We start from the raw sequence: 56,933 nt of genomic DNA on the forward strand, positions 1-56,933 counted from the left end.
GTGAACATGATCATTTGACTCGCGGGGGCGGGGAGTCCACAGGCGAATTGGGCGGGGTGGGTTGTCCACAATTGCGCTCGGCGGGGTGGAGGGGAGCAGCCGCGGCTGCCTAGCGTCACGGACATGCGCCCGAACCGCTCCCGCCATGCCACGATCGACGACGACGCGACGGCCATGGTGCGGGCGCGAATCCGCAGGGTCACCGGAACGTCGGCTACCGGCTCCGGGGCGGACGACGACCACTCCGGACCGCGCACCGAGCCTGCTACACCAGCGGCAGCGGAGCCGCGATCCGAACCTAACGGCTGGCTTCCACCGACCCTGCGTACGGCTCGCGGCGGACTGGATCGCGCTCACGTAGCCGTCGTGGTGCTGGTCGTACTACTCGGTGTCGCCGGGGCGGTGATCCTGTTCGGGCTCGGCCGGCCGACCATCGAACCGATCGCGGCCACGGTCGAGTCGAGCGGAACACCCATCGAGCCATCGGCTCAGCCCACCGGTGAGCCGCCGGCCACGGCTGCAGCTGTCGACCCGGCCCCGGCGACGTCACCCACCGCGGCTGAGCCGATGATCGTCCACGTCGCCGGACTGGTCGCGAAGCCGGGGGTCGTCGAGTTACCCGCGGGCTCACGGGTCATCGACGCTGTCCGTGCCGCAGGTGGTGCCACCGACGAAGCCGATCTCACGCCGATCAATCTCGCCAGGGTGCTCACCGACGGTGAGCAGGTCGTGGTCACGGGTGAACCGCCGCCCGGGCAGCCACCGGCGCCACCACCGGAGCCACCGACGAACGACGGCGGCGATCCGGCCGCCGGAAACGCAGCCGGCGTCCCGGTGAATCTCAACACCGCCACGAGTGAGCAACTCCAGTCGCTGCCGGGCATCGGGCCGGCGCTGGCCCAGCGCATCCTCGACTGGCGAGACGAGAACGGGCGCTTCACCGTCATCGACGAACTGCTCGAGGTGTCCGGCATCGGCGAGCAGCGTCTCGCTGACCTTGACGGGCTCGTGACCGTGTGAGCTCCACTGTGGCGAGCGCGCCGCGCACGGAACCGCCTCGCGACCGCCTCGACCTGCGGCTCGTGCCCGTGGCGCTGGCGCTGTGGGCTGGAACCTTCACCGGGCTCGCGTGTACGTGGGGTGCCGCAGCAGCCGTGGGCGTGTTCGTCACCGTCACGACCGTGGCGGCGGTGGCCTGGATGCGGCCGTCCGGACGACGCCGCGCGGTCGCGGTAGCGGGGTTGTGCCTGGTGGCCGGCCTGGCCGTCGGTGCTTCGCGGGCGGCCCCGATGCACGGCGGGCCGGTCACGGACCTGGCCGAGGCCGGCGCGTACGTCGAGATCGAGGGTGTCCTGACAGGGGACCCGGTCGAGCGCCACCGGGTTGCGGCGAAACCCGCCGCTGAGGCCATGGAAGCCGGCGACGAGCAGACCTACGTCGTCGGCCGCATCCGGGTCGAACGGATCTCCGGCAGATCACTCTCCTACGAGCTTCGCTCGCCGGTACTGTTCGTCACCGGTGAGACGAGTTGGGCGGCGTTGCTGCCGGGACAGCGCATCCGGACCGGTGGCATCGTGGAGCCCAGCCGTGGTCGTGCCCCCGACGTCGCCGCGGTCCTGCGGCCTCGAGCAGGTCCTGAACTCATCGGCGCGCCGAGCACCGCGTCGCGCCTGACCGAACCGTTGCGGGCGGGCCTGCGAGCCAGCGTCTCCGGCCTGGGCCCAGATGCCAGAGGCTTGATCCCGGGACTCGTCGTCGGCGACGAGTCGTTGATGACCGATCACCTACGGCAGGACATGAAGGCCGCGGGTCTCACCCACCTCACGGCGGTCTCGGGCACCAACATCACGATCGTCTTGGTCGTGGTGCTCGCCGTGGCGCGTTGGTCGGGGCTGCGCAGTTACGCCCTGCCGGTCGTCGGCCTGCTCGCCGTGGTCGGCTTCGTGCTTCTGGCGCGTCCTGACCCGAGCGTGCTTCGAGCTGCCGCGATGGGAGTCGTCGCGGTGGTCGGGTTGGCCGTGGCCGGGCGCCGCCGTGGCCTACCCGCGCTCGCGGCGGCGGCGACGCTTCTGCTCCTGATCGATCCGTGGCTGGCACGCAGCGTCGGGTTCGCATTGTCCGTGCTGGCGACAGCGGGCATTCTCGCCCTGGTGCCGCATTGGCAACGCGCGATGTGGTGGTTGCCCCGGCCGCTGGCGGTGGCCATCGTCGTCCCGTTGGCCGCGCAAGTGGCCTGCACACCCATGCTTCTCGCGGTGTCCGGCGAACTGAGCCTGGCCTCGTTGCCGGCCAACGTGCTCGCCGCGCCGGCTGTGGCGCCGGCGACGATCTTCGGCGTCGTCGCAGCCGCGATCAGTCCGCTCGCGCCTACGGTGGCGGCGTGGTCGGCCTGGGTCGCCGGCATCCCGGCCTGGTGGATCGCCACGCTCGCGCACTGGTTCGCCGAGCGGCCCGGCGCCACGATGCCCTGGGTACCCGGCGCCGCCGGCGTCGTGACGTCGGTGACACTGGCCCTGGTCGCGGTCGCGGCGATGCCGCTGGTGCTCCGCCGGCCCGTCGTGTCGCTGGCGGCCGGTGCGGCCCTGACCGTCGGTCTGCTGCGTGCCCTACCGTCGCCGGGCTGGCCACCGCCGGAGTGGCTGGTGGTGGCCTGCGACGTCGGGCAAGGCGATGCCGTGGTCTTGCGGGCAGGCGAGCACACCGCCGTGGTCGTCGACGCCGGCCGCGAACCGGCGCCGGTGCGGCGCTGTCTCGACGAGCTGGACGTACACACCGTTCCGCTGCTGGTCCTCAGCCATTTCGACCTCGATCATGTCGGCGGCGTACGCGGCGTGCTGGACGGCCGCCACGTCGGCCGGGCGCTCGTCTCGCCGCTGCGCGAGCCAGCGGACAACGCCGCTGACGTGACGCGCCGCCTCGACGAAGCTGGCGTGCCGATGTCAGCGGCTGAGCCGGGCCAGCGGATCGCGGTGGGTGATCAGCTCACGTTGGAAGTGCTGTGGCCGCGCCGGCTCATCTCCGCGCCGGAGTCGGTGTCGAACAACGCCAGCGTCGTGCTCGACGCCGAGGTCGACGGCGTCGACGTTCTGCTGACCGGCGACCTCGAACCTGCGGCGCAGCGTGCCCTGATGCGTTCGGAGCCGAGGCTGAGCACGGACGTGCTGAAGGTCGCGCACCATGGCTCGCCGAACCAGCACCACGGGCTGCTCACCGGGCTCGATGCGCGAATCGCGCTGATCAGCGTCGGCGACGACAACGCCTACGGCCATCCGGCGCCGTCCGTGCTCGATACGCTCCGGGCCGGGGGCGTGCGCACCTTCCGCACCGATCACGACGGTGCGGTGGCCGTCGTTCGCGGACCGGCCGGGCTCGGCGTGGTGACCCGGGACGCGGCGCTCGCACCGTGAGCGGCGTGTCGGCACATCCACGTACGTCGTTGTCGGAGCCGCATGCCATGCTGTGCTTCGTTATGGCTGCGCTGTCCGCTGACCCCCTGGTCCCTGTCACGCTCGTCGCCGGGCCCGAAACGCTGCTCGCCGAACGAGCCGTCGGTGCCGTGGTCAAGGCCGCACGAGCGGCCGATGCCGACGCCGACGTCTCCGTCACCGCCGGAAGCGAACTGACCCCCGGCGGTCTGGCCGAGCATCTGAGTCCGTCGCTGTTCGCCACTAGCCGTGTTCTGGTGGTCCAGGACGTCCAAGACGTGTCCGACGCCGTCGGCGAGCTCCTGGTGGCCCAGGTCAAAGCTCCGGCCGACGGCATTCATGTCGTTCTCGTCCACCCGGGTGGGGTCAAGGGGAAGAAACTGCTCACGGCCCTGCGCAAAGCGGGGGTGCACGAGGTCGCGGCTGATCGCATCACTCGGCCTGACGACCAGGTCGCCTTCGTCCGGGCCGAAGTCCGCCGCGCCGGCGGGCGAATCGACGAGCAAGCCGCACGCCAACTGGTCGACGCCGTCGGCGGCGAGCTGCGGGGGCTGGCGTCGGCCGCGGCCCAGTTGGCCTCCGACGCCCCCGACGGCGTCGTCTCCAGCTCAGTCATCGCGATGTACTTCGAGGGGCGTGCGGAGGTGAAGGGCTGGGTGGTGGCCGACCGCGCTGTGGAGGGCAAGACCGGCGAAGCCGTCGAACAGCTTCGTTGGGCGCTCGAGACTGGTACCGACCCGGTCCTGATCACCGGGGCGCTGGCCACGGCGCTGCGTTCACTGGCCCGGCTTGCCGGTGCACCGCGAGGGTTGCGCGACGCCGATGTCGCCCGCGATCTCGGCGTTCCGCCCTGGAAGGTGCGGATCCTGCGCGGACAATTGCGCGGCTGGACCCCGGCCGGGCTGGCTCACGCCATCCGTGCCGTGGCTGAGGCCGATCTCGCTGTCAAGGGCGGTGGCAACGACCCGACGCTGGCGTTGACCACGGCGCTGGTGCACATCGGCTCGGCCCGCGCGGAACAGGGCGCGGCAGCCAGAGCATGACGAACGGCGCCGCGTCCACCCTGGACACGGCGCCGACAGACGATTCAGCTCAGAGCGAGGCGGCGCGCTTCGTGACGGCCGACTTACGGTTGGCCGCCTGGTTCTTGTGAATGACGCCCTTGGACGACGCCTTGTCGAGCTTGCGAGCCGCGTTGCGAGCCAAGGCCTGCGCCTGGTCGACGTCACCGGCGTCGGCTGCTTCATGGAACCGCCGGATGGCGGTCTTCACCTCGGACTTGACCGCCTTGTTGCGCAGGCGGGCCTTCTCGTTGGTGAGAATGCGCTTTTTCTGGGACTTGATGTTCGCCACGAACGTGTGCCTTCGGTTTGGTTGGACAGGTCAAGAGGGCGGGTGAACACGCGACCGCCAAGACTACCAGTGCTACGGTTCACCAGCCAATTCGGCGGTCAGGTCGACCACGTCGCGCACCTGCCGTCGCCGCCGCTTGTCGACCGCCGACCACGAGGTCACCATGACCCGTCGCCGCCATCGGGCAGCGGGACGTCGTACGGGTGGATGATGTAGGCGATGCCGCCGGATCCGCCGGCCACGGAGCCGTCGGCGAGATGCCGCTTGGTGCGCAGCCAGACCTGCTCGAACTGCTCGCGCGGATACACCCGGCGTACCGCTTCGTTCGAGCTCGACGCGGGGTCGTTGACCACGACGTCGCCGTCCTCGGTGAACCCGACGACGACGAACAGGTGCCCCGCGGTTCCGTAACCGGCGCCGTCCAACTCGCTCGGCTGGAACGACTGTGAGGTCACCACGGGGATCCCCGCGGCGATGAGCCGCTCGAGGTCGTCGAGGGAGTGCAGCCGCGTGACGAAGGCTTCCAGCCCGGTGAACGACGCCGCGTACGCGGTGTTGAACGGCCAGTTGCCGGCACCCTGGTAGGCGTAGTCCCAGGTCATCCGAGCCGCATGCGCGACCTGCGGGTCGGTGTAGCCGGGCTCGATCCAGTCCATGTCGTCGCGGGAAGGCCCGATGCCGAAGTACTCCATGACCATCGTCGTGGAAGTGGGGCTGCACCACACCTCACCGCCGCCGCCGTACTCCGGATAGTTGCCGCTGTGGATGTTCTGCGAACGGCGTGGGACGTCGAGCTCGGTGCCCCAGGCGATTCCGCCGGCGCTGGGTTCGACGTCGAATCGCTCGGGAACGTGCGAGGCCATCGCACCGATCGACCAGGCCCGCGGTGTGGACAGCGACCCTGGTGCGCGGCGCAACGTCAGGCGCAGCTCGTAGCCGCGGATGAGGATGCCGGCGCCGGGATCGTCGACGGCGAGCGTATCGGTCAGCACGCTGGACGTTCCGTCGGATTGGTCTTCGACGGTGGTGCGGTCGATGGTGGTGTCGCCGGCGGCCCAGTGGCCCATCGCGAACCACGGTGACTGGTCGCCGTTGGTGTAGGTGGCGCGAAGCTCGACCGAGATCCAGGTGCCGTGCGGTGTGGAGGCGTTCCACGAGGGCACGATCTCGGTCGCGGCGAAGTCGAGTTCGGTGTATGGCGAGGTCCACGTGGAGTACTCCCACGTGGTGGTCTGCCCGGTGTTCGGATCGGTGAAGTCGGCGGTGCCGGCCGGGCTGCTGATCATCACACCGGCGGGCTGTCCGGGCAGGGGCCACAAGCCGTCGGAGGTGCCGGCGGCCCAGTCGGCGGCGTCGGTCCAGTGCCGCACAGCGATGTGCTCCTCGCCCGCTCGTTGAGCCGCGTCACTGGCCGCCGCCGGGATCGACCACGCGAGCACGGACAAGACGCACGCGGCGCCGAGGGCGACGACGGACGGGCGGGGCATCAGTACTCCTGGGACACTGGCCATGGCGCGAACGATTCAGCGCGTCACACTATGGCCGTTTCGATGCGCAGACGCCAGCCCCGATGTCATGACGCGGCGCCGCAACTGTGAGCATGACCGCCGGGCATGGGATGATGGATCCCACTGGGCGAGTCGCTGTCGCCGCCCACCGATGACCCGCCGACCAGGAAGCCTCGAGGACGCTGCGTGCCAGTCAGTGTGAACGCACCCCCTCCATCGGCCACGCCGCCGGAGTTGCTGCGCAATTTCTGCATCATCGCCCACATCGATCATGGCAAGTCGACGCTGGCCGACCGGATGCTGCAGCTGACCGGCGTGGTGGACGACCGCACCATGCGGGCGCAGTTCTTGGACCGCATGGACATCGAGCGCGAGCGCGGCATCACCATCAAGAGCCAGGCGGTCCGGCTGCCGTTCACGTCGCAGGCCGGCGACCGCGCGGGCACCACGTACGTGCTCAACCTCATCGACACCCCCGGGCACGTCGACTTCTCGTATGAGGTCAGCCGCAGTCTGGCCGCCTGCGAGGGCGCGGTCTTGCTGGTCGACGCCGCTCAGGGCATCGAGGCGCAGACGCTGGCCAATCTGTACCTGGCGCTCGAGCACGACCTGCACATCATCCCGGTCCTGAACAAGATCGACCTGCCGGCGGCGCAGCCGGAGAAGTACGCGGCCGAGATCGCCCACCTGATCGGCGGTTCGCCCGACGACGTCCTCAGGGTCAGCGGCAAGACCGGCGAGGGTGTGCTCGACCTGCTCGAGCGGATCGTCGCCGAGGTCCCGGCGCCCACGGGCGACGCCGATGCCCCGGCCCGGGCGATGATCTTCGACAGCGTCTACGACACCTACCGCGGCGTGGTCACCTACGTGCGGGTGATCGACGGTGCGCTGGCGCCGCGAGAGCGCATCCTGATGCTGTCCACCAAGGCCACCCACGAACTTCTGGAGATCGGCGTCATCGCGCCGGACATGAACCCGGCCGACGGCCTCGGCGTCGGCGAGGTCGGCTATCTCATCACCGGGGTCAAGGACGTGCGCCAGTCCAAGGTGGGTGACACCGTCACCCTCGCCGGCGCGCCGGCCACCGATCCCCTGCCCGGGTACCGCGAGCCCAAGCCGATGGTGTTCTCCGGGCTCTACCCGCTGGACGGCTCGGACTACCCGGACTTGCGCGAGGCGCTGGACAAGTTGAAGCTCAACGACGCCGCGCTGGTCTACGAGCCCGAAACCTCCGGTGCGTTGGGGTTCGGGTTCCGGTGCGGCTTCCTGGGTCTGCTGCACCTGGAGATCGTGCGCGAGCGACTCGAGCGCGAGTTCAATCTCGACCTCGTCTCGACCGCTCCGAACGTCGTCTACCAGGTGACCATGGAAGACGGTACCGAGGCCACCGTCACCAACCCGAGCGAGTTCCCCACCGGCAAGATCGCCACGGTCCGCGAACCCATCGTACGAGCGACGCTGCTGGCGCCCAGCGAGTTCGTCGGCGCGATCATGGAGTTGTGCCAGTCGCGGCGCGGGTCGATGCTCGGCATGGACTACCTGTCCGAGGACCGCGTGGAATTGCGCTACGTGTTGCCCCTGGCCGAGATCGTGTTCGACTTCTTCGACGCGCTGAAGTCGCGTACCCGTGGCTACGCCAGCCTCGATTACGAGCCCGCCGGAGAGCAGGAGGCCGATCTCGTCAAGGTCGACGTGCTGCTGCACGGTGACCCGGTCGACGCCTTCAGCGCGATCGTGCACAAAGACAAGGCGTACGACTACGGCGTGGCGATGGCCGCGAAGCTCAAGGAACTCATCCCGCGCCAGCAGTTCGAGGTGCCGATTCAGGCGGCCATCGGGTCACGGATCATCGCTCGCGAGAACATCCGCGCGATCCGTAAGGATGTGCTGGCCAAGTGTTACGGCGGTGACATCTCGCGCAAGCGCAAGCTGCTGGAGAAGCAGAAGGAAGGCAAGCGGCGGATGAAGATGGTCGGGCGGGTGGAAGTGCCCCAGGAGGCGTTCATCGCCGCCTTGTCGTCCGACGCCGCCGGGGGACAGACGACGAAGAAGTAAGTCCCGTTTGCTGTGCGGTCAGGGCGCCGGCGGGAAGCCGAGGTGAGCCAGTGCGTGGCGCAGCAGGATGCCGTGCCCGCCGAGCATCTCTTTCTGCAGGGCGTCGTCCGCGGCCTCCGCGGGCGGCAGCCACGCCAAGTCGAGAGCGTCCTGGCGGGGTGCGCAGTCGCCGGCGACCGGGATGATGAACGCGAGCGCCACCGCGTGCTGCCGTGGATCGTGGTACGCCGTGACCCCCGGCGTGGGGAAGTACTCCGCGACGGTGAACGGCAGGGGAGAAGCCGGGATCTGGGGCAGGGCGTGCGGGCCGAGGTCTTTCTCGATGTGGCGTTGCAGTGCGTCGCGAATGCGTTCGTGGTGCATCACCCGGCCCGCGACGAGCTCGCGGCGGATCTCACCTTGTGGCGTGGCGCGCAGGAGCAGGCCGACCGACGTCACGACCCCGGTGTCGTCGACGCGGGTGGGCACCGCGTTGACGTAGAGGATGGGCAATCGTCGCCGGGCGAACTCGAGATCTTCGGGGTCGAGCCAGTTCTCGTGTGAGTCCACGGCGGTGCGGTTCATGCTGTCAGTTCTACCCGACGGTGATCGCCTCGGCCCACGCGACGCGCCCCGTGTTCGTGATCATCCGCTGGATGGGCGTCGCTGACACTGCAAGGCCCGAGGCGAAGGCCTTGGTCGGATACGGTGGAGGCAACGCTTGTCGGGCATATTTCGGCAACATGTTCGCCGCGCGGGCTGTCGTTGGGAGCTACCAGGTCGTAACCTTCCTCCCACCTGGCTGTGAACCGGCGGTCCACCGTTCGGTGAGTTTGGGAGGATGCATGAGCGTCGGCACCACTGACAAGGCCGATCAGGTCGCGAATCGTCCGGCCTCCATCGGGCGGATGTTCGCCGACCGGGTCGCGGCGACGCCCGACCGCGAGGCGTACCGCTACCCCGACGGATCCGGCTGGTCGACCCTGACCTGGGCGCAGACGAAGGACCGCGTGTGGGCGTTGGGTGCCGGTCTGCTGTCCCTGGGCATCGAGCACGAGCAGCGGGTCGCGCTGGCGTCGTCGACGCGGATCGAATGGATCCTCGCCGACCTGGCCATCAACGCCGTGGGTGCGGCGACCACCACGATCTACCCCGCGACGACCCCTGAGGACGTCACCTACATCCTGGACGACTCCGAGGCGCGGATCGTGTTCGCCGAGAACGACGAACAGGTGGCCAAGATCGTCGAGCACCGCTCGGCGTCGAGCACCGTGACGAAGATCGTCGTGTTCGACGGCGCCGCCGACGGTGACTTCGTCATCGGCTTCGACGACCTCGAGCGACTCGGTCGCGAGCTGCTGGCCGAGCGCCCGAGCGCGGTCGACGACGCCCTGGCCGGCGTAGGCCCCGAGACCCTCGCCACGCTCATCTACACCTCCGGCACCACCGGCCGTCCCAAGGGCGTCCGGCTGGTCAACGACAACTGGACGTTCGAGGGCGTCGCGATCGACGAGCTCGGCATCCTCGGTATCGACGACGTGCAGTACCTCTGGCTGCCGCTGTCGCACTCGTTCGGCAAGGCGCTCGAAGCGATCCAGCTGCGTATCGGCTTCACGACGGCCGTCGACGGCAACCTCGACCGGATCGTCGACAACCTCGGCACGGTGCAGCCGACGTTCATGGCCGGAGCGCCCCGGATCTTCGAGAAGGTCCGGGCCAAGGTGATCACCGGCGTCCGGGACGAGGGCGGAGTCAAAGAGAAGATCTTCGACTGGGCTTTCGGTGTCGGCGCCAAGGTCTCCGAGCTCAAGCAGGCCGGGCGTGAACCGGGCGGCCTGCTGGCTGCGCAGTACTTCCTGGCCGACCGTCTCGTGTTCAGCAAGATCAAGGCACGCATGGGCGGGCGGATCCGGTTCTTCGTCAGTGGCGCCGCGGCTCTGTCGCGTGAGGTCGCCGAATGGTTCCACGCCGCCGGGCTGCTGATCCTGGAGGGCTACGGCCTCACCGAGACCAGCGCGGCCACGTGTGTGAACCTGCCGCACGACTGCCGGTTCGGCACGGTAGGACCACCCGTGCCCGGTATGCAGGTGTCGATCGCCGACGACGGCGAGATCCTGTTCAAGGGGCCGGGCGTGATGCGCGGTTATCACGGTCGTCCCGATCTCACCGCCGAGGTGCTCGGTGACGACGGCTGGTTCCACACCGGCGACATCGGCGAGCTGGTCGACGGATACGTGCGGGTCACCGACCGCAAGAAGGACCTCATCAAGACCTCCGGCGGCAAGTACGTCGCTCCGCAGGAGATCGAGGTGATCTTCAAGGCGGTCAGCTTGTACGCCAGCCAGATCGTCGTGCACGGCGACACCCGCAACTACTGCACCGCCCTCATCACGCTCGATCCGGAGGCCATCCGCGACTGGGCCACCCGCAACGGGATGGGCGGCCTGTCGTATGAGGAGTTGACTCGGTCCGAGGCCGTCCACGAGCTCATCCAGGGCGAGGTCGACCAGCTCAACGCGCGGCTCGAGCGGTGGGAGACCATCAAGAAGTTCCAGATCCTCTCCACCGACTTGTCCGTGGAGTCCGGCGACCTGACGCCCAGCCTCAAGGTCAAGCGCAAGGCCGTGGAGAAGAAGTACATGGACGTCCTGGACAGCATGTACACGTCGTAGCCGGGGGGACTGCCTCGTGCCCCCACCGCCGGGTGCAGCAGGTTCGGCCCGGAGGGGACAATGGGCAGGTGCCATCGACGTTGCCCGAGGGATCGCCCGCGCCCGCCGACGGGTCGTTGCCGCCCGCGTCGCTGGAGGGGGTGGGCACCCGTCCGTTCGGCGTCTACCTGCACGTGCCGTTCTGCGTGACCAGGTGTGGCTACTGCGACTTCAACACCTACACCGCGGACGAGCTCGGCCCCGCGCCCGGAGCGTCCAGATCGAGCTGGGCCGACGGCGCGATCGCTGAGCTCCGGCTCGCCCGCCGTGTCCTCGGCGGCGCCGACATCACCGTGTCGACGGTGTTCGTCGGCGGTGGGACGCCGAGCTTGCTGCCGCCGGGCGATCTGGCCCGGGTCCTTGACGTCATCGACGGCGAGTTCGGTTTGAGCGAGGACGCCGAGATCACCACCGAGGCAAATCCGGAGTCGGTGACGCCGGCGTCGCTGAGCGCGCTGCGAGCGGCGGGCTTCACGCGCGTGTCGCTGGGCATGCAGAGCGCCCGCCCGCACGTGCTCGCCGTCCTCGACCGCGTCCACACCCCAGGGCGTGCGACCGAGGCAGTGGCCGAGGCGCGGGAGGCCGGTTTCGAGCATGTGAGCCTTGACCTCATCTACGGCACGCCGGGGGAGAGCATCGACGATTGGCGCGCCAGCCTCGACGCGGCGGTGGCCGCCGGCCCGGACCACATCAGTGCCTACGCCCTGATCGTCGAGGAGGGCACCGCGCTGGCCGCTCGGATCCGGCGCGGTGAGCTGCCCATGCCCGACGACGACGATCAAGCCGACAAGTACGAACTGGCCGATGACGTCCTCGGCGCTGCGGGCTTCACGTGGTACGAGCTGTCCAACTGGGCGACTTCACCGGCAGCGCGATGCGCGCACAACGAGTTGTACTGGACCGGCGGAGACTGGTGGGGTGTCGGGCCGGGCGCGCACAGCCACGTAGGCGGCACCCGCTGGTGGAACGTCAAGCACCCCGCGCCGTGGGCGGCCCGGCTGGCCGCGGGCACGAGCCCGGCTCAGGCGCGAGAGGTCCTGGACACGTCGACCCGGCGCACCGAGCGCGTCCTGCTCGAGGTGCGCCACGTCGACGGGCTCGACCTCGATGTTCTCGACGCCGAGGGCCGGGCGGCAGCTCGCCGCGCGGTGGACGACGGCCTCGGCGTGCCCGACGCGTTCGACCGCGGCCGCCTGGTGCTGACGCGCCGTGGCCGGTTGCTCGCCGACGCCGTCGTTCGCGACCTCGTCAGTTGACGCAAGCCGCCGTACGGCAGGCGCGTGATGATTGGTTGGTTTTGGGCGTCATAGCGCCTGAAACCAACCAACCATGGGCCTGGTGATCATTGGGAGCCGGGCGCGGTGACGAAATCGATCAGCTCCTCCACCCGGCCCAGGAACGCCGGTTCCAGATCGGCGTACGTGCGTACGCAGCCGAGGATGCGTTCCCACGCCTCCCAGGTTTCGACGTTCCACCCGAGCCGCTCGACGACGCCCTCCTTCCATGGCACCCCTTTGGGCACGTCGGGCCAGGCGGTCAGGCCCACGGCGGACGGGCGCACCGCCTGCCACACGTCGACGTAGGGATGCCCGAGGACGAGGACGTGCTCGGCGCCTGGCGCGTCGGCGACCTGCTGGGCAAGACGCGTCTCCTTGGACCCGGTCACCAGGTGATCGAGCATGACGCCCAGACGGCGGTGCGGTGCCGGAGCGAAGTCCGCGACGATCGCCGCGAGATCGTCGGCGCCCCCCAGCTCCTCGACGACGACGCCTTCGACCCGCAGGTCGTGGCCCCACACCTTCTCCACCAGCTGGGCGTCGTGCTTGCCCTCGACGTAGATGCGGCTTTCGCGGGCCGTGCGGGCGCGGTGGTCGAGCACGGCGATCGATCCCGATGCGCTGCGTGCCGGCTTCTTCGCCGCCGTTGTGGTGGGGCGCACCAGGGCGACGGGCTTGCCGTCGATCCAGAAGCCGGGGCCGAGTGGAAAGCTGCGCACCTTCCCGTGGCGATCTTCGAGGGTGACGCCGTGCTTGTCGTAGTCGACGACGGCGCCGCAGAAACCGGTCTGCACGTCTTCGACGACGAGGCCGATCTCGACGGGCTGTTCGGTACTCGCCCGGCGTTTCGGATGCGGAGAGTTGGTGAGGACGTCGCGGCCGTAGCGGTCGGAAAAACTGCTCACGATCGGCGACCGTACTCGGTGCGGCAGCCACCGTCCGGCAGCGACACGTGTACGGGCCGGGCGCTGACACCAGGTGGCAGCGACCGGCCCGCTGGCAGGGGATGCGAGATCGCGAGGTCAGTGCGCCATGACCGGGGCCGCCTCGCCTTCGTCGCCGGTGACGAGGGCAGTGCCGGAGTTATGTGTTCCGGCGTTGACCAGCGTGAACGCGGCAGTAGCGGCGCCGACCAGGATGCCGACCGCCCACCACAGCGCGGACGTGTAGCCCTCGACCATGCCCTGGAGCTGAACCAGCTCGGGGGAGGCCGCGCCGGCGAGGTTCGCCGCGATGTAGGCCGACGTGGCGCTGGCAGCGATCGTGTTGAGCAGCGCCGTTCCGATCGCGCCGCCCACCTGCTGCGAGGTGTTGATCATCGCCGAGGCGATGCCGGAGTCGCGTGGCTGCACGCCGTAGGTGGCCAGGCTCATGGCGGGCATGAACGTCGAGCCGAGGCCCAGGCCCAACAGGATCTGGGCTGGCAGCAGCAAACCGACGTACGAACTGTCCGGCTGCATCTGTGTCAGGATCAGCATGCCGCTGGCGGCGACCAGCAACCCTGGCGTCATGATGTAGCGCGCCGGGACACGGGTGATGAGCCGTGCACCGATCTGCGTCGAGCCGGTCACCATGCCCGCCACCATCGGCAGGAAGGCGAACCCGGAGCGCACCGGGCTGTAGCCCTTGACGATCTGCAAGTAGTACGTCAGGAACAGGAACAGGCCGAACATGGCGATGGTCGCCAGCCCCAGCGCCAGGTAGACGCCGCCACGGTTGCGGTCGAGCACGACGCGCAGCGGCAGCAGCGGCGCGGCCACCTTCCGTTCGACGAGCACGAACGTCGCCAACAGGACGGCTGTCAGGACGAACAGGCCGATGGTCGTGGTCTCCGACCACCCGTGCGACTCGGCGCGGGTGAAGCCGTACACCAGCGACACCAGGCCGAGCGTGCCGAGCAGGGCGCCGGGCAGGTCCAGCGGCGATCGGTTCTTGCTGCCGGCCGGGTCGTAGACCTGGGCGGCAGCGCCGAAGAAGGCGAACGCCGCGATCGGGATGTTGACGAAGAACACCCAGCGCCAATCGAGGTACTCGGTGAGCAGGCCGCCGAGGATGAGACCCAGGGCAGCCCCGCCGCCGGCGATGGCGCCGAAGATGCCGAACGCCTTGGCGCGTTCCCTGCCGTCGGTGAACATCACCGCCAGCAAGGACAAGGCGGCCGGCGCGAGCAGAGCGCCGAACACCCCTTGCAGGGCGCGCGAGCCGAACATCATCGCTTCGTTGACCGCAGCGCCGCCCAGAGTGGAGGCAGCAGCGAAGCCGACCAGGCCGGTGAGGAACGTGCGCTTGCGGCCCCACATGTCGGCCACGCGCCCGCCGAGTAGGAGGAGGCCGCCGAAGGCCAGCGCGTAGGCCGTGATGACCCATTGCCGGTTGCCGTCAGAGATACCGAGGTCGGCTTGGGCGGAGGGCAAGGCGATGTTGACGATGGTCGCATCGAGCACGACCATCAACTGCGCGATGGCGATGAAGGCGAGTGCTCTCCAGCGCCGGGGATCAGGCCGGGATGCAGTATCCGGCAGCTGGGATGGAGTTTCAGACATGACGAAGGCCAGCCATTCAAAGTCGGTTCGGTTGTGGCGTCGTACTGGACTCGTTGGTTCTGGTCAGGGGCCTCGTGGTCAGGCCTCGTGGTGCTCGAGGGCCTCGAGCGTGGCGGCGGATCCGGGCAGCGTCGACCGGATCGGGGTGTGTAGGCCGTCGATGAACAACTGCAGGTGCCGGCGCGTGAACCGGTCGAAATAGGCGCAGTCCGAGCCTGGAATCGGCCTGCTGAGCTGCGTCAGCGCGGTCATCACGTCGCCGAGGGCGACGTCAGGTCGTAGTTGTCCCGATGCGCGGGCGTCGTCCATCAGGCGTTCGACTGCGGACTCGAGTCGCTCGCGTGCCGCGACGACATCGGGCGCGGACTTGTCGAACCCTTTGCAGAACAACGACGTGAGCGATCCGACTCGTTCGTCGACGGCGGCGTGGATGAAGTGTCTCAGCGCCTCGAACGGGTCCGGCTCGCTGTGCGCTGCCGCTTCAGCTTGCTCGGCGATGCGCGTCATTGATTGGACCGCGACCTGATGGGCGAGCTCCCAACGGTCGGCGAAGTGCCGGTAGAGGGTCGCGTTGCCCACGCCCGCGCGACTGGCGATGGTGTCCAACGGCACGTCCGGGCCGATCTCGACGAACGCCTCCCGCGCGGCGGCGATGATCCGCTCACGATTGCGGGACGCATCCACCCGCAGCCGGTTCAGCCGGGGCACCGTTGCTGCTCCGTCCATCGGAGCTCCTTCGACGACGTGGGACGAACCGGGGAGTGGCTCCCCGGTTTCAGGGTCACAGAGAACTAACGGGGACTCGGTCCCCGGAATTTCCGGCACGTAATGTGAGCTGAGTCACAGTGAGGACGTGGTCGTATCGCCGGAGTCCGTCCGATGTCCGCATGCGGCGCAGCGATGCGCACCGCGGCGGCGGTCATCACGTGCGTGACCACCGATGACCCGACCGCGTAGACTTGGCACTTAGCAGTGTCGAGTGCCAGAGTTCAGCTGTCCCCGGCAGGAGGTGTGAGGCGGTTGAGCGTTGATGACCGCAAACTCGACGTCCTTCGGGCGATCGTCGAGGACTACGTTGCCACCCAGGAACCCGTCGGCTCGAAGGCGCTGGCCGATCGACACCAGCTCGGTGTGTCCCCCGCCACCATCCGCAACGACATGGCCGTACTCGAGGACGAGGGGTACATCACCCAGCCGCACACCAGCGCGGGCCGTATCCCCACCGACAAGGGCTATCGCCTGTTCGTCGACAAGCTCTCCACCGTCAAGCCGCTGTCGGTCGCGGAGCGCCGTGCCATCCAGACGTTCCTCGACGGCGCCGTGGACCTCGACGACGTCGTCTCGCGTACCGTGCGGTTGCTGGCCCAGCTGACCAGGCAGGCCGCGATCGTGCAGTATCCGTCGCTGACGCGTTCGTCGGTCCGGCACGTCGAACTGGTCGCCATCGCACCGCAACGTGTGCTGGTCGTGCTGATCACCGAAGGCGGGCGAGTCGAGCAGCGAGTCGTGGAGCTGCCCGCCGATCCCGACGATCGGTTCCTGGGCGATCTGCGCGCGCGGATGAACGCACTCGTGGCGGGGCAGGACTTCAGTGCCGTGGAGTCCCGGGTGGCCGACCTGTCCGAGCAGTTCGACCCGGACGAGCGCCCCCTCGTGGTCGCCATCACCGCCACCCTGCTCGAGACGCTCGTCGAGCGGCACGAAGATCGCCTCGCCGTCGCCGGCACGGGTAACCTGGCCCGTTACGGGCACGAGTTCGACCATGAGCTCGAGTCCTTGTTGTCGGCGCTGGAAGAACATGTCGTCTTGTTGCGCCTGCTCGGTGAGGCGACGAGTCCCACCCTGCGGGTCCGTATCGGGCACGAGAACGCACTGCAGGGGCTGTCGGCCACGTCCATCGTGACCACCGGGTACGGTCCGGACGAGCAGGCGTTGGCGAGCATGGGCGTCGTCGGTCCGACACGAATGGACTACCCGGGGACTATCGCAGCGGTCGGCGCTGTTGCCCGTTACGTCAGCAAGATTCTCGCGGCAGGATAGTGCGCAGAACGCAGGATGGTTGGAGATCACAGGGTGCCCACCACGGACTACTACGAGGTGCTCGGCGTGTCGAGGGATGCCTCGAACGACGAGATCAAGAAGGCCTATCGCAAGCTTGCGCGGCAGCTGCACCCCGACGTCAATCCCGATCCTGAGACCCAAGAGCGCTTCAAGCAGGTGGTCGCCGCCTACGAAGTGCTCACCGATCCGCAGAAGCGCGAGATGTACGACCTCGGCGCCGACCCCCTGGCCAGTGGCGGCGGGGCAGGCGGCAACTTCGGCGGTGCGTTCTCGTTCACCGACATCATGGACGCCTTCTTCGGCGGCACCACGGCGCGCGGGCCGCGTAGCCGGGTGCGGCGCGGCCAGGACGCGCTGGTGCCGCTGAAGATCGAGCTGTCCGAGGCGGTGTTCGGGGCCACCAAGGAGTTGCAGGTCGACACCGCGGTCACCTGTACGGTCTGCAACGGCGGCGGGACCGCCGACGGCGCCGCATTGGCCACCTGCCCCACCTGCCGGGGCCAAGGTGAGGTCAGCCAGGTGCAGCGCTCGTTCCTCGGCCAGGTCATGACCACCCGGCCGTGCCCGCAGTGCCATGGCTTCGGGTCGATCAACCCGAACCCTTGTGTCGAGTGCTCCGGCGACGGCCGGGTGCGTACCCGGCGCAAGCTCACCATCAAGATCCCGGCCGGTGTCGACAGCGGCACCCGCATCCAGCTGGCCGGGCAGGGCGAGGTCGGTCCTGGTGGGGGACCAGCCGGTGACCTCTACGTCGAGGTGACCGTCACCCCGCACCCGATCTTCACCCGCGACGGCGACGACTTGCGGTGCACGTTGCCGGTGCCGATGACGGCCGCGGCACTGGGAACCTCGGTGGAGCTCGAGACGTTCGACGGCCCGGCCACCATCGAGATCCGGCCCGGGGCGCAGCACGGCGAGGAGGTCCGGCTCAGCGCCCGCGGCGTGCCGAAGTTGCGCGGTACGGGCCGCGGCGATCTCATCGTCCGCCTCGACGTCCAGACGCCGACCAAGCTCGACCACCGCCAAGAGGAGTTGCTGCGCGAACTGGCGGCGCTGCGCAACGAAGAGTCGGTGCCGGGACCGGTGTCGGGGGAGTCCAATGGAAACTTCTTCTCCCGGATCCGCGACGCCTTCAAAGAGGGCCTCAACTGACCCGGTCCTCCTGCCGAGCATGACGGCCGGCCACGCATGACCGCCCCGCTGTTCCTCGCCGACGCCGACCCCGAGGCGTTTCGCACCTGCGAGCGGATCGTCTTGGCCGGCGACGAGGGCCGCCACGCCGCGGTCGTACGCCGCATCACCGCAGGCGAGACTGTCGATTTGACCGACGGCACCGGCCACCTGGCGCGCTGCCGCGTCGTTGCTGCCGACAAGCACGGCATCACCTGCGAGGTCACCGACCGTATCGACGTTCCGGCGCCGCAGCCTCGCATCGTCGTGGCCCAGGCCCTACCCAAACAGGACCGCGGTGAGACGGCCGTGGAGACGATGACCGAGGTCGGCGTCGACACGATCGTCCCGTGGTCGGCCGCCCGCTGCATGGTGCGCTGGAAGGGCGAACGCGGCGACAAGGCGCTACGGCGCTGGCGCTCCACTGCGCGCGAAGCGGCGAAGCAGGCCAGGCGCGCCTGGCTGCCGGACGTGACCGCCCCCGTGACGACGAACGAGCTCGCCGATCTCGTCCGCGGCGCCTCGCTGGGCGTCGTCCTGCATGAAGAGGCCGGTGGCCGGATCGGCGAGCTGGACGTACCGGCAGCCGGCGAGGTCGTCATCGTCGTGGGACCCGAAGGCGGCGTCACGCCGGAGGAGATCGAGATTCTGGAGGAGGCCGGCGCCGTCACCGTCCGGTTGGGGCCGACGGTGCTGCGCACGTCGACCGCGGGAACCGTGGCCGCCGGTGTCCTGCTCGCCGCCACGGATCGGTGGCGCTGACGACCGCGCGGCTCACTGCACCGTGAAGGTCTTGGTGTCGCTCATCGGCGCGCGGCCCTCGCCGCCGGAGACGTCGATCTCACTGACGACGACCTCATAGGTCCCCGGTTCGAGGTCGAGCTCGAACTCGAACGGCGACATGGTGCAGCACTCTTCGGCCGTGACGGTGCCTGAGTCGACGACGTCGCCGTCGCTGCGGACCTCCCACTGCAGCGTCGCCTCGAACGCGGCGCCGGAACCGCGCACCGCGACCGGATTGGCCACCGTCGCGCCATGGCCCGGCTCGTCGATCTGCACGAGCTGGCGGACCTCCAAGGGGTCGGCGCGGCCGGCGGGATCGGCCAGATCCGGCCCGCCTTGTGGCCAGGCCGCCGGCTCGCCGTCCACGCTCACCTGCACGGTCGTGGCGGAGCCGGCGTCGTGCATGGCTGCCGCGGCGGTCGCGGTGTAGATGAGTTGCTGCGCGGCCATCCGTGCCGCCTCGCTGGAGTCGGCTTCGAGCTCTGGCATCGTGGCGAACACGACGTCGATCGTGTCGTCTTCCACCTGGGTGGACTCGACGTCGAGTCCCCTCGGCCACAGGGTGCGGTAGTCCGGGTCGAGCGGTGGTTCGCCGAGCTGGGCCACTGCTGTGGTCACCGCCGGCGCGGCGGACTCGACCTCGCGGAACTCGCGCGTCAAACGGAGCCCGGCCGGTGTGTCGACGACGTAATAGACCGGAACGGTGATGGTCCGGACATCTGCCTGCTCGGTCGGTTCACCCTCGGTCTGGGTCGGGGAGTTCCCGGACGTGGCGGCGCCGGACTCTGCGGGCATGGGGTCGGTGGACTCCGGCGGTGTGGACGTCGAGTCGGCCGTCACGACGGGGCTCTCGTCGTCGCCGAGGACCGCCACGCCGCCGGCGATGACCGCCGCTGCCACGACGGTCGCACCGGCCAGGCCGACGGCCACCGGCGTACGCCACCAGGGGATCGACGCGGCGGTGCGCCGCCGGATCTGCGCCAGCCCGTCGGGGCCGGGGTGCACCTGGCCGGCGGCGTGGTGCAAGGCGTCGCGCAGGCGCTGTTCCTCGGGGGAGAATTCGTCGGGTTCATGTGGCGTGTTCATGATGTACCCCTTACGACCACGCGGCCATGGCGGTACGCAGCCCGGCCATGCCCCGCGAGAGGTGGCTCTTGACGGCGCCGCGGCTGATCTTCATGGCTTCGGCGATCTCCGCCTCGACCAGGCCGCCGTAGTAGCGGAGCACGACGGCCTCGCGCTGTCGCCGCGGCAACTCGCGCAGCGCATCGACCACGGCGGCTCCGGCGGCATCGAGCAGCGCTTCGTGCTCGGCGCTGGGTGCATGGTCCGGTGGGTTCTCGGGATGGCGCGCGGCGACCCCGCGGCGCCGCTGCACCGATCGGCAGCCGTGCACCACGGACGTGCGCAGGTACGCCACGGCGCGATCGGGGTCGCGCAGCGAGCGCCATCGCCGGTGCAGGGCGACGAAGGCGTCTTGGACGACCTCTTCGGCAACGGCATGATCGCCCTGGAGCAAAGTGCCCAACCGGACGAGTCGGACGTAGTGGGCCGCGTAGAGGTCCGTGACCGCAGCGTCTGCCGCGGATTCGATCTGCTCTTCCACCACATACCCCTGATGACGCCGTGCCGTGCGGTTTGGTTTACATGTGCCGGGCCACCGTAGGTGATCGGCCTCGCGTCGGGGTGGCCATTCGGTGAAACGGCGCAAGCTCGGTGCAGGTGCGGGTGGCGCCGTCCGTACGATGCCCGAATGATCTTTCGCGCCGCCTGCGAGCACCGCCGCGTTCAGCTGACGTCGTGGCCGGTGACGAGGTCGGGGTTGGCCGTGAGGAAGGCATCCATGTCGTCGGCTTGAAGCGCCGCCCACAGCTCACCGGCGCGCTGCTCGTCGTAGACGACGATGCTCTGCCCGCCCGCCTCGCCGGTTCCGTCCGTGGGCACGGTGAGGAACGTCATGTCGTCGGCGCGAAGCCCGCGCATGGACAGGCCCAGACGCACCATGTCGAAGGCGCCGAGACCTTCGTCGACGCGCGCTGTCTCACCGATGGCGTCTGCGAGGCCGTTCATGGTGTTCGGGCTGGTGAAAGTGCCCGCCGACAGCAGCTCGTTCATCAGCGCGCGCAGGAAGTTCTGCTGGCGCTTGACCCGATCGAAGTCACCGGCCGGCAGGCCCTTGCGCTCCCGGACGTACTGCAAGGCGGTCTCTCCGTCCAGCACGTGCTCGCCCGCGGGCAGGGTGGTGTCGTCGGCGAGCACGGTGGGCTCGTCGAAGGTCAGAGTGACGCCACCGAGCTCGTCGGTGAGTTCCTCGAACCCGCTCCAGTCGATCAGCGCGAGGTGATCGATGCGAAAGCCGATCAGCTGCTCGACGGTGCGGACGAACAGTGCCGGCCCGTCGAACGAGTAGGCGGCGTTGATCTTGTTCGCACCGTGGTCGGGGATGTCGACGTAGGTGTCTCGCGGGATCGACACGACATAGCCGTGGTCGCGTCCGTCCGGGACGTGCACCAGCATGATCGTGTCCGTGCGTGCGGCGCCGGGCTGGAACACCTCCGCGCTGTCCAGGCCGTCGGCGTTGTCCAAGCCGCCGAGCAGGAACGTCACGGCGTCGCCGCCGGCCTCGGGCGGGCGCTGTTCGTCGGGGATGTCGAAGGCGTCGGGGATTCGCGGGATGTTCGACGAGACCCGGTTGACGAACCACGCCACGCTGACACCGGCGACCAACACGAGCGTGACGAGTCCGGCCAACACACCGAAGAAGATGCGCCGGTTGCGACGCCGCCGGTGGACGATCTCGTCGTACTCCTCGTACTGGCGCATCGCCTCGGCGTAGACGGACTCCTCGTCCTCGGCGTCGTCTTTCCTTCTCCGCATGGCCCCAGAGCGTACGATCTTGAGATCCTGGGCAGGAGACCGGCCGGATGATCGGCACCGCCGCCGCACTGTCTGTACTGAATTGCACTGAACCGAACTGCACTGAACCGGACTGCACTGACATGACTCGCACCGAATCGGAGGCACCGTGACCCGAGACGCCGACTGCCTGTTCTGCAAGATCGTCGACGGACAGGTCCCGGCCACCATCGTCCGGCGCTCGGAACGCTCCATCGCGTTCCGCGACATCGCCCCGCAGGCGCCGACCCACGTCCTGGTGATACCGAAGGAGCACTACGTGAACGTCGCGGCCCTGGCGGCCGAGGCGCCCGAGACGCTCACCGAAGTCGTGCGCGAGGCGAGCGCGGTCGCCGCTGACGAGGGAATCGAAGCCTTCCGCCTGGTGTTCAACACAGGTGTGCAGGCGGGCCAATCGGTCTTCCACGTGCACGCTCATGTGCTCGGTGGACGTGACATGACCTGGCCCCCTGGCTGAGCGACCGGCGCGAGGGCACCGAGACGAGAATGCCCGCGACTGGAGCCGGTCCACGCAGGTAGCATGACGGTTAGATACCAGCACACCCCGAAAGGCAGGCGTGATCAGGTCCCGACCGGGACCGTCCCATGGCAAAGGCAGACGTGGCCACCGAACAGGCCCAGAACGCGATCGTCGTCCCCTCGAGCATCCCCATGGTGAGTTTGCTCGGCTCGGGCGACGAGTTGATCCGCGTCGTGGAGGACTCCTTCGACGATGTCGACATCCACGTGCGCGGCAATCGGATCACCATGACCGGGCCGACCGGCGACATCGCCGAGGCGGAGCGAGTCCTGGACGAGATGGTGGCGGTCTTGCGCACCGGTCAAGGGTTGACCCCCGAAGCCGTCGAGCGCACCGTCGCGATGCTGCGAGCCCGCACCGAGGAGCGCCCGGCTGACGTACTGACCGCGAACATCCTGTCCAATCGTGGCCGCACGATTCGCGCCAAGACGCTCAACCAGAAGCGCTACGTCGACGCGATCGACGAGCACACGGTCGTGTTCGGCATCGGTCCGGCCGGCACCGGCAAGACCTACCTGGCCGTGGCCAAGGCCGTACAGGCGCTGCAGGCCAAGCAGGTCAATCGCATCCTGCTCACGCGCCCGGCCATCGAGGCCGGCGAGCGGCTCGGGTTCTTGCCCGGCACGCTGTCGGAGAAGATCGATCCGTATCTGCGCCCGCTGTACGACGCTCTGCACGACATGATGGACCCCGCTTCCATCCCGCGGTTGATGACCGAGGGCACCATCGAGGTGGCGCCGCTGGCCTACATGCGCGGACGCACGCTCAACGACGCATTCGTCATCCTCGACGAGGCGCAGAACACCTCGGGCGAGCAGATGAAGATGTTCCTGACTCGGCTCGGGTTCGGGTCCAAGATGGTGGTCACCGGTGACGTCACCCAGGTCGACCTGCCGGCGGGCACGTCCAGCGGGTTGAAGATCGTCGAAGGCATCCTCGGCGACATCGACGACGTGCACTTCTGCAGGCTGTCCAGTCACGACGTGGTCCGGCACCGGCTGGTCGGCGAAATCGTCGACGCGTACACCCGCTACGACGCCGAACAGGACGCCGCACGCGGTAACGGGCGGTCGCGGGTGCCCGGGAGACGTCCGTGACCATCGAGGTCAACAACGAGAGCCCCGTTGACGTCGACGTCAAGGCGCTGTCCGATCTCGCCCGGTTCGTGCTCGACAACCAACGCATCCATCCGCTGGCCGAGCTGGCCATTCTCCTGGTCGACACCACGACCATGGAGGAGCTGCACGTGCAGTGGATGGACGAGCCGGGTCCCACCGACGTGCTGTCCTTCCCCATGGACGAGCTGCGGCCCACGCCTGACGACGCCGAGCCCGAGCCCGGCCTGCTCGGCGACGTCGTGCTGTGTCCCGAGGTCGCGGCCACCCAGGCGCGCGCGGCCGGGCACAGCACCGCCGACGAGCTGCATCTACTCACCACCCACGGCATTCTTCACCTGCTCGGCTACGATCACGCCGAGCCGGAGGAGGAGAAGACGATGTTCGGCTTGCAGAAGAGTCTGCTGTCCGACTGGCGCACGGCCCGGCGGGCCCGCACCTGATGTTCGCCTCAGCTACGGTCTGGTTGCTCGTCTCGGCCGCCGTGCTGGCAGTGGTCGCAGGCGTGATCGCCATGGCCGAGGCGGCATTGACGACGTTCTCCCGCGTCCGTGCCGCGCAGCTGCGGCGCGAGCAACGCCGCGGCGCGGAAGCGTTGCAGCGCTTCGCTGACGATCCGGTGCCCGCGCTGAACACCGTGCTGCTGCTGCGGATGACGGCCGAGATCTGCGCGGTCGTTCTGGTCGCGGTCGTGTGTGAACAGTATTTCGAGCCGTGGTGGCTGACGCTGCTGGTGGCCGCCGGGTCCATGGTCGTGGTCTCCTACGTCGTGGTGGGTGTCGCGCCGCGCACCATCGGGCGTCAGCACTCCGACGGCGTCGCGTTGGCCTTCGCGGGCCCGTTGCTGAGCTTCACCCGGGCCTTGGGCCCGATCGCGCGGCTGCTCATCCTGCTCGGCAATGCGCTCACCCCGGGGCAGGGGTTCCGCGAGGGCCCGTTCGCGTCCGAGGCCGAACTGCGCGAGATGGTCGACCTCGCCGAGGCGGGACGGATCATCGAATCCGGCGAGCGTGAGATGATCCACTCGGTGTTCGAGCTCGGCGACACCGTCGTCCGCGAGGTCATGGTGCCGCGTCCCGACGTGGTGTTCATCGAGGCCGGCAAGACGTTGCGCCAGTTCCAATCGTTGGCGCTGCGCAGCGGATTCAGCCGTATCCCGGTCGTGGGCTCAGGAGGGCTCGACGACATCATCGGCATGGTCTATCTCAAGGACATCGCCCGGCGGCTGTACGACAACCGCGACGCCGAGTCCGTCGAGAAGGTCGAGTCGGTGGCTCGCCCGGCGTTCTTCGTGCCGGACTCGAAGCCGGCGGACGCTCTGCTGCGCGAGATGCAGTCGCAGCGCACTCACGTCGCCATCGTCGTCGACGAGTATGGCGGCACCGCCGGGCTGGTGACCATCGAGGACATCCTCGAAGAGATCGTGGGTGAGATCACCGACGAGTACGACAACGACGAAGTCGAGGTACAAGAGCTCGACGGCGGCGCAGTCCGGGTGAGCTCCCGGTTGCACGTCGACGATCTCGGTGATCTGTTCGGTATCGAGCTGTCCGACGACGACGTCGACACGGTCGGCGGGCTGATGGCCAAACACCTCGGCCGGGTGCCGATCCCCGGCGCTCAAGTCGACGTCGCCGGGTTGCGCTTGGTCGCCGAAGGCCCGGCGGGGCGACGCAACCGCATCGGAACCATCGTGGCCAGCCGCATCGTTGGCGTCGGGGCAGAACACCCACATGAGGAGCATGCGTGAGCGATTCGACGGTTGATCTCCACCCCGAGGACGCAAAGATCGTCACCTTGGCACGTTCGGCCCGGGCGCGCCGAGCCACCACGGGCGGTGCGGCCGTGCGTGACGTCGACGGACGGACCTACGCCGCCAGCGACGTGAGCCTGCCGTCGCTCACGCTCTCGGCGCTCCAGGTCGCGGTCGCGATGGCGGTATCCAGCGGCTCGACCGGACTGGAGGCAGCGGCGGTGGTGACCGCCGACGATCCGGGCAGCGTCGATATCCAGGCGGTGGGCGAGCTGGGCGGGTCCGGTGTCCCGGTGTACGTGGCCGGAGCCGACGGCACACACCGTGCCACCTTGCGGTCGTAGATATCTGCACGTGAGTGCGCTACCGTGCCGCCCGACCCGGCTGCGGCACGAGCGCGATCGATCGAGACGGAGATGTGAATGAACTTCTGCAGTAACTGCGGAGCACCTGCCACCGGAGGGGCGTATTGCGCCAACTGCGGCCAGCAGCTGACAGCGCCTTCGGGGCAGACGACTCCAGCGCAGGCGACGTCAGGCCCGCCCGGGCAAGGCGGTGCCGCTGCGCAGCAGAAGGCGGCGCCGGGAGCGCGACCCGGCGCCAGCATCAACCCGTTTGCCGACATTCCGGTCGTCGACTACGGCCGCGACGCCATCGCGCTGGTGTTGCTGCTCGTGTCGTTCGGAATGCCCTGGGACGCCGTGGACTCCGCGACGGGCAAGGTCTACGTGATCCTGGCGACGCTGCTGTCGATCGTCTCGCTCACCCTGCCGTACCTGAAACGCGGCGGCATCCTCCCGGCCACCTGGGGCACCGCCCAACTGCGGCTGACCCGCCTGGCGGCCAACGCCCCGTACGTCGTGGTGGTCCTGGTGACCTTCGTCCTGGCGTACGTGGGTGAGGACGGCGGCGACGGCGTTGGGGTGGGTATCGCGTTCGGACTGGCCGGCGCGCTGCTCGCGGCCCAGGGCCGGCAAGCCGAGCAGGAGCCCGCGCCCGGCGACGGTGCGCTGTGGCGGGCCGTCACCATCGGGTTGGCCGGCCTGTTCGCCCTGCTGAGCGTGTTGAGCGCGGTCCTGTTCCTGATCGATTTCGCCGAGAATCTCGATTGGGCGCCCATCACGTTGCGCCTGCTCGTCGTCGTGTTCTTCCTCGCGCTCGTGGCGATGCCGACGATGGGTCTGGTCCGTGGCCAGCCGGGTTGGCGAGACGTCCTCGTCCTGCTGGCGATCGTGGGGCTGTTCGTCGCACTGTGGCAGTTGGGCGCTGAGCGCACGCTCAGCGACGCGTGGAACCTGCGGGCTCTGGGGCCGGCCATGTTGCTGTACCCGGCGCTCGGCGCCGCGGCCGCCTCGGCCGGACTGTCCGCCATCGACCGTCCGGTGGCCGGTGCCACCCGGTGGGTCACGATGTCCATCCGCCTGTTCCAGCTGGTCGCGATCGTGGGCGTGTTCGGCGCGGTGATGTACGCCGTTCAGCTCATCGACATCGAGGACGGACGCGGCAGCGCGATCACCGTTCTGGTGCTGCACCTGCTGGTCGTGGTCGCTGCGCTGGTCGGACGTAACGCGCTGGTCGGGGCGCCGAACCAGGGACGCGCCGTGGCCATCGGCGCGGGCTTGGTGTTCGCCGTGCTCGGCGTGGTGATCGTCTCGGTTCTGGGGGCCTCCGATCTCGCGATCGTCGGCCTGTTCGACGCTGCCATGGTCAGCGTCATGTGGTGGTTCGCCCTGGCGATTCTTCTCGCGCTGACCACCCCCAAGGCGGTCCGGGACGAATTCGGCCCGGTGTCGGTCAGCGCGGCGGGCTTCGGCAACGGCTCGGCGGCGAAGTCGAGCCAGACGCCGGCGGCACCGCCGGTGGCGTCCGGACCCCCGGCCGCTGGCACCGCTGCGCCGACATCGACACCGGCTGCGACTCCCACGCCTGCCGAAGCCGCTGAACCGGCCAAGCCCGAGGCGTCGAAGCCGGAGGCATCGAAGCCCGATGCGTCGAAGCCGGCCGATACGGCCCGCCCGGCTGGATCCGCCGCGGCCGCTGGCGCGGCGACACCGGCGGAGAAGTCCCCGAGCGCCGATGTGAGTGCCTCGGCAGGCTCGGCCGCACCAGCGGATGCGGCGACGCCGAAGGACGAGCCGAAGGCCGAAGCCGCGACTGCGGCTCAGCCCGCCGACGCGTCGCCGGCTCCCGAGCCTGTCGACGCGACGGCGGTCCTGCCGACTACAGCGGCGGACGGGCCGGCCGGTGCCGACAATGGTGCCGACGGCGAGGATGAGGTCGTGCGCGAAGCCGGCTTCGATTCACGCACGGCCGCCGACCCGAACACCCCGCTGCAGACCCTGGCCGACATCGCCGCCCAGGCGCCGTCGTTGCGGCCGTACGTGGCGGCCAACCCGTCCACCTATCCGGAGTTGGTCGAGTGGCTGCGCCATCTGGGCGACCCCGCCGTCGACGCGGCGTTGCGCAAGCGGGGCCGGTAGCCGCGGTCAGATCACGCCGCAGATCCGTCGCCGCCGGTGAGCACGCACGCCAGTGCGCCGGCGGCGACGGAGCGCGGGTCGTCGTCACCGGCGGCCAGCGCCCCCAGGACCGCGCCGTCCACGATGGCGAGCACCACGTCCGGTGGGAGTTCGTCGAGCCCGGCGGCGCGAAGCACGGTGGCGACGTGGCTTCGGGCCGCCTCGTTGATCCGCCGAGCCGCGGTGGCGAACAGCGGTTCGCGCGCGGCGCGTGCGTATCGCTCGTACCAGGCCACCAGCTCGTCGTCGTGCTCCGGCGTGAGCAACTCGGTGATCACCCGAGCCGTGTCGGCCACCGAGCCGGTCTGGGCGCTGAGCTCGGCAGCGACACGCTCCATCCGGGTCAAGTCGGCCGCGGCGAGCGCGTCGACGGCGGCGCGCCGCAGATCGTGCAGGTCGGTGAAGTAGTACGTGGTGGCACCGAGCGGGACGCCGGCTTGGCCGGCGACCCGGCGATGGCTGATCGCGTCGAGCCCGTCCACGACGAGAATCCGCTGAGCTGCCGCGACGATCGCGGCTTTGCGTCGTTCACCCTTGGTCGTGACCATCAATGCGCCGCGCTCTCGGCCAGGTTGAGCATGATCACGCCGCCGACGATCAAGGCGATGGCCGCCACGCGCAGCAGCGTGGCCGGGTCGCCCAGATAAAGGATGCCGACGATCGCCGTGCCGACGGCGCCGATACCCACCCACACCGCGTAACCGGTGCCGACCGGCAAGGTTCGCAGCCCGAGCCCGAGCAACCCCATGCTGACGGTGACCGACAGCACGAAGCCGACGGTCGGCCAGAGCTTGGTGAAGCCGTCGGATGCCTTGAGGCACAGGGCGAAAGCCGTCTCGAACAGTCCGCCGACGATGACGAACAGCCAGGCCATCATGAGGGTGTTCCTTCCGTCCGGGCCGCAATCATGTACTAACGTACAAGAAAAACTGTACGCCTGTACATAAACGAGTGGTGAACCGGGATGGCAGACTCGTGGGATGACCCACGCCGACGGAGCCAGCGCACAGCCGTTCCGGTCCGGCTTCGTCTGCTTCGTGGGGCGGCCGAATGCCGGCAAGTCGACGCTGACCAACGCGATGGTGGGCAACAAGGTCGCCATCACGTCGAGCCGCCCGCAGACCACGCGCCACGCCATCCGGGGCATCGTGCACCGTCCGGACGGCCAGCTGGTGGTGGTCGACACCCCGGGGCTGCACCGGCCCCGGACCTTGCTCGGCCAGCGGTTGAACGACGTCGTGCGCACCACGTGGTCCGAAGTCGACGTCGTTGGCCTGTGCATCCCCGCTGACGAGAACATCGGCCCCGGTGACCGGTACATCGCAGAAGAGATCGCAGCGATCCCCAGCACGCCCAAGTTCGCCGTCGTCACCAAGACGGATCTGGTCGACGACGACCGGCTGGCTGTTCAGCTGGCCGCGACGGCTGAACTCGGGGCGCAGTTCGGCCTCGAGTGGGCCGAGATCGTTCCGGTCTCGGCTGCGACGAATGCCCGGGTCGACCTGCTGATCGGACTGCTGCTCGACCAGATGCCGCCGGGCCCGCCGTTGTACCCCGACGGCGAGCTGACCGACGAGCCCGAGGAGAAACTGGTCGCCGAACTCGTCCGCGAGGCGGCCTTGGAAGGCGTGCGCGACGAGCTGCCGCACTCGATCGCCGTCGTGGTGGAGGAGATGATCCCCCGCGAGGACCGACCGGCCGACCAGCCGTTGCTGGACGTACACGTGAACCTGTTCGTCGAGCGCGAGAGTCAGAAGGGCATCGTCATCGGGCGCAAGGGCGCCCGGTTGCGTGAGGTCGGCGCGGTGGCGCGGGCACAGATCGAGCGTCTGCTCGGCACGCCGATCTATCTCGATCTACACGTCAAGGTGGCCAAGGACTGGCAGCGTGATCCGAAAAAGCTCGGGCGGCTGGGCTTTTGACCGAGGTCGTGCTGCCTCAGCCGTCGAGGTGATCGGCGACGGCGGCCACGAAGTCGTCCGGGCGCATGGTGTGGACCAGGTGGCCGGCGTCGATCGTGATCAGCGTGGCGGGCGGCATTGCTGCGGCCATGTCGGCTATCCGGTCCTGCGGTACCTGGCTGTCCGGGCCGCCGGCGATGACCAGGGTGGGTGCTTCGATGTCCGGAAGGCTCGCGAGCCAGGTGGCCGGAGGCGTGCGAACCTGCGCCCGGATGGCCGCGACGGCCTTCCAGTCGTAGGGGAGCGTCTCGGCGTCGGCCGGACGCTCCGGCACGACGACGTCCGGGCGCGGAAACGGCGGCGGTGTCTCCTCGAGCACGACCCGTCCGACGCGATCCGGGTGAGCCATGGCGAACAGGTACGACACCACGCCGCCCATCGAATGCCCGACCAGGTCGACGCGGGGCAGTTCCAGAGCGTCGAGAAAGCCGAGCAGGTCGTCGCGCATGAGCTCGAAGGAGTACGTGCCCGGGCGATCGCTCCGGCCGTGTCCCCGCGCGTCGTAGCTGAAGACCCGCCGGCCCGCGGCCAGGGTGGGAGCGACATCGTCCCAGGTGGATGTGTCTCCACCCAGACCGTGCAGCAGAACGACAGGGGAGGGGGCCGAGTTCGGGTCGCCCCAGGATCGATAGGTCAGCTGGACGTGGTCGGGCCCTACGCGGCAGTATTCGGACACCAGCGCAGCCTACTGGGGGCCGGGCGCTTCTGCGGGCCGGCGCCGCCCGGGTGGCGGCAACCGATGGAAGGCGAACCCCGAGCGATGTTAGGCTCTTGGCCGTGCAGCGCACGTTCGGACTCCTCCTTAGCTGCCGCGGTGAGGCCCGCTAGACCGGCTTCCTCATCGCGGTGAGTTCGCGCTGCCGGTCGCGCTTGTCCGACCGCAATCCGAGGAGTTCAACGTCACATGTCCCCCACTGACCGCGCACATACCTGGCCGCCGGCACAACAGCCATCCGGCATGCCCATCCATCGGTACCGCCCGTTCCACGAACAGATCACCGTCGAGCTGCCGGATCGCACCTGGCCCGCGGCGCGCATTGAGACCGCGCCGCAGTGGTGCGCCGTCGATCTGCGTGACGGCAACCAGGCGCTCATCGATCCGATGGACGCCGAGCGCAAGATGCGGATGTTCCAGCTGCTGGTCAAGATGGGCTACAAGCAGATCGAGGTGGGTTTCCCGGCGGCGAGCCAGACCGACTTCGACTTCGTCCGCGAGCTCATCGAGGGTGAGCACATTCCCGACGACGTCGTCATCCAGGTCCTCACCCAGTGCCGCGACCAGCTGATCGAGCGGACGTTCCAGTCGCTGGTCGGCGCGCGCCAGGCGATCGTCCACCTGTACAACTCCACGTCGGTACTGCAGCGCCGAGTGGTGTTCGGGCTCGATCGCGACGGCATCACCGACATCGCCACCACCGGGGCACGGACCGCGCTGAAGTACGCCGAGGCGATCACGCCGGACACCGAGATCTACTGGGAGTACTCGCCGGAGTCCTACACCGGCACCGAGTTGGAGTTCGCCGCGGAGATCTGCGGCGCGGTCGCCGACGTTCTCGATCCGACCCCGGACCGCCCGATGATCGTCAACCTGCCGGCCACGGTCGAGATGGCCACCCCGAACGTGTACGCCGACTCCATCGAGTGGATGCACCGCAACCTGCCTCGTCGTGAGTCGATGATCCTGTCGATTCACCCGCACAACGATCGCGGCACCGCTGTGGCCGCGGCCGAGCTGGGACTGCAGGCCGGCGCGGACCGGGTCGAAGGCTGCCTGTTCGGCAACGGCGAACGTACGGGCAACGTCTGCCTGGTCACGCTCGGGATGAACCTGTTCAGCCAGGGGATCGAGCCGCAGATCGACTTCAGCGACATCGACGAGATCCGGCGCGAAGTGGAGTACTGCAACCAGCTGCCCGTCCACGAGCGGCACCCGTGGAGCGGCGACCTGGTCTTCACGGCCTTCTCCGGCAGCCACCAGGACGCGATCAAGAAGGGCTTCGAGGCGCTGGAGCGCGATGCCAAGAACGCCGGCACGGCGGTGGAGGATCACACCTGGGAGGTTCCGTACCTGCCGGTGGACCCCAAGGACCTCGGGCGCAACTACGAGGCGGTCATCCGGGTGAACTCGCAGTCCGGCAAGGGCGGCGTGGCCTATGTGATGAAGACCGAGCATCAATTCGACCTGCCGCGCCGCCTGCAGATCGAGTTCTCCGGTGTCGTCCAGGCGGTGACCGACGGCGAAGGCGGCGAGATCGGCCCGCAGCGGATGGGTGAGATCTTCACCGCCGAATACCTGAGCCGCGACACTCCACTCGCACTGAACTCGGTCCAGACGCTGTCCGCGGCCGGTGAACGCGACGCGCTCGAGGTCGGGGTGGTGCTGGAGGGCGAGCACCGGGTCCTGCACGGCTCCGGCGACGGCCCGATCGACTCGTTCATCAACGCGCTGTCCAGCGTCGGCTACGACGTTCGTGTCCTCGATTACGCCGAGCATGCGCTCAGCGCCGGGGCCGACGCCAAGGCGGCCGCCTACGTCGAGTGCGCTGTGAGCGGCGAGGTGTACTGGGGCGTCGGGGTGGATGCGAACATCGTCACCGCCTCGCTCGGCGCCATCGTCAGCGCCGTCAACCGCGCCGCCTCCTCGTGAAATGATCATGTTCACTAGGTGATTGCCTGCTCCACCACCCGTGCACGGCTGGTGGAGCGGCATAACGCCTCGTGGTGTCTTGACATCGCCAGAGGTACAGACCATTCTCGGCGCCTTGAAGAACGTGATCTTCCACGATCTGCGAGGAGCTGCCATGCGCGGACGCACCCGGAGCGTCGTCACGTCCATCGTCGCCGGAGCGCTTGTCGGGGGCGTCAACCTCGTGCCGCCGGTGCTGGAGTCCTGGGCTCCCGCGCCGGCGGACGCCGCGTCCGACCAGCTGACCGCCGACCTCGACGAGATCGTCGGCGACCCCAGCATCGACGGCGGCCAAGCTGCCGTCGTCGTCCAGGACGCGGCGACGGGGGACACCTTGTACGAGCACGACCCCGGCCAGCGCTTGATGCCGGCGTCCAACGAGAAGCTGCTGACCTCAGCTGTCGCCTTGGACGTCCTCGGGCCTGAGCACACGTTCACCACGACCGTGGCGACGACCGCGCGCCGCGCCGGGCCGGTGTTGCGAGGCGAGCTGTACCTGCGCGGCGGCGGCGACCCGACGATGCTCGCCGAGGACTACGCGGACCTGGCCGCCCAGGTCGCCGCCAGCGGGGTGAAGGTGGTCACCGGCGACGTGGTGGCCGACGACACCCGCTTCGGCGACGTGCGGCTCGGCAACGACTGGGCCTGGGACGACGAGCCGTACTATTACGCCGCGCCCGTCTCGGCCCTCACCGTGGCGCCCAACACCGACTACGACGCCGGCACGGTCATCGTCGACGTCACGCCCGGCACGCAGCCGGGCGAGGCCGCCGAGGTGACGGTGACGCCCCCGACCGACGCCGTCACCGTCGTGAACGAGGCCACCACCGCCGCCGACGGTGCGGGCAGCGGCATCAGCGTCGAACGTGAGCACGGCACGAACGTCGTGACCGTCACGGGCAGCATCGACGTGGGAGACACCAGCCGCGACTGGGTCAGCGTGCCCGAACCGGCCGACTACGCCGCGGACGTGTTCGTCCGGGCCCTACGCGCCCACGGCGTGCGGGTGATCGGCGAGACGAGCCGAGGTGCGACGCCGGAGCAGGCGCGGGTGCTCGCCGAGCACGAGTCGATGCCGCTGAGCGAGCTGATGATCCCGTTCATGAAGCTGAGCAACAACGGGCATGCAGAGGTCCTGATCAAGGAGATGGGCCGAGTGGTGGCCGATGAGGGAACCTGGGACGCAGGGCTCGAGATTCTGCGCGACGAGCTCGCGACCGGCTACGGCGTCGACACCAGCGTGATGTCCAACCGGGACGGCTCCGGGCTCTCGCGGCGCAATCTGATTCCGCCGGCCGTGATCGCCACCGTGCTGCGAGTGGCCCGGGACCGTTCCTGGTTCGACGCCTGGTACGAAGCGCTCCCGATCGCCGGAGAGTCCGACCGGATGGTCGGTGGCACGCTGCGCTCGCGCATGGCCGGCACGGCGGCCGCGGGCAACGTGCACGCCAAGACCGGCACGCTGACCGGAGCGAGCGCCCTGTCGGGCTACGTGACCGACGCTGACGGCCGCGAGCTGATCTTCTCGATCATGTTCAACGACTTTCTCGGCGGCAAAACGAGTGACCTCGAAGACCGGATCGCGGTGCGGCTGGCCGAGCACAGCGCGGAGGAGTCCGCTACGCACCGGACGGTCGACGTTCCGGCGGTGGACCTGCCCGACGACATCGAGTGCTCGTGGGCGAAGGCCTGTTGACGAGGAGGTTTGACGGTCATGACCATGGTGCGTGACCATGGTCATATGAAGGCTGATGTGAGTCTGCCGGCCGGCCGGTTCAAGGCCGAGTGCCTGAAGGTGCTCGACGACGTCGCCGAGACGCGTGAACCGGTGGTGATCACCAAGCGGGGGCGCCCCGTGGCCAGGCTGGTGCCCGCGGACGCTCCCGCGCCCTTGTTCGGCGCCTTCGCGGCATCAATAGCGCGGTACGACGACCTCGTCTCGCCCATCGACGAGGAGTGGGACGCCGCGCGTTGACCAGACCGGCTACGTCCGATCCCGGAGTGGTGCTGGACACACACGTGCTCATCTGGTTGCTGGCCGGTGACGAGCGAATCTCACCCGCGCTCCGGCAGACGGTCGACAATGCGTCGTATGCCAACGGCGCTCACGTCAGCGCCATCAGCCTGTGGGAGGTCTCCATGCTGGAGGCCAAGGACAGGCTCATCCTGTACCGGGACGTCGGCACCTGGGTCGAGACAGTAGCGACACATCCTGGTCTGACGATCGTCCCGCTAGCACCGGAGATCGCGGTGGCCAGCACCCGACTGCCGGGCGAGCTGCCGGGTGACCCGGCCGACCGAATGATCGTCGCGACCGCTCGCGTACTGGGGGCGACATTGATCACGGCAGATCGTGCACTGCTCGATTACGGAGCGCAGGGCCACCTCCGGGTGCTCGCCGCCGCCTGACGACATGCCGGTCGGAGACGCTGAACTCCTGCGCGCTGCGGCCGATACAGTGGGCGCGTGGCGCTTTATCGTGACGAAGCGGTGGTGCTGCGCACCCAGAAGCTGGGCGAGGCGGACCGCATCGTCACCCTGCTGACGCGAGGCAACGGCCGGGTGCGTGCGGTGGCGAAGGGCGTGCGACGGACGAGCAGCCGGTTCGGCGCCCGCCTCGAGCCGTTCATGCACGTCGACCTGCAGCTGGCCACCGGCCGTACCCTCGACGTCGTCACCCAGGCCGAGACCATCGCCCCCTACGGCATGAACATCACCGACGACTACGGGCGCTACACCGCGGCAACGGCGATCCTCGAGACCGCCGAGCGGCTCACCGCCGAGGAACGCGAGCCGATGGTCCAGCACTACCTCCTGCTGGTGGGGGCGTTGCGGACGCTGGCCAACGCCGAGCACGAGCCGGGCCTGGTGCTCGACGCCTACCTGCTGCGTGGACTCTCCATCGCCGGGTTCGCGCCGAGTTTCGCCGACTGCGCGCGCTGCGACGCCACCGGGCCGCACCGGCTGTTCTCGGTTCAGGCAGGCGGCATGGTGTGTCCGGGGTGCCGGCCGGCGGGTACGGTCGCGCCGGCACCGGAGACCGTTGCCCTGCTGGCGGCGCTCCTCACCGGCGACTGGGCGGTGGCCGACGCCAGCGCACCGCAAGCTCGTCGCGAAGCGTCCGGCATCACCGCCGCCTTCCTGCAGTGGCATTTGGAGCGGGGGCTCCGGTCGTTGAGTTTGGTGGAGCGGTGAGGCGCCGAGCGTGCGAGGCGGCGAACGCGACCGGTGAGGTGGAGCGGTGAGGCGCCGAGCGAGCAGGAAGACTTACACGCCGCCGACGCCGCATCCGTCCGGCGCGACCCCTCCGGCGATTCCGGCGGAGTTGGTGCCCGGTCATGTCGCCATCGTCATGGACGGCAACGGTCGCTGGGCGAACCAGCGGGGCCTGCCGCGCACCAAGGGTCACGAGGCCGGTGAGGGCGTCCTGCTCGATGTGATCCACGGCGCCATCGAGATGGGCATCCAGCACCTGTCCGTCTATGCGTTCTCGACGGAGAACTGGCGGCGTACGCCTGAGGAGGTCCGATTCCTCATGGGGTTCAACCGGGCGGTGATCCGGCGCCGGCGCGACGAGCTGGACGATCTCGGCGTGCGGATCAGGTGGGCGGGGCGACGCCCCCGGCTGTGGAAGAGTGTGATCGCCGAACTCGAGGATGCCGAGCGGCGCACCCGCACCAACGACGTCATCACGTTGCAGTTCTGTGTCAACTACGGCGGGCGGGCCGAGCTCGGTGACGCCGCGGCCGCCCTGGCCGCTGATGTCGCGGCCGGTAAGGTCGATCCGCGCCGGGTGAACGACCGCACGCTGGCCCGTTACCTCTACAACCCGGACCTGCCCGACGTCGATCTGTTCCTCCGGCCCTCCGGTGAGCTGCGGACTTCGAACTTCATGCTCTGGCAGTCGGCCTACGCCGAGATGGTCTTTCTCGACACGCTGTGGCCGGATTTCGATCGCCGGCAGCTGTGGCGGGCGGTGGAGATCTTCGCGCGGCGCGATCGGCGCTACGGCGGGGCCGACCCTGCCCTTCCGGCCGTTTGACGTCTCAGGCGAGTATCATCTGCTCCGGCCCGTGTCGATCACGGTCGGTCAGCGCTGTACCACGCTCGGAGAGGCGGCGTGCCCGTGGCGGATGAGGACAACAAGCGTGCAGCGCACCAGGCGTTGGTGCAGCGGGTCCTGAACGCGCCGGCCACGACGACGCCGGAGCAGCGCGCGCGTGCGTTCGACAACGACGGCGTCCCTGCGCAGCTGCAGCCCCTGATTGACAAGGTGGTGACGCAACCTGCGCAGGTCTCCGACACGGACTTCGCCGACGCGAAAGCGTCCGGATACACCGAGGACGAGCTCTTCGAGTTGGTGGTCTGCGCCGTGGTCGGCCAGTCCGCCCGGTTGTACGATGCCGGGCTGGCAGCTCTGGCCCGAGCGGCAGACGACGGAGACGCCGGATAATGCGACTGGACATCCTCAACCACGGATACGGCCGCGGAGCCAAGCTGCTGTTCGCCGTCGTCCGGGTGTTCAGCGGGCACCCGATGCCAGATCGCCGCGAGGCTGGTGTTCTACCGGCCCGGCTTCTACGGCGACGTGGCGAAGGCGTTCACCCATGAGGCGATGCGGGGCCCCTCTGCGTGGACGGTCGCTGAGCGCGAGCTGATGGCGGCCTACATCTCGAAGGTCAACGACTCCGCGTTCTGCGTCAGCGCCCACAGCGCGACCGCCGGACAGGCCTACCAGGACGGCGCGAAGGTCCAAGCGGTGCTGGCTGACGTGGACTCCGCACCGATCGGGGAGCCGCTGCGCGCGACGTTGCGGATGCTCGGCAAGCTGACCCGCGAGGCGGACGTGAGCGCTGAGGACATGCGCGAGGTGCTCGCTGCCGGTGTGTCACGCCAGCAGGTCCGGGACGCATTGGCGGTGTGCGCCGCGTTCAACACGACCGGTCGCCTCGGTGACGCCTTGGGGTTCGAACTGCTCAGCACCGAGGGTTTCGCGGCCGGGGCCAAGTACCTGCTCAAGCGAGGTTACCGGTAGACCTGGCTTCCGGCGGCCGGGCGTGTCGCGCGGCAGAGCGGCGGACCTAGATCGGCCCCATGTCGCGTTCCTCGCTCCAGCCGAGGTTGGTCGCCATCCGGGCGAGTACGTCGACGGTGGTGCGGTAGTCGCTTTCGCTGATGCCTTCGGTGATGCGCTCGCGGTGGGCGGCGACACGGCCCTGGATGTCGGTCAGCGCCTTCGTGCCGGTCTCGGTGAGCCCGACGCGGTCAGGCCCGAGCGGGGTGGCCCAGCCGCGGCTGCACAGGTCGTCGACGACCGGACGGACGGTGGGCATGTGGGGAGCGAGGTAGGGGGCGGCCTCGTCGTCGATCTCGGCGTAGGTCGTGGGCCCTCGCTGCAGGAGGTTGAGGATCTGCCAGTGCCGAGGCGTGATGGCGGCGCCGCCGAGGACGGCGTCGAAACTCTGGTCGATCAGCCTGTCGACCAGTTTGAGCCAGTACCCGATGGGGTGGCGATCGGCTGGCGCCTCGGGCGCGTTCATGACAGCTCCTCTGAGCAAACAACGACGTTCATGTTTCGCAGCAAGCACCTGAAAATTAACAGCCATGCTGGCGGTTGTGCCGGAGAACGGCGTGATGACCACAGGTGAACGGGCCATCATAGCGCCGCATGGGGACATTTGGCCGAAGTCCGACGCCTGGCAGCGTCGATGATGATCACGGATCCGGCTGGATCCCGTGGTTCAAGCGCCGTGCCCGCGATTCGAGATAGTCGCGTTCGGGCATGCTGGTCGTGCGGCGGGCCGCTCGCTGGTAGGCCGATTTCGCGGCGTCGAGGTCACCGGCCATCTCCCACAGGTGGCCGCGTACCGCGTCGAGGCGATGATGCTCGGCGAGGCGGGTGTCGTCGTCGAGGGCGGCGAGCATGGCGAGCCCGTTGTGGGGGCCGTGAACCATCGCGGCGGCGACGGCGTGGTTGAGGGTGACCATCGGGTTGGGGGCGAGACGCTCGAGCAGCTGGTACAGCGCGAGGATCTGCGGCCAGTCGGTGTCGTCGGCGTGTTCGGCTTCGTCGTGGACCGCCGCGATGGCCGCTTGGAGTTGGTACGGCCCGACCGCGCGGGTGCCCAGTGCCTCGGTGACCAGGGCGACGCCTTCGGCGATGTACGCGCGGTTCCACCGGCTACGGTCCTGCTCAGCCAGCGGTACCAAGGCGCCGTCGGCGGTGGTGCGTGCGGCGCGGCGGGCGTCGGTGAGCAACATCAGCGCCAGCAATCCAGCGGCCTCGCCGTCGTCAGGCAGTTGGCGGCGGACTTCGCGGGTAAGCCGGATCGCCTCCGTGGTCAGCTCGTTGCGGTGCAACTGCTCGCCGGAGGTCGCGGTGTAGCCCTCGTTGAAGATCAGATAGAGCACGTGCAGCACGGCTGCTTCGCGTTCGTGGCGTTCATGGGCGCAGGGCATCTCGAACCGCGCGCCGCTGCTCTTGATGCGCTGTTTCGCGCGGCTGATGCGCTGGGCCATCGTCGGTTCGGGGACGAGGAAGGCGCGGGCGATCTCGGCCGTGGTCAGCCCGCCGACGGCCCGTAACGTCAGCGCGATCTGGGACGTCGGCGACAACACCGGGTGGCAGCACAAGAACAGCAGCGTGAGCGTGTCGTCGGCAGCCGGTGCATGCTCGTCCGGCGGTGCCGCCACGCCGGGCGTCGCGGGCTCTTGCGCGAAGGCCGCCTCTTCGCGCCGGCGCCGTGCTGATTCGCTGCGCAGCTGGTCGGTCAGTCGCCGTGAGGCGACGGTGATGAGCCAACCTCGGGGGTTGGCTGGAACGCCGTCGTCGGGCCATTGCACGGACGCGGCGACCAACGCCTCCTGGACGGCGTCCTCGGCGAGGTCGAAGTGCCCGTAGCGGCGCACGAGCGCACCGAGAACATGCGGCGCCTGCTCGCGCAGCAGGCTCTCCACCGTCGTGATCACATCTCCAGCCCGGCGACATCCATGACCGGGCGGATCTCGATCGTCGATGATCCCGAACCGGGGATCCGGCCGCCGAGATCGACCGCACGCTCGAACCCGTCGCAGTCGATGAGGTAATAGCCGATCAACACGGTATCGCGAGGTGACCCGCCGCCGGTGACGACGGCGCCGTCGGGTCGGCGATGGACCGACGTCGCGTTGACCGGATCGGCCAACCCTTCGCAACTGACCAGCTCACCGGACGCAGCCAGGCACTTGCCGAAGGTGACGTGATCGTCGCTCCATCCGAGGGTGGACTCGTCCGGGTCGCCATAGACCATGAGCATGTATTTCACCGCGCTCCCTTCACACCGTGGGTGCAGTGGTCGGCACCCGTTGTGAAGGACGTCGGATCAGCGTGCGCCGATTCGACATCGGGTCGGGCATGGGTTCGAGGCGCATCGGCGCCTGGCCCGGGTCGTCGGGCTCGCGGCAAGGCTCAATGCTCGTCGTAATGCTGCCCGTGGGCGGCATGCAGGTGGCCGTCGTGCAGGTAATCGGTGTGATCACCGTGCTCGACGGCCGGATGCCCACAGGTTGCGTCGTGGCGGTGCGGGTGTGTGCCGGTCGTGACGTGCTCGCCGGTGACCCGGGGGTCGTCGCTCGGGCGGTGTCGGTTGCGGTGGCGGCGCACCATCGACCCGACCGGCCAGGAGATGACGAATCCGGCGAGCGCGATGACGACGATGCTCGCACCCGGCGCGACGTCCACGTGGTACGAGAACACGACACCGGCCAGCGAAGGCACCACGCCGAGCACCAGCGCCAGCACGAACGAAGCCCGGAAACCGCGCGTGAACTGCTGAGCCGTCGCCACTGGCACGACCATGAGCGCGCTGACGAGCAACAGGCCGACCGTGCGCATGGCCACCGCGACGGTCACGGCTGCCATGACGGCGATCAGGACGCCGTACACGCGAACCGGGAGCCCGGTGACCCGGGCGAACTCCTCGTCCTGGCACACGGCGAACAGTTGCGGCGCCAACCCGACGGCCAACACGATGACCACCACCGCGAGCACGGCGACGACCCACAGGTCAGCTGCCGACACGGTGGTGATCGAGCCGAACAGGTAGGTGTTGAGCGTGGCCGCGGTACTGCCGGCCAGCCCGGTCAGCAGGACACCACCGGCGATACCGCCGTAGAAGAGCATCGCCAGCGCGACGTCGGCCGAGGCACGCCCGTACGCTCGCACGAGCTCGATGGCGATCGCCCCCGCGACGGCGACGGCCACGGCCGTCCAGACCGGGGCCCAACCGGTCAAGAGGCCGACCGCGACGCCGGTGAGCGCGACGTGACCGACTCCGTCACCCATCAGCGCCAGGCGCCGTTGGACCAGATACGTGCCCACAGCCGGCGCGGCCAGGCCGGTGAGGAACGCCGCGATCAGCGCGCGCTGCATGAAGTCGTAATCCAACAGGCTCATCCGAACAGGCCCGTCTCGTGATCGTCGAGGTGGTCGGGTACGCCGGCCCCCGCCGTGGCCGGTAGGGCGCCGTCGCGGACGATCCGGCCCCCGTCGAGCATGACACCGCGGTCGATCAGCGGCGCCAACGGGCCCATCTCGTGCAGCACCAGCAGGACGGTACGCCCGGAGGCGACGAAGGTCCGCAGCGCCCGCGCGAAGGCCTCCTGACTACCTCGGTCGACGCCGGCGTTGGGCTCGTCGAGGACGAGCAGGTCCGGCTCGCCGGCTGCCGCCCGCGCGATCAGCACCCGCTGTTGCTGCCCCCCGGACAGGTTGGCGACGGTGTCGCCGGCTCGGTCGGCGAGTCCGACCAGCTCGATCGCGTGGTCGACGGCGGCCCGGTCGGCGCGGGTGGCCGGCCGGAACAGGCGCCGACGGCTGAGCCGTCCGGACGCCACGACTTCACGCACGGTGGCCGGCACCCCGGCAGCGGCGGTGGCGCGCTGGGGCACGTAACCGATGCGGGACCAGTCGCGGAAGGTGGCCAGCGGCTGGCCGAACAGCGTGATCTCGCCGGCGGCCGCGGGGACGAGCCCGACGATGGCGCGGACCAGTGTCGATTTGCCCGAGCCGTTGGCGCCCAGCAGGCTGACGACCTCGCCCTCGAGGACGTGGAGGTTGACGTCGTGGAGCACGGCGCGCTCGTCGAAGTCGACGCGCAACCCGCGGGTGGCGACGACGGACTCGGTCATGACGGTCACGGTACCCGTGTAGTCGGTCTCAACCGCAGCCGTTCGCGGCGCGGAGAGCTTCGAGGTTGGCCCGCATCAGGGCCAGGTAGTCCTGGTCGGCGGTCTCGTCGGTGCGGCCCTCGATGGGGTCGAGCACAGCGGTTTCCACTCCGAGGTCGGCGGCGACGGTTTCGGCGACCTTCGGGCTCACCAGCCGCTCGTAGAAGATCGTCGTGACGTCCTCGGCCTCGACGATCTCGTGAATGTCGGCCACGCGCTCCGGCGAGGGCTCGGCATCGGGATCGAGACCCGCGATACCCACCTGATGCAACCCGTAGCGGTCGGCGAGGTAACCGAAGGCCTCGTGGGCGACGACGATCGTGTCGCGCTCGCATTGCTCCAGCCCGGCGGCGAACTCGCTGTCGAGTTGGTTCAGCTCGGCCGCCAGCTCGTCGGCGTTGGCCCGGTAGCGCTCAGCATGGTCCGGATCGATCTCGGCGAGGTGCTCGGCCACGGCGTCGGCAATGCTGACCAGATTGGTCGGGTCCAGCCAGATGTGCGGGTCGCCGTCGAGGTCACCGTGGTCGTGATCGCCGTGTTCATCGCGGTCCTCGTCATGCTGCTCGTCGTCCTCGTCGCTCTCGTGGTGCTCGAGCTCGACGACGTCGGCCGTGTTCAGCGCCGCGCCCTCGGCGTTCTGCTCCACTGCGGCGTCGACGGAAGGCTGGAATCCCTGCAGGTAAACCACGAGATCGGCATCGGCGACCTGGCCGACCTGGCGGGCGGTGAGCTCGAGGTCGTGGGACTCCGCGCCGGGTTGGGTGAGGTTCTCGACCGTGACGTCATCACCACCGACCCGCTCGGCGACGAAGGCCAGCGGATAGAACGAGGCCAGCACCGTCGGGCCGTCGGTGGAGGAGGAGCCGGACGAGCCACACCCGGCCAAAGCGAGGCTTGCGCAGGCCACAGCGGTCGCAGAGCCGGCCGCGCGTCGGATGTTCATGGGACACATTCTCATCTGTATTGACAACCATTGTCAAAACGGGCCTGTGTCGCGAACCTGCTGCCACCGGCTTGAACATGGCTATCATGGCCAAGAGTGGGCACCACGGGGTGAGCAGGAAGGTGGGGTACGCATTGGCGGGCAGTGATCAGCCGGTCAAGGAGCAACGTCGCACCCGCCAGCGGGCGGCGGTGGACGAGATCCTGGACGAGACCGCTGACTTCATCAGCGCCCAAGACCTCCATGCCGCACTGCGAGCGCGTGGGGTGGGCGTAGGCCTGGCCACGGTGTATCGCACCCTGCAAGGGCTCGCCGACGACGGCCGGGTGGACGTGTTGCGCGCCGACGGTGGCGAGGCGGTCTACCGCCGATGCCTGCGCGAGGAGCATCATCACCACCTGGTGTGCCGTACCTGCAAGGCCACGGTCGAGATCGCCGGGCCCGCGGTCGAGCGGTGGATGAAGACGGTCGCCGACAAGCACGGCTACACCGACGTGTCGCACACCATCGAGATCTTCGGCACGTGTCCGCGCTGCGCGGCCGCGTAGCCGACCGGTTACGCGATCCACCCCGACGCGCGCGCCACGACCACGGCCGCAAGCGCGACGACGACGAGAAACCGAACGAAGCGGGCAGTCGAGTCGAGCCGCGGCCACGCCAGCGTGAGCAGCCAGGCGAGGAAGAGCACCACGAGGCCCAGGAGCGCCGGGCCCCACGGGGGCGGCGCCAGCAGCCCGCCGAGCAGCACGGCCCCGGTACCGATACCGATGAGCCACTTGGGTGCGGAACTCAGCCGGACCAGAATCGGGTAGCTGAAGCCCTCGAGCCGGACGCGCGCACTCGAGCGCGCCGGCGGGACGGGCGGGCCCGGGCGGCGCGAACCGCCCGGACGCGGCGCACGCGACCCCTGGCCGGGCGCGGCGGGCCGACGGTTCGGGGTACGGCGAGGCTGGCGGCGGTTCTGTGGCACGGTCTTCCTTCGGTTCGGACGTCACGATGGCGAACGTCAACTCGCCAATCGTACGGTGATGCCCGGACATGGTCCTCAATAGGCTGACCGCGCCCGACTCGCGGCGTCGACGCGGTCGCCGTCAGCGCGATGATCACCGGTCTACCGCTAGCATCGACGCCGCCTGTCGATCGACTGAAGGAAGTCCGATGCTCGTCGTCACGCGGTACCGCGTCCCTGCTGAAGAAGCCGAGTCGTTCGTCGATCGCGCGCGCCGCGCTCTCGAGGTGCTGTCCGAACGACCGGGTTGGCGCAGCGGCCACATCGGCAGAGCAGCAGATGACCCGACACTGTGGGTCATCACCAGTCGATGGAAGAACGTCGGCTCCTATCGGCGTGCCCTGTCGTCCTACGACGTGAAGGTCGAAGCGGTGCCGCTGCTGTCGCTGGCCGTCGACGAGCCGTCGGCCTACGAGCTCATGGCGTCGGTGCCGGCGGTTGCGGAATCGGACGACCGGGGCGAGCCGGCGTGAGCGGCGCCCATCTGCACTCACACGGCCCGCCCGCCCCGGCGTCTGCGCATATGCGCCGCGTGGTGTTGTGTGTCCTGGTTCCGCTGATCGTCGCCACGATCGCCGGGCTCGTCCTGCTCTGGCCGTCCGGAGAGCCGCCCAGCATCGAGTCCGGGGTCCGTACCGACGCGACCATCGTGGCCATCGACGACTGCGCTGACGTCACTGCCCGCGACCCTTCCAACACCTCTGGTCACAGCCACGGGCCAGCGCAGTCGCCGGGGGAGTGCCGGGAAGCGCAGGTGCGCATCGAGTCCGGCCCGGACGAGGGCACCGAAGCCGTCGTGCCCCTGCCGTTCGGCACCGGTGCCCCGCAGTTCGACGTCGGTGATGCCGTCGTGCTGGGTGCCCTGCCTGAGGCGCCCCTGGACAGCCGGTACGAGGTCCTCGATTTCCAGCGCAGCGGTTCGTTGATCTGGCTGGGTGTGTTGTTCGGCGTGGCCGTGGTGGCGCTGTCGGGGTGGAAGGGCGTGGCCGCCCTGGGCGGGCTGGGTGTATCGATCGCGGTGCTGGTCGTCTTCGTCCTGCCCGCATTGCTCACCGGCGGTGAGCCGCTGCCGGTCGCCGTGGTCGGCGCCGCCGTCATCATGATCGTCACGCTGTATCTCGCGCATGGACTGTCGATCCGCACGTCGGTCGCGCTCATCGGCACGTTGATCAGTCTGGCGCTCACCGGCGTGCTCGGGACCGTGTTCACGTCGCTGGCCAATTTCACCGGTCTCGCCGATCATGCGGCGTCGTATCTCGGCGCGATCGACACCGACCTGAACGTCCGGGGCTTGCTGCTCGCTGGTCTCGTGATCGGTGCGCTGGGCGTGCTCGACGACGTCACCGTGACGCAGAGCGCCGCGGTGTGGGAACTCGCCGCGGCCGACCCGGCGGCCTCGCGTCGCTCGCTGTTCGCCGCCGGGCTGCGCATCGGCCGCGAGCACGTGGCAGCCACCGTGAACACGCTGGTCCTGGCGTACGTGGGTGCGTCGTTGCCGCTGCTGATGGTCTTCAGCGTCGCGGGCCAGGGGATGTTCGACGCCGTCACCACCGAGGCCGTGGCGCAAGAGATCGTGCGCTCCCTGGTCGGGGGTCTGGGCATCATCGCTGCGGTTCCGGTCACCACGGGCCTGGCTGTGGTCGCCGTGCGCGGCCGGGGGCGGCGAATCGCGGGGCGGGGCTCGGTCCGACTGGCCGACCAGGTACAGGCATGAATCCGAGCCCGGCGAATTCGATCGATGCGACGACCCCTCGTTTACCCTCGACTCTCGACCCGGGGCGACTGATAGTAGTGGTTCCGGTCTCGACGCCGTCACGCCTGGATTTGGAGTGAGTGCCCGTGCCCGTGCCCGTCGACGCCATCGTGTCCCTCGCCAAGCGTCGGGGATTCGTTTACCCGACCGGCGAGATCTACGGCGGAACCAGGTCGGCGTGGGACTACGGGCCACTCGGGGTGGAGCTGAAAGAGAACATCCGCCGGCAATGGTGGCGGTCCATGGTCCAGCAGCGTGACGACGTCGTGGGCCTGGATTCCGCGGTGATTTTGCCGCGTGAGGTCTGGGTGGCCTCCGGTCACGTCGACCGCTTCGTCGACCCGCTCACCGAGTGTCAAGCGTGTCACCAGAGGTTTCGCGTCGACCAGTTGCCTGCCGGCCAGGTGCCCGGCGGATCCGGGCGGCCCGGCGACCAGCCGTGCCCTGAGTGCGGGGCCAAAGACGCATGGACCGAGCCGCGGATGTTCAGTGGCCTGCTGAGCACCCATTTGGGGCCGGTCGACTCCGACGACGGGCTGCATTACCTGCGGCCCGAGACCGCGCAGGGCATTTTCGCCAATGTCCTCAACGTCATGAACTCGTCGCGGCGGCGACCGCCGTTCGGTATCGCGCAGGTCGGCAAGGCATTCCGGAACGAGATCACCCCGGGGAACTTCATCTTCCGGACCCGCGAGTTCGAGCAGATGGAGATGGAGTTCTTCGTCGAGCCGGGCACCGACGAAACGTGGCACGACTACTGGCTGCAAGCCCGCTGGGACTGGTACGTCGACCTGGGCATCGATGCAGGGAACCTGCGCCTGTACGAGCACCCGGATGACAAGTTGTCGCACTACTCGAAGCGCACGGTCGACATCGAGTACCGATTCGGACTCGGCGCGGCGGAGTTCGCCGAACTCGAGGGCGTGGCGAACCGGACCGATTTCGACCTGTCCACGCACTCTCGCCATTCCGGCCAGGACCTCAGCTACTACGACCAGGAGAAAGGCACTCGCTGGATCCCGTACGTCATCGAGCCGGCGGTCGGGCTGACCCGATCGGTGCTGGCGTTCCTGCTCGAGGCCTACGACGTCGACGATGCGCCCAATGCCCGCGGCGGCGCCGACGCCCGGACGGTGCTGCGCTTCGACCCACGACTGGCGCCGGTCAAGGTGGCGGTCCTGCCGTTGTCACGCAATGTCGACCTCTCGCCGAAGGCGCGCGACCTGTCCACCCGGCTGCGCGCGCGGTGGAACGTCGAGTTCGACGACTCCGGCGCCATCGGGCGGCGCTATCGCCGCCAGGACGAGATCGGTACGCCGTTCTGTGTGACCGTCGACTTCGCCTCACTCGAGGACAACGAGGTCACCGTCCGCGATCGCGACACGATGCGCCAGGAGCGCGTCGGACTCGACCGGGTGGAGTCGTACCTGGCGGAACGGTTGCCCACCTGAGACTTGGCCGGTCGCTGCAGGCGGAGTGGTCCACGGCCCATGGCCGGTCGCTGCGATGAGGGAGAATGGGTGGCGACATGACATCGACCATCCCCGTTGCCCCCAGTTCGGCGACGCCTGCCTTTGACGGCGTGCCCACCGCGCTGCGTCTCGGCGAGCTGAGCGTCGATCCGCCGGTGGTCCTCGCGCCGATGGCCGGCGTCACCAACGCCGCGTTCCGCCGACTGTGTGCCGAGCAGGGCGCCGGGCTCTACGTCTGCGAGATGATCACCTCGCGCGGCATCGTGGAACGCGACGAGAAGACGCTGTCCATGCTGGTGTTCGCCGACGCCGAGGATGTGCGGTCGGTGCAGCTGTACGGCGTCGACCCGCACTACGTCGGCGAGGCCGTGAAGATCCTGGCCGGAGACTACGGCGTCGCCCACGTCGACTTGAACTTCGGCTGTCCGGTGCCCAAGGTGACCCGCAAGGGCGGGGGAGCGGCGCTGCCGTACAAGCGTGTCCTGCTCGGGCGCATCCTGCGCGCCGCTGTCGAGGCCGGTGAGCCGTACGGCATTCCCGTCACGATGAAGACGCGCAAAGGCATCGACGACGATGTGCTGACCTACCTCGATGCCGGCCGGATCGCCGAGGACGCCGGGTGCGCGGCCATCGCGTTGCATGGGCGGACGGCCGCGCAGCACTATGCGGGTGCTGCCGACTGGGACGCCCTCGCCCGGCTCAAACAGCACGTCAGCATCCCGGTGCTCGGCAACGGCGACATCTGGGAAGCCGCTGACGCGGTGCGAATGGTGCGCGAGACCGGAGTGGACGGCGTCGTCATCGGGCGGGGCTGCCTCGGGCGGCCGTGGCTGTTCCGCGACCTCGCCGCCGCGTTCGCCGGCGGGGCCGTTCCGCCGTTGCCCACGCTGGGCGAAGTCGCGGCCATGATGCGACGGCACGCGCAGCTGCTGGCCGACCTGATGGGTGAAGACCGCGGCCTGCGCGACATGCGCAAACACATGGCCTGGTACCTCAAGGGCTTCGTCGTCGGCCAACAGGTGCGAGCCGCGCTCGGCATGGTCAGCGGACTCGACGAGCTCGACCAGCTCCTGAGCGAGCTCGACCCGGATCAGCCGTTCCCCGTCGCCGAACTCGGTACGCCACGCGGGCGTCAAGGTACGCCGCGCAAAGTGGCCCTACCCGCCGGCTGGCTGGACGACCAGCACGGCGGGGACGACGAGCTCGCCGGCGCCGAAATCGGCATCTCCGGCGGTTGATCACACCAGGCGGCCGGGCGCATCGCGCCGTCGGGTGTCCTGATACGTGGTCATCACGTCGTGTCCTCGCGGTCCCCACGTTTATGCTGTGGCGATGACGGGCGGTCACGTCGCTCGTTTCAGCCGTGACGGAAGGACGGGCGGATGCCGGGCGCGGCAGTACTGAGCATGCAGGTCTCCGGCGTTGCGGCCGAGGCCCCGGTGGTGCGCGCCGGGCTACTCGACTGGGCGTCGCAGACCGCCGTCGACGTGCGCCCGGTGCTACAGACCGTCGCGATCACCGTCGCCGTCCTGTTCGTCATCTACAAGGCCGTGCAGTCGAAGTTCTCGTTCGGCACGATCATCGTCTCCGCGCTGGCCGCCGGGGTGTTCATCTGGGCGGTGTTCAACGTGACGACGTTGCGCGACACCGTCGGCGAGGACCTACCCGGCGGTTCGTCCAGCGGGTCCGAGCCGGGCGAATCCGAACCCGCCGACTGAGTTCCCCTGCCTGATGCACCTGTGGTGCTGAGGGACACCGTTTCGGCGTTCATCCGGTCCGGTCAGGTACGTACCAGTTCGTGTGCTGTGCATCACGTCACAGTCACGATGGAAACGGAGATCGCCCGCGGTCACGGCCAGGGTGACCGCCTGACGTGCGAGCCCACGCGACGATTGGTCCGAAAGTGGTCGAGGCGGGACAACTGCGCTGCTCACTAGGCTCCGCGTCACAAGTCGCGCAATGGTGCGCACGGGATCCGCACACAAGGGGGCCGGACAGTGACGCAGTACGTGTTCGACTTTTCGCAGGGCAGCAAGGACGACAAGGATCTGCTCGGAGGCAAGGGCGCGAACCTCGCCGAGATGACTTCGCTGGGGCTGCCGGTCCCACCGGGGTTCACCATCACCACTGAGGCGTGCCGGCACTACCTCGCGACCGGACGCGAGCCGGACGAACTGGCCGAGCAGGTCTCGGCCCAGTTGAGCGAGCTCGAGCGGCGCACCGGAAAACGCCTCGGCGACCCCGACGACCCGCTGCTGGTGTCGGTGCGCTCGGGCGCGAAGTTCTCGATGCCCGGAATGATGGACACCGTGCTCAACGTCGGGCTGACCGACGTGTCGGTGACCGGCCTGGCCCAGCGCTCCGGCGACGACCGCTTCGCCTGGGATTCCTACCGGCGCCTGGTGCAGATGTTCGGCGAGACGGTCCTGGGAGTCGCGGGCCACCACTTCTCCGAGGCGATCGAGGCCATGCAGGCCGACCGCGGCGTGGAGTCCGACGTCGAGCTCGGCGCCGAAGACCTGCGTGCGCTGGTGGAGCAGTTCAAGAAGATCGTCCACCGGGAGTGCGGCGAAGACTTCCCGCAGGACCCGCACCGCCAGCTCGAGCTCGCCGTGCGGGCGGTCTTCGACTCGTGGAACACCGAGCGTGCCCGCCTCTACCGTCGTCAAGAGCGGATCCCGGACGATCTCGGCACCGCGGTCAACGTCTGCACGATGGTTTTCGGCAACCTGGGCCCGGACTCCGGAACCGGGGTGGCCTTCACGCGTGACCCCGCGACCGGCGAGCAAGGGGTGTACGGCGATTACCTGCCCAACGCCCAAGGTGAGGATGTGGTCGCCGGTATCCGCAACACGCTGCCGCTGACCGAACTGGCCGAACTGGACCGGGCGTCCTACGACTCTCTGCTGGGCATCATGGCCACACTCGAACGTCACTACCGCGACCTGTGCGACATCGAGTTCACCATCGAGCGCGGCACGTTGTGGATGCTGCAGACCCGGGTCGGCAAGCGCACCGCCGCGGCGGCATTCCGGATCGCCGGGCAACTGGTCGACGAGGGCGTCATCGATGACGACGAAGCGCTGTCGCGGGTCACCGGCGCCCAACTCGCGCAGCTGATGTTTCCGCAGTTCGACCCGTCGGCCCAGCGCCAGGTGATCGCGCGCGGAATGGCGGCCAGTCCGGGCGCCGCGGTAGGCAAGGTCGCCTTCGACTCGGCGACAGCGGTGGAGTGGGCCGCTGCCGGTGCCGACGTGATCTTGGTTCGGCGTGAGACCAGCCCGGACGACCTGCAAGGCATGGTCGCCTCGCGCGGCGTGTTGACCTCACGTGGCGGTAAGACCAGCCACGCGGCTGTGGTGGCGCGCGGGATGGGACGCACGTGCGTGGTCGGGGTCGACGCGTTACGCCTGGACCCTGAGGCCCGTGCGTTCACCGTCGAGGGCGGCGAAACCGTCCGCGAGGGCGATGTGATCTCGATCGACGGCGGGACCGGCGAGGTCTTCCTGGGCCCGGTTCCGGTCGTGCCGTCGGCGGTGGTCGACGCGCTGCACGGCGAGCCCACGGCTGAGGGCGAGATCGACCCGGCGCGTCAAGAGGTCGTCGATGCCGTGTTGCGCTTCATGGACCACGCGGACCGGCGACGACGCATGGCCGTGCGGGCCAACGCCGACACCGCCGAGGACGCCGCCCGAGCCCGGGCGCTCGGCGCCGGCGGCATCGGGTTGTGCCGGACCGAGCACATGTTCCTCGGGCCGCGGCGCAAGATCGTGGAACGGGTCATCCTGGCCCGTACCGACGAGCAACGCCAGGCCGGCTTGGACGAACTGCGCCCACTGCAGCGGGACGACTTCGTCGGCATCCTCGAGGCGATGGACGGGCTGCCGGTGACGATCCGGTTGCTTGATCCGCCGCTGCACGAGTTCTTGCCGGACCTGACCGACCTGTCGGTGCGCGTGGCCGTCGCCGAGGCCAAGGGGGAGCGAGACGAGGAAGCCTCGGCCCTGCTGGCCGAGGTGCGCAGGCTGCACGAACAGAACCCGATGCTCGGAATGCGCGGCGTGCGGCTGGGCCTCATGGTGCCCGAACTGTTCCGCCTGCAGGTCCGCGCGATCGCCGAGGCGGCCGCCGAGCTGCGCGGCAAGGGGCGTGACCCGCGCCCGGAGATCATGATCCCGCTCGTCGCGGCGGTGCAAGAGCTCGAGGCCGTCCGCGACATGGCCGAGGCCACCGTGGCCGAGGTGGCGGCCGAGACTGGCGTCGACCTCTCATTCCCGATCGGGACGATGATCGAGCTACCGAGGGCGGCGATGACGGCGCACGCGGTGGCCGAAGCGGCCGAGTTCTTCTCGTTCGGCACCAACGACCTCACCCAGACGGCGTGGGGATTCTCGCGCGACGACGTCGAGGCGATGATCTTCCCCACTTATCTCGAACGCGGCGTGTTCGGTGTGAGCCCGTTCGAGTCGATCGACGCCGAGGGCGTCGGGCGGCTGGTGTCGATCGCGGCGTGGGAGGGCAAGGAGACCAGGCCGGAGTTGAAGCTCGGCATCTGCGGTGAGCACGGCGGCGACCCTGATTCGATCCACTTCTTCGAGTCGATCAAACTCGACTACGTCTCGTGCTCGCCGTTCCGGGTTCCGGTGGCTCGGCTCGAGGCGGGTCGCGCGGCTCTGACCAGCCCGCACGTGCGTCACGGTGAAAGTGCCTGAATCGTTATTGATCAATCTTGTGTCGGCGTGACCGGGTCGGTACGGTTCGGTCTGCTTCCATCGAGATCTCACCTTTGATACCTGAGAGGCCTTTGTGCGCCGCTTTGCCTACATTCGTGCACTCTTGCCCGCTGCCGTGATCGGGGCGTTCGCTCTGGGGACGCTGCCGGCCGCGGCCGACCATGCCGAGCCGGACCAGACCCTTGACGGCAACGTCAAGTCGTGTGAAGGGCTCGTTCCCGACGTGTTCTGGGAGGGCAGCCGGGACGTTCCGGACATCCTCGAGCACTCGTGGTTCACCGTCGACCTGTCCGATGACAACATGCAGCTCGACGTCGTGCTGACCGCTGAGGGCGAACGACTCGGCATCGACCTCGCGGTGCTGGTCAAGGGCGGTCCGCAGACGAACCTGTTCCTCGGCCCGGACCTCACGCACCTGCACGCGCCGGTGAACGCATCCGGAAAGCCCGCCCAGATCAGCAACTACACCGTCTGCAAGTACCACCCGGCGAAGCCGACGGAGACCCCGACCGAGACCCCCACCGGGACCCCCACCGAGACTCCGACGGAGACTCCCACCGAGACTCCGACGGAGACTCCCACCGAGACTCCGACGGAGACCCCGACCGAGACTCCGACGGAGACTCCCACCGAGACTCCGACCGAGACAGAGACGCCGAGCGCGACTCCGACGGAGACTCCGACACCGAGTCCCACCGAAACCGACGAGCCTGACCTGCCGGACACCGGCACCTCGCCAGCACTGCTGCTGATGGTCGGCCTGGCACTCGTGGGCGGTGCGCTCGCGATCCTGCGATTGCGGCGGACGGGCGCTCAGTCGTAATCCACCGAGAAACCCGCTGATCGGCCCAGCCCGTCGGCAGCTCACGCGACGTTCGTCGTGACAGCTGCCGGCGGGCTTTCGGCTGCTCGGACCGGGTGGCGGCGCGGCATCTCCGGGTGTCAGGCACCGCCGCGCAACTCGGCGACGACGTCGTCGGCGATGGCCAGGCTGGCGGTCGCCGCCGGCGAGGGAGCATTACGAATGCACATGATGCGGCCGCGACGGCTGACCCGGAAGTCGTCGACCAAGGTGCCGTCGGCATCCATCGCCTGCGCCCGGATACCTGACCGGGCCGGCACCAAGTCCCCGGCGTCGAGTTGGGGAAGGTAGCGCCGCGCCGCGGCAGCGAAGGCCCGCGGGTTCAGTGAGCTGTACATCTCCCGGATCGCCGTGCGGCGGTTCTGCCAGGCGAACCGGCGGAACGCGCCCCAGCCGATCAGCCTGCGGATTTCGCCGACGTCGATGTCACGGCGCCGGTACCCCTCGCGAGCCAGCGCCAGGACGGCGTTCGGGCCGACCATCACCTCGCCGTCGACGCGGCGGGTCAGGTGCACACCGAGGAACGGATAGCGGGGGTCGGGCACCGGATACACCAGCCCGCGCACCAGAGCCCGACGCTCGGGCCGTAGCAGCGCGAACTCGCCGCGAAACGGCACGATCCGCGGGAACTCGTCGGCGCCGGCCAGGCGAGCGAGGCGGTCGGATTGCAGGCCCGCAGCGACGACCACGTGATCAGCGGCGAGCGCGTCGCCACGGCGCGCATGCACCACGACCTCGGTCGCGGACTGATCGAATCCGCACACCTCGAACCCGGTGCGCACCTCAGCCCCAGCGGCGATGGCGTCGGCGAGCATCGTCGTCGCGATCTCGGCGAAGTCGACGATCGCCGTCGTCGGCGAATGCAACCCGGCTATCCCGCGGACATGCGGCTCCACCTCGGCCAATTCCGGCCCGGTCAGCAGTCGTACTCCCGGCACACCGTTGGCCGTCGCGCGCGCGTGAATGTCGTCCATCCGCTGCCGTTCACGCTCATCGAGCGCCACGAGGAGTTTGCCGCACGCGTCGTAGGTGAGCCCCTTCTGCTCGCAGTACGTTCGCAGCAGCCCGACCCCGCGGCGAGAGAACCGCGCCTTGGCCGAGCCCGGCGTGTAGTAGAGTCCGGCATGGACGACGCCACTGTTCCGGCTCGTCTGGTGCATCGCAGGTGCCGGCTCCTTCTCCAGCACCGTGACGCTCGCGCGTTCGTCGGTCTGGGTGAGTGCCCGGGCGATGGCCGCGCCGACGATCCCGCCGCCGACGACGACGTACCGCAGCGATGAGGACATGGTGCAGAGCGTAACCTCGCAGCCGTGACTACCGGGTATGACGAGGCCGATCGTGAACGATGGGCTCCTGAGCCGCCCAAGCGCGCTCGGCGCACCGCGTTCGAACGTGATCGCGCGCGGGTGCTGCATTCGGCGTCACTACGCCGGCTTGCGGCGAAGACCCAGGTCGTCGCACCTGGCAGCGACGACTTCGTGCGCAACCGACTCACGCATTCGCTCGAGGTAGCGCAGGTCGGCCGCGAGCTCGGCAAGGCGCTGGGGTGCGACCCCGACGTCGTCGATGCCGCCTGCCTCGCCCACGATCTCGGGCATCCGCCGTTCGGGCACAACGGCGAAGAGGTGCTCGACGAGATCGCGGCGAACATCGGCGGGTTCGAAGGCAACGCCCAGACGCTGCGCCTACTGACCAGGCTGGAGGCGAAAGCAGCGCACCCGGACGGTCGCTCGGCCGGGCTCAACCTCACCCGGGCCGGTCTCGACGCCGCGACCAAGTACCCGTGGCGGCGTGCGGCCGCCGACGGCCCGAAGTTCGGCGTCTACGACGACGACGCCGAAGTGTTCGAGTGGCTGCGCAGTGGTTCGAACGGCCGCCGACGGTGCCTGGAAGCGCAGGTCATGGACTTCGCCGACGACGTCGCCTACAGCGTGCACGACGTGGAGGACGCCGTGGTCGCCGGCCGGATCGACCTTGGTGCCCGGCTGGGCGACGCGGAGCAACGCGCGCGCGTGGCGGAGCTGACCCGGCAGTGGTACCTGGACGACGCGGACTCCGACGAGATCCTCGCCGGGCTGGACCGACTACGCGCGCTGCCGTACTGGGTCGGCGAATACGACGGTCGGTTGCGGGCGCTGGCGGCGCTGAAGGACATGACCAGCCAGCTGATCGGCCGGTTCTGCGACGCCGCCGAGCACGCCACCCATGCCCGCCACGGCAGCGGCCAACTGACTCGCTACGCCGCCGACCTCGAGGTGCCGCGCGACACTCGCGTCGAGGTGGCCGTACTCAAGGGCCTCGCGGCGGTCTATGTCATGACCGCCGAGGACCGGGCGCCGGTGTACCGCCGCCAACGCGAACTGGTGGAGGAGCTGGTGGCGACGTTGCGCCTGCGGGCGCCGGAAGGGCTGGAACCCAGCTTTAGAGAAGCGTGGCAGGCCGCGGGCGACGACGCGCACCGGTTGCGGGTGATCGTCGATCAAGTGGCTTCGCTGACCGACGGGTCGGCCTACACGCTGCACGCCCGGCTCGTCGGTTGAGCCGGCTGGCAGCGCGGGCACCACACGGTCGCGCGACCGGCGACGCGACCGCGAGCCAACGACGCGCCACAGCGCGGGCACGAACCGCCGGGCTGGTCGCGGCGCCCGGTGAGCCACCCGGCATGGTCCGGTACTCGCCCCGTCGGCGACGCTTGGCGCAACGTCGTCATCATCCGGGCGTGCAGGCGCCGGTAGTCGGTGTCGCCCAGATCTGCCGTCGTGGTTCTCGGGTGCAGACGAGCGCGCCAGAGGATCTCGTCGACCAGGAGGTTGCCCAGGCCGGCGAGAACGGCCTGGTCCATGAGGGCCGCTTTGAGTTGACGGCGGGTCGGGGCCAGGCGTTCGGTGAACTCCTCCACCGTCACCGAAGCGGCATCGGGACCTGTCCGCGCCAACACACGGTCGACGGCGGAATCGTCGCCGGCGAGTCGGATGCCCTGCAGCTTGCGCATGTCGCGATAACGCAACTCACCGCCGTCGGTCACGAAGACGACGCGGTCGTGCCGGTGCCGCGCTGAGTCGTCGGTGACCCAGGTCAGCGCACCGGTCATGCCGAAGTGGAACAGGATGCTGGGCTCGGTGGACCGGTGGCGTCGGCCCGGCGCGCGCAACGGCGCGACGAGGTGTTTGCCGTGGCGCCGGGGTGTGGCCAGCACGGCGCCGTCCAGCCGGTCACGAAGTTCGGCGGCGCTGACGTCGCGCAGCACGCCGCCGTCCAGGACGTCGACCCGTTCGAGCGTGCGGCCCGCGGCGCGTCGCAGCGTCCGGCGGAACCCTTCGACGTCGGGGAGCTCCGGCATGGGGGAGACGTACCCAGCGCCCGTCGATGCGTGCGTGGCACGGTGAAGGTGACCACGTGGCACGCCGAATGTGAGTAAACGGGCCTGAAATGCCGGGTTTGTGGAACGCTTCAGCGTGCCACGCGACAGCGGCGCCACGAGCCTGTGGACAGCGATCTGCGCCGTCGGGTCCCGCTTCGGCATGCTGGCTCACCATGATCGGGATCCGCGGAGTTCACACCACGAAGGCGCTCGCCGCGCGCGGCATGTCGCCAGGAGCGCTGCGGCACGCGGTCGCCACCGGCTCGCTCGTGCGGCTTCGTCGCGGCGTGTATTGCGACGCGGAACTGTGGCGAGAATCCGAGGGCCGGGCGGCTGCCCGGCATGCCATCGAGGTCTGTGCGGCGTGGCATGCCCTCGGTGAACGAGGGTGGGCGGCCGGCTACTCCGCGGCGTTACTCGCTGACCTTCCCGTCCCTGCCGGACAACCGGGCGACGTGGTCTTCACGCTGCCGCGGCGCTGGCACGGCCGTCGTGCGCTGCCCGGCCTCCGATTGCGTACCGCCTCGGTCGAGCCGACCGACGTGACGGTGCTGCGCGCGGTACCCGCCGCGCGTCCGGCGCGTGCGGCGCTGGACGTGGCGCGGGAGTTCGGCTTCGCCGCAGGGTTGGCCGTCGCCGACGCAGGTCTGCGCCGCGGCGCCGTCGGTCCTGGTGAGCTGTCCGGCATCGCCGCGCGGATGGCGCGCTGGAGCGGCGGGCGGCAGGCATGCCTGGTCGGCGCGTGGGCGAACGGCGCTCGGGAGTCTCCGGCGGAGTCGTTGTCGTACGCGGCATTCGTCCAGGCCGGCATTGCGCTCCCGGAGTGCAATGCGTGGGTGCTCGGCTCCGGCGCCGGGGGCGTCCGGGTCGACTTTCTCTGGCGCCGGTTCCGGCTGGTCGGTGAGGTCGATGGTCGCATCAAATACACCGACCAAGCCTGGCGGCCGGCCGAGCGGGTCCTGGTGGAGGAGAAGCAGCGACAGCTACGCCTCGAGGAGGCCGGCTTCGTGGTCGTGCGGTGGACGGGAGCCGAAGCGATGTATCACCCGGACGTGGTGCTCGACCGCATAATTCGCCACGCCGCTCTCGCGGCGGATCGGCTCGGCGTGCCTGCGTTGACGATTCCGGCGCGTGGCACGGTGAAGGTGACCCCATGGCACGCTGAATGTGAGTAAACGTGCCCGAAATGCCGGGTTTGTGGAACGCTTCAGCGTGCCACGCGCAGCCGTGGCGTATCGACCGCGCGACGGACGTAGAC

General features: G+C 69.2%; 55 protein-coding genes. 34 read left to right on the forward strand and 21 right to left on the reverse strand.

Annotated features, from left to right (window positions below):
* Positions 1-123: 123 nt before the first annotated feature.
* The 3 genes from M6444_RS15665 (at position 124) to holA (ending at position 4,468) form a co-directional block, all read left to right on the forward strand.
* Positions 124-1,020: a helix-hairpin-helix domain-containing protein gene (locus M6444_RS15665; RefSeq protein ID WP_298329319.1), complete on the forward strand. Its 897-nt coding sequence runs from the start codon at positions 124-126 to the stop codon at positions 1,018-1,020.
* The gene (locus tag M6444_RS15670; RefSeq protein ID WP_298329321.1) at positions 1,017-3,407 is read left to right on the forward strand and encodes a DNA internalization-related competence protein ComEC/Rec2; all 2,391 of its coding nucleotides are present in this window, start codon (positions 1,017-1,019) and stop codon (positions 3,405-3,407) included. Before M6444_RS15665 ends, M6444_RS15670 begins: the two co-directional genes overlap by 4 nt.
* A gap of 62 nt (positions 3,408-3,469) precedes the next feature.
* A complete protein-coding gene (gene holA / locus M6444_RS15675) occupies positions 3,470-4,468 on the forward strand; it encodes a DNA polymerase III subunit delta (RefSeq protein ID WP_363326396.1) in 999 nt (332 codons plus the stop codon).
* A 49-nt stretch (positions 4,469-4,517) separates the two neighbouring features.
* Here holA and rpsT read toward each other — a convergent pair whose 3' ends face one another.
* Both rpsT and M6444_RS15685 read right to left on the reverse strand, forming a co-directional pair.
* Entirely contained in the window at positions 4,518-4,778 is a 261-nt protein-coding gene (gene rpsT, locus M6444_RS15680) for a 30S ribosomal protein S20 (RefSeq protein ID WP_298329329.1), read from the reverse strand.
* Positions 4,779-4,936: 158 nt separating this feature from the next.
* A complete protein-coding gene (locus M6444_RS15685; RefSeq protein ID WP_298329331.1) occupies positions 4,937-6,265 on the reverse strand; it encodes a C39 family peptidase in 1,329 nt (442 codons plus the stop codon).
* Positions 6,266-6,472: 207 nt separating this feature from the next.
* Here M6444_RS15685 and lepA point away from each other — a divergent pair, with 207 nt between their 5' ends.
* Positions 6,473-8,341: a translation elongation factor 4 gene (gene lepA, locus M6444_RS15690; RefSeq protein WP_298329334.1), complete on the forward strand. Its 1,869-nt coding sequence runs from the start codon at positions 6,473-6,475 to the stop codon at positions 8,339-8,341.
* An 18-nt stretch (positions 8,342-8,359) separates the two neighbouring features.
* On the opposite strand, the gene M6444_RS15695 is transcribed toward lepA, so the two are convergent.
* Entirely contained in the window at positions 8,360-8,905 is a 546-nt protein-coding gene (locus tag M6444_RS15695) for an NUDIX hydrolase family protein (RefSeq protein ID WP_298329336.1), read from the reverse strand.
* A 260-nt stretch (positions 8,906-9,165) separates the two neighbouring features.
* Here M6444_RS15695 and M6444_RS15700 point away from each other — a divergent pair, with 260 nt between their 5' ends.
* A complete protein-coding gene (locus M6444_RS15700) occupies positions 9,166-10,992 on the forward strand; it encodes a long-chain fatty acid--CoA ligase (protein WP_298329339.1) in 1,827 nt (608 codons plus the stop codon).
* A gap of 68 nt (positions 10,993-11,060) precedes the next feature.
* The gene (gene hemW, locus M6444_RS15705) at positions 11,061-12,287 is read left to right on the forward strand and encodes a radical SAM family heme chaperone HemW (protein WP_298329342.1); all 1,227 of its coding nucleotides are present in this window, start codon (positions 11,061-11,063) and stop codon (positions 12,285-12,287) included.
* A gap of 86 nt (positions 12,288-12,373) precedes the next feature.
* Here the strand turns inward: hemW and M6444_RS15710 are convergent, their stop codons facing one another.
* The 3 genes from M6444_RS15710 to M6444_RS15720 form a co-directional block, all read right to left on the reverse strand.
* A complete protein-coding gene (locus tag M6444_RS15710) occupies positions 12,374-13,216 on the reverse strand; it encodes a DUF3097 domain-containing protein (RefSeq protein WP_363326397.1) in 843 nt (280 codons plus the stop codon).
* 114 nt (positions 13,217-13,330) lie between these two features.
* Positions 13,331-14,851: an MFS transporter gene (locus M6444_RS15715; RefSeq protein WP_298329348.1), complete on the reverse strand. Its 1,521-nt coding sequence runs from the start codon at positions 14,849-14,851 to the stop codon at positions 13,331-13,333.
* A gap of 78 nt (positions 14,852-14,929) precedes the next feature.
* Positions 14,930-15,577 carry a TetR/AcrR family transcriptional regulator gene (locus M6444_RS15720; protein ID WP_298329352.1) on the reverse strand — a complete coding sequence of 216 codons (648 nt, stop codon included), beginning with the start codon at positions 15,575-15,577 and terminating at the stop codon, positions 14,930-14,932.
* Positions 15,578-15,871: 294 nt separating this feature from the next.
* On the opposite strand from M6444_RS15720, the gene hrcA reads away from it, so the two are divergent.
* Genes hrcA through M6444_RS15735 form a run of 3 tightly spaced genes read left to right on the forward strand, consistent with a single transcriptional unit; the run spans position 15,872 to position 18,844 of the window.
* The gene (gene hrcA, locus M6444_RS15725; protein WP_298329355.1) at positions 15,872-16,891 is read left to right on the forward strand and encodes a heat-inducible transcriptional repressor HrcA; all 1,020 of its coding nucleotides are present in this window, start codon (positions 15,872-15,874) and stop codon (positions 16,889-16,891) included.
* Between the two features lie 15 nt (positions 16,892-16,906).
* Entirely contained in the window at positions 16,907-18,064 is a 1,158-nt protein-coding gene (gene dnaJ, locus M6444_RS15730; protein WP_363326394.1) for a molecular chaperone DnaJ, read from the forward strand.
* A 36-nt stretch (positions 18,065-18,100) separates the two neighbouring features.
* Positions 18,101-18,844 carry a 16S rRNA (uracil(1498)-N(3))-methyltransferase gene (locus tag M6444_RS15735; RefSeq protein ID WP_298329364.1) on the forward strand — a complete coding sequence of 248 codons (744 nt, stop codon included), beginning with the start codon at positions 18,101-18,103 and terminating at the stop codon, positions 18,842-18,844.
* A gap of 12 nt (positions 18,845-18,856) precedes the next feature.
* Here M6444_RS15735 and M6444_RS15740 read toward each other — a convergent pair whose 3' ends face one another.
* The 3 genes from M6444_RS15740 to M6444_RS15750 form a co-directional block, all read right to left on the reverse strand.
* Positions 18,857-19,951, reverse strand: a complete 1,095-nt coding sequence (locus M6444_RS15740; protein WP_298329366.1) for a Gmad2 immunoglobulin-like domain-containing protein — start codon at positions 19,949-19,951, stop codon at positions 18,857-18,859.
* 10 nt (positions 19,952-19,961) lie between these two features.
* Positions 19,962-20,471, reverse strand: coding sequence for a SigE family RNA polymerase sigma factor (locus tag M6444_RS15745; protein ID WP_298329368.1), 510 nt, complete (start codon positions 20,469-20,471; stop codon positions 19,962-19,964).
* 182 nt (positions 20,472-20,653) lie between these two features.
* Positions 20,654-21,742, reverse strand: coding sequence for an LCP family protein (locus M6444_RS15750; RefSeq protein ID WP_298329371.1), 1,089 nt, complete (start codon positions 21,740-21,742; stop codon positions 20,654-20,656).
* Positions 21,743-21,890: 148 nt separating this feature from the next.
* On the opposite strand from M6444_RS15750, the gene M6444_RS15755 reads away from it, so the two are divergent.
* From M6444_RS15755 to M6444_RS15780, 6 genes are all read left to right on the forward strand, one after another.
* Positions 21,891-22,238 carry a histidine triad nucleotide-binding protein gene (locus tag M6444_RS15755; RefSeq protein ID WP_298329374.1) on the forward strand — a complete coding sequence of 116 codons (348 nt, stop codon included), beginning with the start codon at positions 21,891-21,893 and terminating at the stop codon, positions 22,236-22,238.
* A 128-nt stretch (positions 22,239-22,366) separates the two neighbouring features.
* Positions 22,367-23,398, forward strand: coding sequence for a PhoH family protein (locus M6444_RS15760; protein WP_298329378.1), 1,032 nt, complete (start codon positions 22,367-22,369; stop codon positions 23,396-23,398).
* Entirely contained in the window at positions 23,395-23,859 is a 465-nt protein-coding gene (gene ybeY, locus M6444_RS15765; protein ID WP_298329381.1) for an rRNA maturation RNase YbeY, read from the forward strand. Before M6444_RS15760 ends, ybeY begins: the two co-directional genes overlap by 4 nt.
* Positions 23,859-25,166 carry a hemolysin family protein gene (locus M6444_RS15770; RefSeq protein ID WP_298329383.1) on the forward strand — a complete coding sequence of 436 codons (1,308 nt, stop codon included), beginning with the start codon at positions 23,859-23,861 and terminating at the stop codon, positions 25,164-25,166. Before ybeY ends, M6444_RS15770 begins: the two co-directional genes overlap by 1 nt.
* Positions 25,163-25,513: a hypothetical protein gene (locus M6444_RS15775; RefSeq protein ID WP_298329385.1), complete on the forward strand. Its 351-nt coding sequence runs from the start codon at positions 25,163-25,165 to the stop codon at positions 25,511-25,513. Before M6444_RS15770 ends, M6444_RS15775 begins: the two co-directional genes overlap by 4 nt.
* Positions 25,514-25,591: 78 nt before the next feature.
* The gene (locus tag M6444_RS15780; protein WP_298329387.1) at positions 25,592-27,649 is read left to right on the forward strand and encodes a zinc ribbon domain-containing protein; all 2,058 of its coding nucleotides are present in this window, start codon (positions 25,592-25,594) and stop codon (positions 27,647-27,649) included.
* Between the two features lie 11 nt (positions 27,650-27,660).
* Here M6444_RS15780 and M6444_RS15785 read toward each other — a convergent pair whose 3' ends face one another.
* On the reverse strand, positions 27,661-28,236 hold the full coding sequence (locus tag M6444_RS15785; RefSeq protein ID WP_298329390.1) for a hypothetical protein: 576 nt from the start codon (positions 28,234-28,236) through the stop codon (positions 27,661-27,663).
* A complete protein-coding gene (locus M6444_RS15790; RefSeq protein WP_363326398.1) occupies positions 28,236-28,562 on the reverse strand; it encodes a multidrug efflux SMR transporter in 327 nt (108 codons plus the stop codon). Before M6444_RS15790 ends, M6444_RS15785 begins: the two co-directional genes overlap by 1 nt.
* 106 nt (positions 28,563-28,668) lie before the next feature.
* Here M6444_RS15790 and era point away from each other — a divergent pair, with 106 nt between their 5' ends.
* Complete coding sequence (gene era / locus M6444_RS15795; protein ID WP_298329395.1) at positions 28,669-29,610, forward strand: GTPase Era; 942 nt, start codon at positions 28,669-28,671, stop codon at positions 29,608-29,610.
* A gap of 16 nt (positions 29,611-29,626) precedes the next feature.
* On the opposite strand, the gene M6444_RS15800 is transcribed toward era, so the two are convergent.
* Positions 29,627-30,325 (reverse strand): alpha/beta fold hydrolase, encoded by a 699-nt coding sequence (locus tag M6444_RS15800; protein ID WP_298329398.1) that lies wholly within the window; start codon positions 30,323-30,325, stop codon positions 29,627-29,629.
* Between the two features lie 228 nt (positions 30,326-30,553).
* Here M6444_RS15800 and leuA point away from each other — a divergent pair, with 228 nt between their 5' ends.
* The 8 genes from leuA to M6444_RS15840 all read left to right on the forward strand — a co-directional run bounded on the left by leuA (position 30,554) and on the right by M6444_RS15840 (position 37,370).
* Positions 30,554-32,296, forward strand: coding sequence for a 2-isopropylmalate synthase (gene leuA, locus M6444_RS15805; protein WP_298329401.1), 1,743 nt, complete (start codon positions 30,554-30,556; stop codon positions 32,294-32,296).
* 154 nt (positions 32,297-32,450) lie between these two features.
* Positions 32,451-34,031 (forward strand): D-alanyl-D-alanine carboxypeptidase/D-alanyl-D-alanine-endopeptidase, encoded by a 1,581-nt coding sequence (gene dacB, locus M6444_RS15810; RefSeq protein WP_298329404.1) that lies wholly within the window; start codon positions 32,451-32,453, stop codon positions 34,029-34,031.
* 45 nt (positions 34,032-34,076) lie between these two features.
* On the forward strand, positions 34,077-34,310 hold the full coding sequence (locus M6444_RS15815; protein ID WP_298329407.1) for a type II toxin-antitoxin system Phd/YefM family antitoxin: 234 nt from the start codon (positions 34,077-34,079) through the stop codon (positions 34,308-34,310).
* 26 nt (positions 34,311-34,336) lie between these two features.
* On the forward strand, positions 34,337-34,744 hold the full coding sequence (locus tag M6444_RS15820; RefSeq protein ID WP_298329411.1) for a type II toxin-antitoxin system VapC family toxin: 408 nt from the start codon (positions 34,337-34,339) through the stop codon (positions 34,742-34,744).
* A 57-nt stretch (positions 34,745-34,801) separates the two neighbouring features.
* Positions 34,802-35,530, forward strand: coding sequence for a DNA repair protein RecO (recO, locus tag M6444_RS15825; RefSeq protein WP_298329414.1), 729 nt, complete (start codon positions 34,802-34,804; stop codon positions 35,528-35,530).
* Positions 35,531-35,576: 46 nt separating this feature from the next.
* Positions 35,577-36,377, forward strand: coding sequence for an isoprenyl transferase (locus M6444_RS15830; protein ID WP_298329418.1), 801 nt, complete (start codon positions 35,577-35,579; stop codon positions 36,375-36,377).
* 78 nt (positions 36,378-36,455) lie between these two features.
* A complete protein-coding gene (locus M6444_RS15835) occupies positions 36,456-36,788 on the forward strand; it encodes a hypothetical protein (protein ID WP_298329419.1) in 333 nt (110 codons plus the stop codon).
* Positions 36,789-36,893: 105 nt separating this feature from the next.
* Complete coding sequence (locus M6444_RS15840; protein ID WP_298329422.1) at positions 36,894-37,370, forward strand: carboxymuconolactone decarboxylase family protein; 477 nt, start codon at positions 36,894-36,896, stop codon at positions 37,368-37,370.
* Between the two features lie 46 nt (positions 37,371-37,416).
* Here M6444_RS15840 and M6444_RS15845 read toward each other — a convergent pair whose 3' ends face one another.
* The 6 genes from M6444_RS15845 to M6444_RS15870 all read right to left on the reverse strand — a co-directional run bounded on the left by M6444_RS15845 (position 37,417) and on the right by M6444_RS15870 (position 42,485).
* Positions 37,417-37,875: a hypothetical protein gene (locus M6444_RS15845; protein WP_298329425.1), complete on the reverse strand. Its 459-nt coding sequence runs from the start codon at positions 37,873-37,875 to the stop codon at positions 37,417-37,419.
* Positions 37,876-38,050: 175 nt separating this feature from the next.
* On the reverse strand, positions 38,051-39,304 hold the full coding sequence (locus M6444_RS15850; RefSeq protein WP_298329428.1) for a DUF6596 domain-containing protein: 1,254 nt from the start codon (positions 39,302-39,304) through the stop codon (positions 38,051-38,053).
* A complete protein-coding gene (locus M6444_RS15855) occupies positions 39,301-39,630 on the reverse strand; it encodes a YciI family protein (RefSeq protein ID WP_298329523.1) in 330 nt (109 codons plus the stop codon). The genes M6444_RS15850 and M6444_RS15855 overlap by 4 nt, the downstream gene beginning before the upstream one ends.
* Before the next feature lie 152 nt (positions 39,631-39,782).
* On the reverse strand, positions 39,783-40,769 hold the full coding sequence (locus M6444_RS15860; protein ID WP_298329433.1) for a metal ABC transporter permease: 987 nt from the start codon (positions 40,767-40,769) through the stop codon (positions 39,783-39,785).
* The gene (locus M6444_RS15865) at positions 40,766-41,503 is read right to left on the reverse strand and encodes an ABC transporter ATP-binding protein (RefSeq protein WP_298329436.1); all 738 of its coding nucleotides are present in this window, start codon (positions 41,501-41,503) and stop codon (positions 40,766-40,768) included. Before M6444_RS15865 ends, M6444_RS15860 begins: the two co-directional genes overlap by 4 nt.
* 28 nt (positions 41,504-41,531) lie before the next feature.
* Positions 41,532-42,485, reverse strand: coding sequence for a metal ABC transporter substrate-binding protein (locus M6444_RS15870; RefSeq protein WP_298329439.1), 954 nt, complete (start codon positions 42,483-42,485; stop codon positions 41,532-41,534).
* A gap of 86 nt (positions 42,486-42,571) precedes the next feature.
* Here M6444_RS15870 and M6444_RS15875 point away from each other — a divergent pair, with 86 nt between their 5' ends.
* Positions 42,572-43,033, forward strand: a complete 462-nt coding sequence (locus tag M6444_RS15875) for a Fur family transcriptional regulator (RefSeq protein ID WP_298329442.1) — start codon at positions 42,572-42,574, stop codon at positions 43,031-43,033.
* 8 nt (positions 43,034-43,041) lie between these two features.
* On the opposite strand, the gene M6444_RS15880 is transcribed toward M6444_RS15875, so the two are convergent.
* Positions 43,042-43,455 carry a DUF6703 family protein gene (locus M6444_RS15880; protein ID WP_298329445.1) on the reverse strand — a complete coding sequence of 138 codons (414 nt, stop codon included), beginning with the start codon at positions 43,453-43,455 and terminating at the stop codon, positions 43,042-43,044.
* Between the two features lie 188 nt (positions 43,456-43,643).
* Between M6444_RS15880 and M6444_RS15885 the strand changes: the two genes are divergently transcribed.
* From M6444_RS15885 to M6444_RS15915, 7 genes are all read left to right on the forward strand, one after another.
* Positions 43,644-43,967 carry an antibiotic biosynthesis monooxygenase family protein gene (locus M6444_RS15885; protein ID WP_298329448.1) on the forward strand — a complete coding sequence of 108 codons (324 nt, stop codon included), beginning with the start codon at positions 43,644-43,646 and terminating at the stop codon, positions 43,965-43,967.
* Positions 43,968-44,017: 50 nt separating this feature from the next.
* Complete coding sequence (locus M6444_RS15890; RefSeq protein WP_298329451.1) at positions 44,018-45,208, forward strand: YibE/F family protein; 1,191 nt, start codon at positions 44,018-44,020, stop codon at positions 45,206-45,208.
* 125 nt (positions 45,209-45,333) lie between these two features.
* Positions 45,334-46,698 (forward strand): glycine--tRNA ligase, encoded by a 1,365-nt coding sequence (locus M6444_RS15895; protein WP_298329453.1) that lies wholly within the window; start codon positions 45,334-45,336, stop codon positions 46,696-46,698.
* A 77-nt stretch (positions 46,699-46,775) separates the two neighbouring features.
* Positions 46,776-47,957 carry a tRNA dihydrouridine synthase DusB gene (gene dusB, locus M6444_RS15900; protein WP_298329457.1) on the forward strand — a complete coding sequence of 394 codons (1,182 nt, stop codon included), beginning with the start codon at positions 46,776-46,778 and terminating at the stop codon, positions 47,955-47,957.
* A gap of 144 nt (positions 47,958-48,101) precedes the next feature.
* Entirely contained in the window at positions 48,102-48,437 is a 336-nt protein-coding gene (locus M6444_RS15905) for a hypothetical protein (protein ID WP_298329459.1), read from the forward strand.
* 279 nt (positions 48,438-48,716) lie between these two features.
* Positions 48,717-51,431 carry a pyruvate, phosphate dikinase gene (gene ppdK, locus M6444_RS15910; protein WP_298329462.1) on the forward strand — a complete coding sequence of 905 codons (2,715 nt, stop codon included), beginning with the start codon at positions 48,717-48,719 and terminating at the stop codon, positions 51,429-51,431.
* Between the two features lie 124 nt (positions 51,432-51,555).
* Positions 51,556-52,275: an LPXTG cell wall anchor domain-containing protein gene (locus M6444_RS15915; RefSeq protein WP_298329465.1), complete on the forward strand. Its 720-nt coding sequence runs from the start codon at positions 51,556-51,558 to the stop codon at positions 52,273-52,275.
* 119 nt (positions 52,276-52,394) lie between these two features.
* On the opposite strand, the gene lhgO is transcribed toward M6444_RS15915, so the two are convergent.
* The gene (gene lhgO / locus M6444_RS15920) at positions 52,395-53,600 is read right to left on the reverse strand and encodes an L-2-hydroxyglutarate oxidase (protein WP_298329467.1); all 1,206 of its coding nucleotides are present in this window, start codon (positions 53,598-53,600) and stop codon (positions 52,395-52,397) included.
* Between the two features lie 24 nt (positions 53,601-53,624).
* On the opposite strand from lhgO, the gene M6444_RS15925 reads away from it, so the two are divergent.
* Complete coding sequence (locus M6444_RS15925) at positions 53,625-54,854, forward strand: deoxyguanosinetriphosphate triphosphohydrolase (RefSeq protein WP_298329469.1); 1,230 nt, start codon at positions 53,625-53,627, stop codon at positions 54,852-54,854.
* On the opposite strand, the gene M6444_RS15930 is transcribed toward M6444_RS15925, so the two are convergent.
* A complete protein-coding gene (locus M6444_RS15930) occupies positions 54,824-55,654 on the reverse strand; it encodes a DNA-formamidopyrimidine glycosylase family protein (RefSeq protein ID WP_298329472.1) in 831 nt (276 codons plus the stop codon). The two genes, M6444_RS15925 and M6444_RS15930, sit on opposite strands and share 31 nt — an antisense overlap.
* Positions 55,655-55,848: 194 nt before the next feature.
* Here M6444_RS15930 and M6444_RS15935 point away from each other — a divergent pair, with 194 nt between their 5' ends.
* Complete coding sequence (locus M6444_RS15935) at positions 55,849-56,850, forward strand: type IV toxin-antitoxin system AbiEi family antitoxin domain-containing protein (RefSeq protein WP_298329474.1); 1,002 nt, start codon at positions 55,849-55,851, stop codon at positions 56,848-56,850.
* Positions 56,851-56,933: the final 83 nt, after the last annotated feature.

Source organism: Haloactinopolyspora sp., from assembly GCF_027324685.1.
GTDB lineage: Bacteria > Actinomycetota > Actinomycetes > Jiangellales > Jiangellaceae > Haloactinopolyspora.

Excerpts from the sequence above, each read along its gene's own strand:
- M6444_RS15665 (WP_298329319.1), top strand. The coding sequence starts at position 124 with ATGCGCCCGAACCGCTCCCGCCATGCCACGATCGACGACGACGCGACG.
- holA (WP_363326396.1), top strand. The coding sequence starts at position 3,470 with ATGGCTGCGCTGTCCGCTGACCCCCTGGTCCCTGTCACGCTCGTCGCC.
- M6444_RS15685 (WP_298329331.1), bottom strand. The coding sequence starts at position 6,265 with ATGCCCCGCCCGTCCGTCGTCGCCCTCGGCGCCGCGTGCGTCTTGTCC.
- M6444_RS15695 (WP_298329336.1), bottom strand. The coding sequence starts at position 8,905 with ATGAACCGCACCGCCGTGGACTCACACGAGAACTGGCTCGACCCCGAA.
- M6444_RS15700 (WP_298329339.1), top strand. The coding sequence starts at position 9,166 with ATGAGCGTCGGCACCACTGACAAGGCCGATCAGGTCGCGAATCGTCCG.
- M6444_RS15715 (WP_298329348.1), bottom strand. The coding sequence starts at position 14,851 with ATGTCTGAAACTCCATCCCAGCTGCCGGATACTGCATCCCGGCCTGAT.
- M6444_RS15720 (WP_298329352.1), bottom strand. The coding sequence starts at position 15,577 with ATGGACGGAGCAGCAACGGTGCCCCGGCTGAACCGGCTGCGGGTGGAT.
- dnaJ (WP_363326394.1), top strand. The coding sequence starts at position 16,907 with ATGGTTGGAGATCACAGGGTGCCCACCACGGACTACTACGAGGTGCTC.
- M6444_RS15735 (WP_298329364.1), top strand. The coding sequence starts at position 18,101 with ATGACCGCCCCGCTGTTCCTCGCCGACGCCGACCCCGAGGCGTTTCGC.
- M6444_RS15740 (WP_298329366.1), bottom strand. The coding sequence starts at position 19,951 with ATGAACACGCCACATGAACCCGACGAATTCTCCCCCGAGGAACAGCGC.
- M6444_RS15750 (WP_298329371.1), bottom strand. The coding sequence starts at position 21,742 with ATGCGGAGAAGGAAAGACGACGCCGAGGACGAGGAGTCCGTCTACGCC.
- M6444_RS15760 (WP_298329378.1), top strand. The coding sequence starts at position 22,367 with ATGGCAAAGGCAGACGTGGCCACCGAACAGGCCCAGAACGCGATCGTC.
- M6444_RS15770 (WP_298329383.1), top strand. The coding sequence starts at position 23,859 with ATGTTCGCCTCAGCTACGGTCTGGTTGCTCGTCTCGGCCGCCGTGCTG.
- M6444_RS15780 (WP_298329387.1), top strand. The coding sequence starts at position 25,592 with ATGAACTTCTGCAGTAACTGCGGAGCACCTGCCACCGGAGGGGCGTAT.
- M6444_RS15785 (WP_298329390.1), bottom strand. The coding sequence starts at position 28,236 with ATGGTCACGACCAAGGGTGAACGACGCAAAGCCGCGATCGTCGCGGCA.
- M6444_RS15790 (WP_363326398.1), bottom strand. The coding sequence starts at position 28,562 with ATGGCCTGGCTGTTCGTCATCGTCGGCGGACTGTTCGAGACGGCTTTC.
- era (WP_298329395.1), top strand. The coding sequence starts at position 28,669 with ATGACCCACGCCGACGGAGCCAGCGCACAGCCGTTCCGGTCCGGCTTC.
- leuA (WP_298329401.1), top strand. The coding sequence starts at position 30,554 with ATGTCCCCCACTGACCGCGCACATACCTGGCCGCCGGCACAACAGCCA.
- dacB (WP_298329404.1), top strand. The coding sequence starts at position 32,451 with ATGCGCGGACGCACCCGGAGCGTCGTCACGTCCATCGTCGCCGGAGCG.
- M6444_RS15815 (WP_298329407.1), top strand. The coding sequence starts at position 34,077 with ATGAAGGCTGATGTGAGTCTGCCGGCCGGCCGGTTCAAGGCCGAGTGC.
- M6444_RS15845 (WP_298329425.1), bottom strand. The coding sequence starts at position 37,875 with ATGAACGCGCCCGAGGCGCCAGCCGATCGCCACCCCATCGGGTACTGG.
- M6444_RS15855 (WP_298329523.1), bottom strand. The coding sequence starts at position 39,630 with ATGCTCATGGTCTATGGCGACCCGGACGAGTCCACCCTCGGATGGAGC.
- M6444_RS15860 (WP_298329433.1), bottom strand. The coding sequence starts at position 40,769 with ATGAGCCTGTTGGATTACGACTTCATGCAGCGCGCGCTGATCGCGGCG.
- M6444_RS15865 (WP_298329436.1), bottom strand. The coding sequence starts at position 41,503 with ATGACCGAGTCCGTCGTCGCCACCCGCGGGTTGCGCGTCGACTTCGAC.
- M6444_RS15870 (WP_298329439.1), bottom strand. The coding sequence starts at position 42,485 with ATGAACATCCGACGCGCGGCCGGCTCTGCGACCGCTGTGGCCTGCGCA.
- M6444_RS15875 (WP_298329442.1), top strand. The coding sequence starts at position 42,572 with ATGGCCAAGAGTGGGCACCACGGGGTGAGCAGGAAGGTGGGGTACGCA.
- M6444_RS15885 (WP_298329448.1), top strand. The coding sequence starts at position 43,644 with ATGCTCGTCGTCACGCGGTACCGCGTCCCTGCTGAAGAAGCCGAGTCG.
- M6444_RS15890 (WP_298329451.1), top strand. The coding sequence starts at position 44,018 with ATGCGCCGCGTGGTGTTGTGTGTCCTGGTTCCGCTGATCGTCGCCACG.
- dusB (WP_298329457.1), top strand. The coding sequence starts at position 46,776 with ATGACATCGACCATCCCCGTTGCCCCCAGTTCGGCGACGCCTGCCTTT.
- M6444_RS15905 (WP_298329459.1), top strand. The coding sequence starts at position 48,102 with ATGCCGGGCGCGGCAGTACTGAGCATGCAGGTCTCCGGCGTTGCGGCC.
- lhgO (WP_298329467.1), bottom strand. The coding sequence starts at position 53,600 with ATGTCCTCATCGCTGCGGTACGTCGTCGTCGGCGGCGGGATCGTCGGC.
- M6444_RS15930 (WP_298329472.1), bottom strand. The coding sequence starts at position 55,654 with ATGCCGGAGCTCCCCGACGTCGAAGGGTTCCGCCGGACGCTGCGACGC.
- M6444_RS15935 (WP_298329474.1), top strand. The coding sequence starts at position 55,849 with ATGATCGGGATCCGCGGAGTTCACACCACGAAGGCGCTCGCCGCGCGC.